The organism is Streptomyces yangpuensis (assembly GCF_001005295.1).
Taxonomy (GTDB): Bacteria; Actinomycetota; Actinomycetes; order Streptomycetales; family Streptomycetaceae; genus Streptomyces; species Streptomyces yangpuensis.
Genome location: NZ_LBMK01000004.1, coordinates 373,419 through 431,089 on the forward strand (window position 1 = coordinate 373,419; position 57,671 = coordinate 431,089).

The 57,671-nt window shown below is 72.4% G+C and carries 47 protein-coding genes and 1 tRNA gene (1 of these 48 only partly in view); 33 read left to right on the plus strand and 15 right to left on the minus strand.

Going from position 1 to position 57,671, the window contains the following annotated elements; all coding sequences use genetic code 11:
- Positions 1–646: 646 nt before the first annotated feature.
- The 5 genes from AAT21_RS23155 to AAT21_RS23170 all read right to left on the minus strand — a co-directional run bounded on the left by AAT21_RS23155 (position 647) and on the right by AAT21_RS23170 (position 5,902).
- Positions 647–1,204 (minus strand): carboxymuconolactone decarboxylase family protein, encoded by a 558-nt coding sequence (locus AAT21_RS23155; protein WP_046778852.1) that lies wholly within the window; start codon positions 1,202–1,204, stop codon positions 647–649.
- A 119-nt stretch (positions 1,205–1,323) separates the two neighbouring features.
- Positions 1,324–2,157, minus strand: coding sequence for an S-methyl-5'-thioadenosine phosphorylase (locus AAT21_RS23160; protein ID WP_046778853.1), 834 nt, complete (start codon positions 2,155–2,157; stop codon positions 1,324–1,326).
- Between the two features lie 75 nt (positions 2,158–2,232).
- A complete protein-coding gene (locus AAT21_RS36045) occupies positions 2,233–2,550 on the minus strand; it encodes an FmdB family zinc ribbon protein (protein ID WP_079025900.1) in 318 nt (105 codons plus the stop codon).
- Positions 2,551–2,617: 67 nt separating this feature from the next.
- Positions 2,618–4,006 carry an MFS transporter gene (locus tag AAT21_RS23165; RefSeq protein WP_046778854.1) on the minus strand — a complete coding sequence of 463 codons (1,389 nt, stop codon included), beginning with the start codon at positions 4,004–4,006 and terminating at the stop codon, positions 2,618–2,620.
- A gap of 369 nt (positions 4,007–4,375) precedes the next feature.
- Positions 4,376–5,902, minus strand: a complete 1,527-nt coding sequence (locus AAT21_RS23170; RefSeq protein ID WP_235439186.1) for a potassium/proton antiporter — start codon at positions 5,900–5,902, stop codon at positions 4,376–4,378.
- A gap of 286 nt (positions 5,903–6,188) precedes the next feature.
- Here AAT21_RS23170 and AAT21_RS23175 point away from each other — a divergent pair, with 286 nt between their 5' ends.
- On the plus strand, positions 6,189–9,053 hold the full coding sequence (locus tag AAT21_RS23175) for a penicillin acylase family protein (RefSeq protein WP_046778856.1): 2,865 nt from the start codon (positions 6,189–6,191) through the stop codon (positions 9,051–9,053).
- Here the strand turns inward: AAT21_RS23175 and AAT21_RS23180 are convergent.
- The gene (locus AAT21_RS23180) at positions 9,048–9,662 is read right to left on the minus strand and encodes a 5-formyltetrahydrofolate cyclo-ligase (RefSeq protein WP_046778857.1); all 615 of its coding nucleotides are present in this window, start codon (positions 9,660–9,662) and stop codon (positions 9,048–9,050) included. The genes AAT21_RS23175 and AAT21_RS23180 overlap by 6 nt on opposite strands.
- Positions 9,663–9,753: 91 nt before the next feature.
- On the opposite strand from AAT21_RS23180, the gene galU reads away from it, so the two are divergent.
- From galU to AAT21_RS34665, 8 genes are all read left to right on the plus strand, one after another.
- Positions 9,754–10,656 (plus strand): UTP--glucose-1-phosphate uridylyltransferase GalU, encoded by a 903-nt coding sequence (gene galU, locus AAT21_RS23185; protein WP_046778858.1) that lies wholly within the window; start codon positions 9,754–9,756, stop codon positions 10,654–10,656.
- Positions 10,657–10,660: 4 nt separating this feature from the next.
- Positions 10,661–12,037, plus strand: a complete 1,377-nt coding sequence (glp, locus tag AAT21_RS23190) for a molybdotransferase-like divisome protein Glp (RefSeq protein ID WP_046778859.1) — start codon at positions 10,661–10,663, stop codon at positions 12,035–12,037.
- A 123-nt stretch (positions 12,038–12,160) separates the two neighbouring features.
- Positions 12,161–12,640: a cyclic pyranopterin monophosphate synthase MoaC gene (moaC, locus tag AAT21_RS23195; RefSeq protein ID WP_030662516.1), complete on the plus strand. Its 480-nt coding sequence runs from the start codon at positions 12,161–12,163 to the stop codon at positions 12,638–12,640.
- A 98-nt stretch (positions 12,641–12,738) separates the two neighbouring features.
- Positions 12,739–13,260 carry a MogA/MoaB family molybdenum cofactor biosynthesis protein gene (locus AAT21_RS23200; RefSeq protein ID WP_046779038.1) on the plus strand — a complete coding sequence of 174 codons (522 nt, stop codon included), beginning with the start codon at positions 12,739–12,741 and terminating at the stop codon, positions 13,258–13,260.
- Positions 13,261–13,277: 17 nt separating this feature from the next.
- Positions 13,278–13,886, plus strand: coding sequence for a GNAT family N-acetyltransferase (locus AAT21_RS23205; RefSeq protein ID WP_046778860.1), 609 nt, complete (start codon positions 13,278–13,280; stop codon positions 13,884–13,886).
- A 155-nt stretch (positions 13,887–14,041) separates the two neighbouring features.
- Positions 14,042–15,076, plus strand: coding sequence for a divisome protein SepX/GlpR (gene sepX / locus AAT21_RS23210; protein ID WP_046778861.1), 1,035 nt, complete (start codon positions 14,042–14,044; stop codon positions 15,074–15,076).
- Between the two features lie 78 nt (positions 15,077–15,154).
- Positions 15,155–15,228: transfer RNA gene (locus tag AAT21_RS23215), tRNA-Ala, on the plus strand.
- A 344-nt stretch (positions 15,229–15,572) separates the two neighbouring features.
- The gene (locus tag AAT21_RS34665) at positions 15,573–18,890 is read left to right on the plus strand and encodes a hypothetical protein (RefSeq protein ID WP_052757952.1); all 3,318 of its coding nucleotides are present in this window, start codon (positions 15,573–15,575) and stop codon (positions 18,888–18,890) included.
- A 129-nt stretch (positions 18,891–19,019) separates the two neighbouring features.
- On the opposite strand, the gene AAT21_RS23225 is transcribed toward AAT21_RS34665, so the two are convergent.
- A complete protein-coding gene (locus tag AAT21_RS23225; protein WP_046778862.1) occupies positions 19,020–19,532 on the minus strand; it encodes a GNAT family N-acetyltransferase in 513 nt (170 codons plus the stop codon).
- 38 nt (positions 19,533–19,570) lie between these two features.
- Between AAT21_RS23225 and AAT21_RS23230 the strand changes: the two genes are divergently transcribed.
- Positions 19,571–20,374 (plus strand): exodeoxyribonuclease III, encoded by an 804-nt coding sequence (locus AAT21_RS23230; RefSeq protein WP_046778863.1) that lies wholly within the window; start codon positions 19,571–19,573, stop codon positions 20,372–20,374.
- Here AAT21_RS23230 and AAT21_RS23235 read toward each other — a convergent pair.
- Positions 20,356–21,045 carry a MerR family transcriptional regulator gene (locus AAT21_RS23235; protein ID WP_046778864.1) on the minus strand — a complete coding sequence of 230 codons (690 nt, stop codon included), beginning with the start codon at positions 21,043–21,045 and terminating at the stop codon, positions 20,356–20,358. The two genes, AAT21_RS23230 and AAT21_RS23235, sit on opposite strands and share 19 nt — an antisense overlap.
- A gap of 180 nt (positions 21,046–21,225) precedes the next feature.
- Here AAT21_RS23235 and AAT21_RS23240 point away from each other — a divergent pair, with 180 nt between their 5' ends.
- Genes AAT21_RS23240 through AAT21_RS23250 form a run of 3 tightly spaced genes read left to right on the plus strand, consistent with a single transcriptional unit; the run spans position 21,226 to position 24,664 of the window.
- Positions 21,226–22,851 (plus strand): flavin-containing monooxygenase, encoded by a 1,626-nt coding sequence (locus tag AAT21_RS23240; protein ID WP_079025919.1) that lies wholly within the window; start codon positions 21,226–21,228, stop codon positions 22,849–22,851.
- Entirely contained in the window at positions 22,848–23,783 is a 936-nt protein-coding gene (locus AAT21_RS23245) for an alpha/beta fold hydrolase (RefSeq protein WP_046778865.1), read from the plus strand. Before AAT21_RS23240 ends, AAT21_RS23245 begins: the two co-directional genes overlap by 4 nt.
- On the plus strand, positions 23,780–24,664 hold the full coding sequence (locus tag AAT21_RS23250) for an SDR family oxidoreductase (protein WP_046778866.1): 885 nt from the start codon (positions 23,780–23,782) through the stop codon (positions 24,662–24,664). The genes AAT21_RS23245 and AAT21_RS23250 overlap by 4 nt, the downstream gene beginning before the upstream one ends.
- Positions 24,665–24,761: 97 nt before the next feature.
- On the opposite strand, the gene AAT21_RS23255 is transcribed toward AAT21_RS23250, so the two are convergent.
- Entirely contained in the window at positions 24,762–28,031 is a 3,270-nt protein-coding gene (locus tag AAT21_RS23255) for a S41 family peptidase (protein ID WP_046778867.1), read from the minus strand.
- A gap of 151 nt (positions 28,032–28,182) precedes the next feature.
- Between AAT21_RS23255 and AAT21_RS23260 the strand changes: the two genes are divergently transcribed.
- Together AAT21_RS23260 and AAT21_RS23265 are read left to right on the plus strand one after the other, a co-directional pair.
- A complete protein-coding gene (locus AAT21_RS23260) occupies positions 28,183–28,773 on the plus strand; it encodes a TetR/AcrR family transcriptional regulator (protein WP_030027812.1) in 591 nt (196 codons plus the stop codon).
- A gap of 127 nt (positions 28,774–28,900) precedes the next feature.
- Positions 28,901–31,102: an MMPL family transporter gene (locus AAT21_RS23265; protein WP_046778868.1), complete on the plus strand. Its 2,202-nt coding sequence runs from the start codon at positions 28,901–28,903 to the stop codon at positions 31,100–31,102.
- Between the two features lie 127 nt (positions 31,103–31,229).
- Here the strand turns inward: AAT21_RS23265 and AAT21_RS23270 are convergent, their stop codons facing one another.
- Entirely contained in the window at positions 31,230–31,625 is a 396-nt protein-coding gene (locus AAT21_RS23270) for an SsgA family sporulation/cell division regulator (RefSeq protein WP_046778869.1), read from the minus strand.
- A 168-nt stretch (positions 31,626–31,793) separates the two neighbouring features.
- Here AAT21_RS23270 and AAT21_RS23275 point away from each other — a divergent pair, with 168 nt between their 5' ends.
- Genes AAT21_RS23275 through AAT21_RS23290 form a run of 4 tightly spaced genes read left to right on the plus strand, consistent with a single transcriptional unit; the run spans position 31,794 to position 35,574 of the window.
- On the plus strand, positions 31,794–32,858 hold the full coding sequence (locus AAT21_RS23275) for an energy-coupling factor ABC transporter permease (RefSeq protein WP_046778870.1): 1,065 nt from the start codon (positions 31,794–31,796) through the stop codon (positions 32,856–32,858).
- Between the two features lies 1 nt (position 32,859).
- Positions 32,860–33,621: a cobalt ECF transporter T component CbiQ gene (gene cbiQ / locus AAT21_RS23280; protein ID WP_046778871.1), complete on the plus strand. Its 762-nt coding sequence runs from the start codon at positions 32,860–32,862 to the stop codon at positions 33,619–33,621.
- A complete protein-coding gene (locus AAT21_RS23285; RefSeq protein ID WP_046778872.1) occupies positions 33,609–34,382 on the plus strand; it encodes an energy-coupling factor ABC transporter ATP-binding protein in 774 nt (257 codons plus the stop codon). The genes cbiQ and AAT21_RS23285 overlap by 13 nt, the downstream gene beginning before the upstream one ends.
- Positions 34,383–34,410: 28 nt before the next feature.
- Positions 34,411–35,574, plus strand: a complete 1,164-nt coding sequence (locus tag AAT21_RS23290) for a serine hydrolase domain-containing protein (RefSeq protein WP_046778873.1) — start codon at positions 34,411–34,413, stop codon at positions 35,572–35,574.
- Between the two features lie 118 nt (positions 35,575–35,692).
- Here AAT21_RS23290 and AAT21_RS23295 read toward each other — a convergent pair whose 3' ends face one another.
- The 4 genes from AAT21_RS23295 to AAT21_RS23310 form a co-directional block, all read right to left on the minus strand.
- A complete protein-coding gene (locus AAT21_RS23295) occupies positions 35,693–37,327 on the minus strand; it encodes a penicillin-binding transpeptidase domain-containing protein (protein ID WP_107081363.1) in 1,635 nt (544 codons plus the stop codon).
- 662 nt (positions 37,328–37,989) lie between these two features.
- Positions 37,990–38,421, minus strand: coding sequence for an ester cyclase (locus AAT21_RS34670; RefSeq protein ID WP_052757953.1), 432 nt, complete (start codon positions 38,419–38,421; stop codon positions 37,990–37,992).
- Between the two features lie 132 nt (positions 38,422–38,553).
- Entirely contained in the window at positions 38,554–40,086 is a 1,533-nt protein-coding gene (locus tag AAT21_RS23305; protein ID WP_199838236.1) for an MFS transporter, read from the minus strand.
- A gap of 238 nt (positions 40,087–40,324) precedes the next feature.
- Positions 40,325–41,080, minus strand: a complete 756-nt coding sequence (locus AAT21_RS23310) for a 2OG-Fe dioxygenase family protein (RefSeq protein WP_046778874.1) — start codon at positions 41,078–41,080, stop codon at positions 40,325–40,327.
- A 221-nt stretch (positions 41,081–41,301) separates the two neighbouring features.
- Here AAT21_RS23310 and AAT21_RS23315 point away from each other — a divergent pair, with 221 nt between their 5' ends.
- Positions 41,302–41,844: a GNAT family N-acetyltransferase gene (locus AAT21_RS23315; RefSeq protein ID WP_046778875.1), complete on the plus strand. Its 543-nt coding sequence runs from the start codon at positions 41,302–41,304 to the stop codon at positions 41,842–41,844.
- Between the two features lie 179 nt (positions 41,845–42,023).
- On the plus strand, positions 42,024–42,287 hold the full coding sequence (locus AAT21_RS23320; protein WP_046778876.1) for a hypothetical protein: 264 nt from the start codon (positions 42,024–42,026) through the stop codon (positions 42,285–42,287).
- Positions 42,288–42,441: 154 nt separating this feature from the next.
- Here the strand turns inward: AAT21_RS23320 and AAT21_RS23325 are convergent, their stop codons facing one another.
- Positions 42,442–44,211, minus strand: a complete 1,770-nt coding sequence (locus AAT21_RS23325) for a dolichyl-phosphate-mannose--protein mannosyltransferase (RefSeq protein ID WP_079025904.1) — start codon at positions 44,209–44,211, stop codon at positions 42,442–42,444.
- Between the two features lie 78 nt (positions 44,212–44,289).
- Here AAT21_RS23325 and rsmI point away from each other — a divergent pair, with 78 nt between their 5' ends.
- The 12 genes from rsmI to AAT21_RS23385 form a co-directional block, all read left to right on the plus strand.
- Positions 44,290–45,186, plus strand: a complete 897-nt coding sequence (rsmI, locus tag AAT21_RS23330) for a 16S rRNA (cytidine(1402)-2'-O)-methyltransferase (RefSeq protein WP_046778877.1) — start codon at positions 44,290–44,292, stop codon at positions 45,184–45,186.
- 160 nt (positions 45,187–45,346) lie between these two features.
- On the plus strand, positions 45,347–45,841 hold the full coding sequence (locus AAT21_RS23335) for a hypothetical protein (protein WP_046778878.1): 495 nt from the start codon (positions 45,347–45,349) through the stop codon (positions 45,839–45,841).
- A gap of 9 nt (positions 45,842–45,850) precedes the next feature.
- Positions 45,851–46,732, plus strand: coding sequence for a TatD family hydrolase (locus AAT21_RS23340; protein WP_046778879.1), 882 nt, complete (start codon positions 45,851–45,853; stop codon positions 46,730–46,732).
- Positions 46,733–46,848: 116 nt separating this feature from the next.
- Positions 46,849–48,399, plus strand: coding sequence for a ubiquitin-like domain-containing protein (locus tag AAT21_RS23345; RefSeq protein ID WP_327152757.1), 1,551 nt, complete (start codon positions 46,849–46,851; stop codon positions 48,397–48,399).
- A gap of 75 nt (positions 48,400–48,474) precedes the next feature.
- A complete protein-coding gene (gene rsmA, locus AAT21_RS23350; RefSeq protein ID WP_046778880.1) occupies positions 48,475–49,386 on the plus strand; it encodes a 16S rRNA (adenine(1518)-N(6)/adenine(1519)-N(6))-dimethyltransferase RsmA in 912 nt (303 codons plus the stop codon).
- Positions 49,383–50,318, plus strand: coding sequence for a 4-(cytidine 5'-diphospho)-2-C-methyl-D-erythritol kinase (locus tag AAT21_RS23355; protein WP_046778881.1), 936 nt, complete (start codon positions 49,383–49,385; stop codon positions 50,316–50,318). Before rsmA ends, AAT21_RS23355 begins: the two co-directional genes overlap by 4 nt.
- Positions 50,319–50,388: 70 nt before the next feature.
- Complete coding sequence (locus AAT21_RS23360) at positions 50,389–50,739, plus strand: hypothetical protein (protein WP_046778882.1); 351 nt, start codon at positions 50,389–50,391, stop codon at positions 50,737–50,739.
- A gap of 68 nt (positions 50,740–50,807) precedes the next feature.
- Entirely contained in the window at positions 50,808–50,999 is a 192-nt protein-coding gene (locus tag AAT21_RS23365) for a hypothetical protein (protein ID WP_235439121.1), read from the plus strand.
- Positions 51,000–51,069: 70 nt separating this feature from the next.
- Complete coding sequence (locus tag AAT21_RS23370; protein WP_046778884.1) at positions 51,070–52,401, plus strand: acyltransferase family protein; 1,332 nt, start codon at positions 51,070–51,072, stop codon at positions 52,399–52,401.
- Positions 52,402–52,429: 28 nt separating this feature from the next.
- Positions 52,430–54,229: an ABC-F family ATP-binding cassette domain-containing protein gene (locus tag AAT21_RS23375; protein WP_046778885.1), complete on the plus strand. Its 1,800-nt coding sequence runs from the start codon at positions 52,430–52,432 to the stop codon at positions 54,227–54,229.
- A 152-nt stretch (positions 54,230–54,381) separates the two neighbouring features.
- On the plus strand, positions 54,382–56,028 hold the full coding sequence (locus AAT21_RS23380; RefSeq protein ID WP_046778886.1) for an outer membrane protein assembly factor BamB family protein: 1,647 nt from the start codon (positions 54,382–54,384) through the stop codon (positions 56,026–56,028).
- 55 nt (positions 56,029–56,083) lie between these two features.
- Positions 56,084–57,671: the 5' portion of an outer membrane protein assembly factor BamB family protein gene (locus AAT21_RS23385; protein ID WP_046778887.1), read on the plus strand. The gene runs 143 nt beyond the window's last position; only the first 1,588 of its 1,731 coding nucleotides appear in the window; it begins with the start codon at positions 56,084–56,086; the stop codon falls past the right edge of the window.

Here is a 57,671-nt window from a genome sequence, read left to right on the forward strand (position 1 = left end):
GCCCGCCGCCTGCGCCGCACGGCCCGGCGCAGCCGTCCCGGCCCCCGCCCCACACGAAGCGGCGGGAACGACGGGACGGGCCGCGACGGGGGACACGTGGACGACGCCGCACACACGGGAAGCGCCCGGGCGGGCAGCCCCGCCGCCGCGCCGGAGGCCGAGGGCACCGAGGACACCGAGGACGCCGGAGACGCCGGAGAGGCCGAGAAGACCGGCGAAGAGGACCAGGAAGGGGACGAGGACGGGGACGAAGAGGCCGCAGAAGTCCGGGACATGACGAGCACCACCAAACGGAGTGAGTTCCTGCGCCCGGACCCACCGCCCGGACACACCCCACGATCCGGCCTCCCGCCGAATCCCGCTCACGCCTGTGGACAGTCCCCAGCCTGTGGAAAACCCCGTCACCCGCCGGAGTGAGGCCCCCTCGCTCCGGGCGCCTTCCCGGCGGCCTCCCGAGCGGCCGCCCGGACCTGCAGCAGCGCCGCCACCGGGTCGGCCGCCCGCGCGACCGACCTGCCCACCACCACGTGCGAGGCCCCGGCCGCGAAGGCTCCGGACACGGTGTCGGAGACGGCGGAAGCGCAAGAGCGGGCGGAGCCGGGGGAGTCGGGGGAGTCGGTGTTCCCCCCGCCATTGTCGGTCGGCGTCACCGCCTCGCCGGTACCGTGCAGGACTCCGAGAAGCCCTGGCTGGTCAGGCCGAAGGCGCTGTTGACGCGCGAGCGCCAGTTCTCCAGCGCCACCACCGCCGTGAGTTCGACGAACGCCGCCTCACCGAGCCGTGCGATCAGCGCCGCGGCCAGTTCGTCCGTGACCGCCGGCTCGGTCTCGGTCATGGCCTCGGCGTACTCCATGACCAGCAGTTCCGGCTCGGTGAACACCTCGCGCGCCTCCCGCCACCGGGGCAGCCGCTCGATCTTCTCCGCCGCCATGCCCTTCTCGTGGCCCTCCCAGTAGCCGAAGTCCATGCACCACGAGCAGTTGATGCGGGCCGCCGCCGCCATCACCGCGAGGTGCTTCAGACCGGCGTCCAGCGCGTTCCACTTCGCCGCCCGGCGTTCCAGGTGGACGTACGTGGAGAGCACGCGCGCGTTGTGCCCGTAGGCCTGGCCGGGGTCGAGCACCTTGCCGTAGGTGCGGCGCGAGTACCAGGCGCCGATGCGTGTCAGCAGGGTGCGGGGCGGGGTGAGCGAGATACGGGCCATGGCTGCCATCTCCCGGAGCGGTCTGTCCTGTCTGTCCTGTCCCGACTGGGCCTTCACCGAGGAAGACAGGACAGCCGCCCCGGATGTGACAGCGGGAGAGCAGCAGCGGCAGGAAAGGGCTACGGAAGCTCGATGCCCAGGTCCCAGCCGTCGTGCGCGTGGGTGCAGAGGCAGTCGCGGGAGTCCGTCGCCGGCAGGCCCGCCACCGCGTCGAAGAGCACCGTGCGCAGACGGCCGACGTTCTCGCCGAACACCTTCAGGACCTCGGTGTGGGAGACGCCATCACCGGTCTCGGCGCCCGCGTCCAGGTCCGTGACCAGCGCCATCGAGGTGTAGCAGAGCCCCAGCTCACGGGCGAGGATCGCCTCCGGGTGCCCCGTCATGCCGATCACGGACCAGCCCGCCGACGCGTACCAGCGGGACTCGGCGCGCGTCGAGAAGCGCGGCCCTTCGATGACGACCATGGTGCCGCTGTCGACCGGCTCCCAGTCCTGGCCGCGCGCCGCCGCCACCGCCACGGACCGGCCCACCGGGCAGTACGGGTCGGCGAAGGTGGTGTGCACGACGTTCGGAACGCTTCCGTCCGGCAGGGCGACCCCGTCGAAGAAGGTCTGTGCGCGGCTCTGCGTACGGTCGACCAGCTGGTCGGGGACGAGCAGCGTGCCCGGTCCGAACTCGGGCCGCAGGCCGCCGACCGCGCACGGGCCGAGCACCTGGCGGACGCCGACCGAGCGCAGGGCCCAGAGGTTCGCCCGGTAGTTGATCCTGTGCGGCGGGACCGTGTGGCTGCGCCCGTGCCGCGGCAGGAAGGCCACCGAGCGGCCGGCGAGCTCGCCGATGTACAGGGAGTCGCTGGGGGGCCCGTACGGGGTCTCCACCTGGATCTCGGAGACGTCCTCCAGGAAGGAGTAGAAGCCCGAGCCGCCGATGACACCGATCTCTGCGTTCACCATGTCACTCACCCTAACCGGGCATGCCTGAGGCCCCGCTGCCCGGTCGGGGGCGTGCGGGGCCTCGGGAAGGAGCTGTCAGGCGGCCGACGTGGAGCTGCTGCTCGTGCTCGACGACGTCGAGGAGGACGAAGCGGCGGGAGCGGCGGCGGCGGTGCTCGTCGTCGAGGACGACGAGCTCGACGCGGGCTTCGAGGCAGGGGTGCTGCTCGACGACGCGCCGCGGCTGTCGTTCCGGTAGAAGCCGGAGCCCTTGAAGACGATGCCGACCGCGGAGAACACCTTCTTCAGGCGTCCGTCGCAGCTCGGGCACACGGTCAGTGCCTCATCCGTGAACTTCTGCACGGCCTCAAGGCCCTCACCGCACTCGGTGCACTGGTACTGGTAGGTCGGCACGAATTTCCTCCTGGCACTCTGACTCAATGAGTGCTAACGACGCTCCATGGTGACGTATTCCGGCGGATCAGTCCACCGTCACCGGCACGCGGTGACCCATCCCACGCTCGTTCACCCGGTCCCGGGGGGCCGCCGCGGCCTCGTTGCCGGGCGCGGCCGCCGCGGACGCGGGGGCGGAAACGGGCGCGGGCGCGGCGGCGGACACGGATGCGTTCACGATCCGGCTCGGGGTCTTCTGGGCCTTCGGGGCCAGCTTCGCGCGCAGCGCCAGCAGGACGGCCAGCGCCAGCGCGGTGGCCGCCATCGGCACCAGGAAGCCGTACGCCGACCCGTGCGCGTCGGTCAGGCGGCCGGCCAGGATGACCGCGACGGCCTGGCCGAAGGCGATGGAGCCGGTCAGCCAGGTGAAGGCCTCGGTCCGGGCGTTCGCCGGGACCAGCTGCTCGACCATGGTGTAGCCGGTGATCAGGGCCGGGGCGATGAACAGGCCGACGACCAGGCCGAGCGCGCCCAGCAGGATCACCGAGTTCGCGGCCCACAGGACGGACGCGGCGGCGGTGAGGCCGACGTACCCCAGGATCAGCCGGCGGCGCGGGCCGATCTTCCACGCGACGGCGCCCATGGCGATGCCCGCGATCATGTTGCCGGCCGCGAAGACGCCGTAGAGCAGGCCGTTGGCGCCGGGGTTGCCGATCTCGGCGGAGAAGGCGGCGAGCGAGACCTGCATGCCGCCGAAGACGGCGCCGATCCCGAGGAAGGCGAGGACCAGGACCTGCAGGCCCGGGTGGGACAGTGCGAAGGAGCGGCTCTCGCCGGTGGCCGACGGGGCGTGCGTCCTGGGCTGGGAGGCGCGGCGGGCCGCGAAGAGCAGGCCGCCGAGGAGCGTCAGCGTGGCCTCGGTGACCAGGCCGGCCGCCGGGTGGACGCCGGTGCACAGCGCGGTCGCCAGGACCGGTCCGACGACGAAGGTGAACTCGTCGGTGACGGACTCGAAGGCGGCGGCCGTGGGCAGCAGCGGGGAGCCCTCCAGCCGGGCGGCCCAGCGCGCCCGGACCATGGGCCCGACCTGCGGCACCGAGGCGCCGGTCGGGATGGCGGCCAGCGCCAGGAACCAGACGTTCGCGTCGGCCAGCGCGAGGGCGGCGAGGCCGCTGACGGCGGCGGCGTGCGCGAGGACCACGGGCACGAGCACGGCGCTCTGGCCGAAGCGGTCGGTGAAGATGCCCATCAGCGGGGCGGAGAGGGCCATCGAGATGCCGGTGACGGCGGCGACGATGCCGGCGCTGCCGTAGGAGCCGGTGGTGTGCTGGACCAGCAGCAGGATGCTGATGGTCAGCATCCCGAAGGGGAGTCGCGCTGCGAAGCCGGGGAGTACGAAGCCGAGGGCGCCGGGTGTGCGCAGGAGCTGTCCGTAGCCGGGGCGGGCGGAGTTGTCGGTCGTGACCGCGGATGTCACGGCCTTGCCTTTCCGCTGCCTGGTAGAGCGTCCCCGTCTGCGGACGGAGCCTTGCTTTGTGAGCGGCCGCACCCGTACGTGTTGGGAGCCCCGAGAGCTGTCCTCTTGCGCAGAACCGAGTGATACCTGGGCGCCCACTGCGGGAGGGTGCCACGGCCGCTTTGCGGTCGCGCCAGCTCTGCGTCAGGCAGAGTTGGTTCGATCTGTTGTGCCTTCATCGTACAGGGGAAGCCGATATCACGCCCTGTGATTGCGCCGACAACCCGTCTCTTCGCCTGCGATTAACGGGATCTTCGCGCCCGAAGAGCCACATATATCCGGATAAGAACGGCCAGACCTCACCGAAACCTGCCTAATTAGAGCGCCGCTCTAATGGGTGCCGGATCCGTTTCCGGTCCCCAGCCAGCCCGCCAGCTTGCCGCCCCGAGCCACCGCCCGCAGCCGCGCCTCCGCCGCGTCCCGCACCGGGTCCGTGGCCACCACCAGCAGCTCGTCCCCGCGCCGCAGCACGGTCGACGGCGCCGGTACGAAGCTCTTCGCGTCCCGGACGACCAGCGTGACCGAGGCCCCCGGCGGCAGGCGCAGCTCGCTCACCTCGACGCCGTGCATCCGCGAGGCGGGCGGGATGGCGAAGGACAAGAGGTGCCCGCGCAGCTTCTCCAGCGGCGCCGACTCGATGCCGAGGTCGGAGGCGGTCTCCATGCCCCGCCCGAGGTCCAGCTTGCGTGCGAGCCACGGCAGGGTCGGCCCCTGCACCAGGGTGTAGACGACGACCAGCACGAAGACGATGTTGAAGACGCGGTCGCTGCCCTCGATCCCGGACACCATGGGGATGGTCGCCAGGATGATGGGCACGGCTCCGCGCAGGCCCGCCCACGACATCAGGACCTGCTCCTGCCACGGGAGCCGGAAGGGCAGCAGGCTGACGAAGACCTCCAGGGGCCGCGCCACCGTCGTCAGCACCAGCCCGATGACGACCGCGGGCCAGAAGTCGTGGACCAGCTCGTGCGGGGTGACCAGCAGGCCCAGCAGCACGAACATGCCGATCTGGGCGATCCAGCCGAGCCCGTCGGCGAAGCCGCGGGTGGCCGGCCAGTGCGGGAGCTTGGCATTGCCCAGGATCATCGCCGCCAGGTACACCGCGAGGAAGCCCGAGCCGTGTGCCATCGCGCCGGCCGCGTACGCCACGATGGCGATGGCCATCACGGCGATCGGGTAGAGGCCGGAGGCGGGCAGCGCCACGTGCCGCAGGCCGAAGGCGCCGAGGAAGCCCACCGTCAGGCCGATCGCGGCGCCGATCGCGAGCTCCAGGGCGATCTTGCCGAGCAGGAGGTACCAGTCGTCCACCGGGCCGACCGTGGAGAAGGCCACCACCAGGATCACGACGGGCGCGTCGTTGAAGCCGGACTCGGCCTCCAGGACGCCCGTGATCCGGGAGGGCAGCGGGACCTTGCGCAGCACGGAGAAGACGGCCGCCGCGTCGGTCGAGGAGACGACCGCGCCGATCAGCAGCGCCTGGCGCCATTCGAGTCCGACGAGATAGTGCGCCCCCGCCGCCGTCACGCCCACACTGATCGCCACACCCACCAGGGAGAGCATGATCGCGGCCGGCAGGGCCGGCTTGATCTCTTTCCACTTGGTGCCCAGACCACCCTCGGCGAGGATCACGACGAGGGCGGCGTAGCCGATGACCTGGGTCAGCTCGGCGTTGTCGAAAACGACGTTCCCGATGCCGTCCTGGCCTATGGCGACGCCTATGCCGAGGTAGATGAGCAGACTGGGCAGTCCGCTGCGCGACGAGACCCGCACCGCGGCCACGGCGACGAGCAGTACGAGCGAGCAGACCAGCAGCAGCTCGTTGAGCGTGTGGACAGTCAGCGGGCGGCCCTCCTCGATGCGCCCGGCGGATCGGTCCGCCCGGCGACAGGTTCGGCAAGTAGTTCGTTACCTTACCTAATCTTTGACGCGCCCTTTACGCGATAACCACATTGTGAAACGACTGTTCCCCCCTGTCCTCGGGACCGCGGGAACCACCGGAGATCCATTTCAGGCCCCCTGCAGGGCCACCGCGGGATACAGCCCCTCCACACGGCCTCCACCCCTGGCGGATCAGTGGAGTCGGTCCTGCGCCTATGGTTGCTCCCAGCACTCCCAGGACCACCCTGCCCCTCTAAGGACAGCGATGCCCGCCAACGAAACCGCTCCTCCCGCCAAGAAGAAGGGACGACGCGCCCGTCTGATCGTGCTCGTACTGGTCCTGGGACTCGTCGCGGGCCTCGGCTACGGGGCGTACTGGAGCGTGGACGGCGTGCGCGCCTCCTTCCCCCAGACGACCGGCTCCCTCGACGTGCCCGGCCTGAAGGGGACGGTCGAGGTCAAGCGCGACGCCAACGGCATTCCCCAGCTCTACGCGGACAACGACGACGACCTCTTCCGCGCCCAGGGCTTCGTGCACGCGCAGGACCGCTTCTGGGAGATGGACGTACGCCGCCACATGACCTCGGGGCGGCTCTCGGAGATGTTCGGGGCCGGCCAGGTCGAGACCGACGCCTTCCTGCGCACGCTGGGCTGGCGCCAGGTCGCGCAGGAGGAGTACGACACCAGGCTCTCCGCCGAGACCAAGAAGAATCTGCAGGCCTACGCCGACGGGGTCAACGCGTACCTGAAGGGGAAGTCCGGCAAGGACCTCTCCGTCGAGCACGCCGCCCTCAAGATCAGCGGCAGCTACGCCCCCGAGCAGTGGTCGCCGGTGGACTCCGTGGCCTGGCTCAAGGCGATGGCCTGGGACCTGCGCGGCAACATGCAGGACGAGATCGACCGCGCGCTGATGTCGAGCAAGCTCTCGCAGGCGCAGATCGCCGACCTCTACCCGCCCTACCCCTTCGACCGGAACAAGCCGGTCGTCGAGGGCGGCAAGGTCGACGGCGGCAAGTACACCCCCCAGGGCCAGACCGGGAACACCGGCTCGGCGTCGGGCAGCGGCTCCGGCTCCGCCGGCGGAGCCGGAGCCGTCGCCAGCCAGGCCTCCACCGCCCCGGGCGCCGGTGGCGCCACCGGCCTCGCCGGCAACGCCACCGCCCAGGGCGCGACCGTGGGCCTGCGGACGCAGCTGAGCGCCCTCGCCGACACCCTGGAGAAGGTCCCGGCCATCCTCGGCCCCAACGGCAGCGGCATCGGCTCGAACTCCTGGGTCATCTCCGGCAAGTACACGACGACCGGCAAGCCGCTCCTCGCCAACGACCCGCACCTGTCGCCGCAACTTCCCTCGGTCTGGTACCAGATGGGCCTGCACTGCCGCGCCGTCTCGGCCCAGTGCAAGTACGACGTGGCCGGCTTCACCTTCTCCGGCATGCCCGGCGTGGTCATCGGCCACAACGCCGACATCGCCTGGGGCATGACCAACCTCGGTGCCGACGTCACCGACCTCTACCTGGAGCAGATCAAGCCCGAGGGCTACGTCTACGACAACCGGGTGCTCCCCTTCACCATGCGCGAAGAGGTCATCAAGGTCGCGGGCGGCGCCAGCAAGAAGATCACGGTCCGCACCACCAACAACGGCCCGCTCGTCTCCGACCGCAGCACGGAGCTCGGCACCGTCGGCACCCGCGCCCCCGTCGACAGCTCCGCCCCGGACCGCGGCGACGGCTACGCCATCGCCCTGCGCTGGACGGCGCTGGACCCGGGCAAGAGCATGGACGCGGTCTTCAAGCTCAACCAGGCCAAGACCTTCGACGACTTCCGCAAGGCGGCCGCCGACTTCGAGGTGCCCTCGCAGAACCTGATCTACGCCGACAGCAAGGGCGCCAACGGCAACATCGGCTACCAGACCCCGGGCCGCATCCCGGTCCGCGGCCAGGGCGACGGCCGGATGCCCGCCCCGGGCTGGGACTCCAAGTACGCCTGGAAGGGCGGCCGCGACAGCGCCGCCGGCTACATCCCGCAGAACGAGCTGCCCTGGGACCAGAACCCCTCGCGCGGCTACATCGTCACCGCCAACCAGGCCGTCGCCGAGGGCGGGACCGGCGCGGGCAAGTACCCGCACCTGCTGACCACCGACTGGGGCTACGGCGCCCGCAGCCAGCGGATCAACGACCTCATCGAGGCGAAGATCAAGGACGGCGGCAAGATCTCGACCGACGACATGCGCGCCATGCAGATGGACAACAGCAGCGAGATCGCCGCGCTGCTGACCCCGATGCTGTCGAAGATCCAGATCTCGGACCCGGGCGTGCGCGCCGCGCAGAAGCTGCTCGACGGCTGGAACTACACCCAGGAGTCCGACTCCGCGGCCGCGGCCTACTTCAACGCGGTCTGGCGCAACATCCTCAAGCTGTCCTTCGGCGACAAGATGCCCAAGGAGCTGCGGATCGAGGGCAGCTGCATGAACGTCCTCGGCAACGGCACCGGCCCCGCCGACGACCTGTCCAAGACCGTCCGCGAATGCGGCACCCGCGACGCGGACTCCGCGCAGCCCGACGGCGGCGACCGCTGGTTCGAGGTGGTCCGCCGCCTGGTCAAGGACGAGAAGTCGCCGTGGTGGAGCGCGCCCGCCAAGGGTCTGAACAAGCCGGCCACCACCACCCGTGACGAGCTGTTCGCCCGGGCCATGGCGGACGCCCGCTGGGAGCTGACCGCCAAGCTCGGCAAGGACCAGTCCACCTGGAGCTGGGGCCGCCTGCACCAGCTGAACCTGAAGAACCAGACGATCGGCACCGAGGGCCCCGGCTTCATGCAGTGGCTCCTCAACCGCGGCCCGTGGAACGTGGGCGGCGGCGAGGCGACCGTCAACGCCACCGGCTGGAACGCCTCTAGCGGCTACGGGGTCACCTGGGTGCCGTCCATGCGGATGGTCGTCAACCTCAACGACCTCGACAAGTCCCGCTGGATCAACCTGACGGGCGCCTCGGGCCACGCGTACAACGCCCACTACACGGACCAGACGCAGATGTGGGCCAAGGGCGAGCTGCTGGAGTGGCCCTTCGGCAAGGACGCCGTCGAGAAGGCCACGGTCGACACCCTGACCCTCAAGCCGGCCGGCGGCTCATGAGCTGAAGCGGCGCACCCCTGACGGGGTGGCCACCGCCTGAACGGGGTGGTCGTGCGGTTCCTCCGGGACCCGCGCGACCACCTCTTCGTCGTAGAGGAGCACGACCAGCGCCGGATGCGCCCCGGCCCGCTCCAGCCGCTGCAGCACCCGGTCGTAACTGCCCCCGCCGCGGCCGAGCCGCATACCGCGCCCGTCCACCGCGAGCCCGGGCAGCAGCACCGCGTCGGCCTCCGTCACCGCCTCCGGTCCGAGCGCCGGGCCGGACGGCTCCAGCAGCCGCATCTTCCCCGGGTGGGCGGCCTCGGCGAGGCTGCCGGGCCCCTCGTACGCCGCCCAGTCGAGGTCGTTGTCCGGCAGCAGGAGCGGGAGCAGCACCCGCTTGCCGGCCGCGCGCAGGGCGTCGAGGAGTGCGCGGGTACCCGGCTCGCCGCCGACCGAGACGTACGCCGCCACCGTGCGCGCACCGGCCAGTTCGGGAAGGTCGAGGGCGGTCACGGCGAGCGCCGCGGCCGCCGCGGCGCGGGCGTCGGGGGACAGGGCGCGACGGGCCGCGAGGAGTTCCCGGCGCAGCTCGGACTTGGCGGACGCGGTCGGCGGGTTCTCTGCCACGAGAATCAAATTTCCTTCGAATCAGGGCATATATGGACCTACCAACCGCGATCTCGTCGGGTGATCGGCAGGACCCACTATCGTTCTGGCCATGACTATGTTGCACCCCGTGATCAAGAAGGCCGTCATTCCGGCCGCTGGCCTCGGCACCCGCTTCCTTCCGGCGACCAAGGCGACCCCGAAGGAAATGCTCCCGGTTGTGGACAAGCCGGCCATCCAGTACGTGGTAGAGGAGGCCGTCGCGGCCGGACTCGACGACGTCCTCATGATCACTGGGCGTAACAAGCGTGCCCTGGAAGACCACTTCGACCGCAACTACGAGCTGGAGTCCGCTCTCATCGCCAAGGGCGACGACGACCGGCTGAAGAAGGTCCAGGAGTCCAGCGACCTCGCGACCATGCACTACGTCCGCCAGGGCGACCCGCGGGGCCTGGGCCACGCCGTGCTGTGCGCCGAGCCGCACGTCGGCCGCGAGCCCTTCGCGGTGCTCCTCGGCGACGACCTCATCGACCCGCGCGACCCGCTGCTGCGTCAGATGGCCGATATCCACGCCCGTACCGGCGGCACCGTCATCGCCCTCATGGAGGTCGACCCGGCCAGCGTCCACCTCTACGGCTGCGCCGCCGTGGAGGCCACCGACGAGCCGGACGTCGTCCGCATCACCGGCCTCGTCGAGAAGCCGGAGCCCCAGGACGCCCCCAGCAACTACGCGGTCATCGGACGCTACGTCCTCAACCCCGCGATCTTCGACATACTGCGGGAGACCGAGCCGGGCCGCGGTGGGGAGATCCAGCTCACCGACGCCCTGCAGAAGCTGGCCGCCGACGAGACCGTGGGCGGTCCGGTGCACGGCGTGGTCTTCCGGGGCCGTCGTTACGACACCGGGGACCGCGGCGACTACCTGCGGGCCATCGTCCGCCTCGCGTGTGAGCGCGAGGACCTGGGCCCCGAGTTCCGCACCTGGCTTCACCGTTACGTCACGGAGGAGATGTAGGACCTTGAGCAGTTCCGCACCGCAGCATCCACGACCGGCGGGCGGCCACCGTCTGTGGTCCGTGGACGAGCACCTCGCGGACGTCCTCGGTGCCGTCCGGCCGCTGGAGCCGATCGAGCTCCAGCTGCTGGACGCCCAGGGCTGTGTCCTCGTCGAGGACGTCACCGTGCCCGTCGCCCTCCCGCCCTTCGACAACAGCTCCATGGACGGCTACGCCGTCCGCACGGCCGACGTCCAGGGTGCGAGCGAGGAGTTCCCCGCGGTGCTGACGGTCGTCGGGGACGTCGCGGCGGGCAGCGGTGAGCTGCCCACGGTGGGCCCGGGCGAGGCCGCCCGGATCATGACCGGGGCCCCGCTGCCGCCCGGTGCGGAAGCCGTCGTACCGGTGGAGTGGACCGACGGCGGAACCGGGGGCGGCGCCGCCGCCGGGATGACCCCGGCCAGCGCCGCCCCGGAGCAGTCGGGCGGCGAGGTACGGGTGCACCGCGCGGCCGAGGCGCGGGCGCACGTCCGCGCCCGCGGCAGCGACGTCCAGGCGGGCGACCTCGCCCTCGCGGCCGGCACGGTCCTCGGACCGCCGCAGATCGCCCTGCTGGCCGCCATCGGGCGCGGCACCGTCCGGGTGCGCCCGCGCCCGCGCGTGGTGGTCCTGTCCACCGGCAGCGAGCTGGTCCAGCCGGGCGAGCCGCTCACCGCCGGCACGATCTACGACTCCAACAGCTTCGCGCTGGCCGCGGCCGCCCGGGACGCCGGCGCCATCGCCTACCGGGTCGGGGCCGTCGCGGACGACGCCGACACGCTGCGCTCCACCATCGAGGACCAGCTGATCCGGGCCGACCTGCTGGTGACCACGGGCGGAGTCAGCGTCGGCGCCTACGACGTGGTCAAGGAGGCGCTCTCCTCGATCGGATCGGCCGGCCCGGGCGATGGCGACGGCGACGCGGACGTGGAGGTGGACGCGACCCGGATCGACTTCCGCAAGCTCGCCATGCAGCCCGGCAAGCCGCAGGGCTTCGGCACCATCGGCCCCGACCACACCCCGCTGCTGGCGCTGCCCGGCAACCCGGTCTCCTCGTACGTCTCCTTCGAGCTGTTCGTGCGCCCCGCGATCCGCGCCCTCATGGGGCTGCCGGAGTCCGAGGTCCGGCGGCCGAGCGTGCGGGCCGTGCTGAAGGCCGACAAGGCCCTCGGCTCCCCGGCCGGCCGCCGTCAGTTCCTGCGCGGCGCCTACGACGCCGAGAGCGGCACGGTCAGTCCGGTCGGCGGATCGGGCTCCCACCTGATCGCCGCACTGGCGCACGCCGACTCGCTGATGGTCGTCCCCGAGGACGTCACCTCGGTGGAGCCCGGCACCGAGCTGGAAGTGGTCCTGCTCGGCTGAGCCGCGCCGTCCGTTTCCGCGCGCCGGGGCCCGTTCCCCCGGCGCGCCCCTCCGGCGGCCTGTGCGGGTAGCGTGTGTCGCACCACACAGGCCCCCGGGGGCCCAGAGCGGAGCGGCACAGCAATGAGTACCGAGAGCAGGCTCACCCACATCGACGAGGCCGGTGCGGCCCGGATGGTCGACGTCTCCGCGAAGGACGTCACCACCCGGACGGCGCGCGCCAGTGGACGTGTACTCGTCTCCCCCCGGGTGATCGAGCTGCTGCGCGGCGAGGGAGTGCCCAAGGGCGACGCCCTCGCCACCGCGCGCATCGCCGGGATCATGGGGGCGAAGAAGACCCCCGACCTGATCCCGCTGTGCCACCCGCTGGCCGTCTCGGGCGTGAAGGTCGACCTGTCGGTCGCCGACGACGCCGTGGAGATCCTCGCCACCGTGAAGACGACCGACCGCACGGGCGTCGAGATGGAGGCGCTGACGGCCGTCGCGGTCGCCGGCCTCACCGTGATCGACATGGTGAAGGCGGTCGACAAGGGCGCCGTCATCACCGACGTCCGGGTGGAGGAGAAGACCGGCGGCAAGTCCGGCGACTGGGCGCGCTCGTGAACGCCCCGCGCGGCGGGGAGGTGCACAGCCACCACGCGGCGGCGGTGACCCCGGCGCCGGAGGTCGGCGCGGCCCCGGCGCCCGGCGCGGCCCCCGGTGTGGCCCCGGCCGGATCCCTCGGCAGGGCGCTCGTCGTCACGGCCTCCAACCGGGCCTCGCAGGGCGTGTACGCGGACAAGGGCGGCCCGCTGCTGGCCGAGGCGCTGGAGAAGCTCGGCTTCACGGTGGACGGCCCCCGGGTCGTCCCGGACGGCGACCCCGTCGAGCAGGCGCTGCGCGAGGGAGTGGCCGCCGCCTACGACGTCATCCTGACCACCGGCGGTACGGGCATCTCGCCGACCGACCGCACTCCGGACGCCACCGCGCGGGTGCTGGACTACGAGATCCCGGGCATCCCGCAGGCCATCCGCGCCGAGGGCCTGGCCAAGGTGCCGACCGCGGCCCTGTCCCGGGGCCTGGCGGGTGTCGCCGGGCGCACACTGATCGTCAACCTGCCCGGTTCCACGGGAGGGGTGCGCGACGGCCTCGCGGTCCTCTCCCGCGTCCTGCCGCACGCGGTGGACCAGATCCGGGGCGGCGACCATCCCAGACCGGCGGGACCCTCCGGGAGCGCGAGCTGAACGGCCCCACCTGGCCGGTGGTCCTGACCGACGGCGATGTCACGCTCCGGCCGATAAAACTGCGCGACCAGAAGGACTGGCGCGAGGTCAACCGGCGCAACCGCGACTGGCTGCGGCCGTGGGAGGCCACCATCCCGCCGCCCTCGCCGTGGGGGCCGGTGATCCAGCGCCCCACGTACCGCCAGATGGTCCGTCACCTGCGGGCGGAGGCGAATGCGGGCCGGATGCTGCCCTTCGTCATCGAGTACCAGGGCCGGCTGGTGGGCCAGCTGACGGTCGCTGGCATCACCTGGGGCTCGATGTGCGCGGGGCACGTCGGCTACTGGGTGGACCGCGACGTGGCCGGCCGCGGCGTCATGCCGACGGCCGTCGCGATGGCGGTGGACCACTGCTTCCGGAAGGTCGGGCTGCACCGGATCGAGGTGTGCATCCGGCCCGAGAACGGGCCGAGCCGGCGGGTCGTGGAGAAGCTCGGCCTGCGCGAGGAGGGACTGCGTCCGCGCTACCTCCACATCGACGGCGCATGGCGCGACCACCTCGTCTACGCGATCACGGCGGAGGAGGTGCCGGAGGGGCTGCTGCGCCGCTGGCACCGCTCGCGGCACTCGCCGTCCCCGCCGAAATAGACGAATATCTGTTCGAATTAATGGCCCGGGGTAACCGATTCGCCCATAACCTGATCCGAAGAATCACAAAAAAAGTCCGTGATATCAGCGAGATCGCGCGACACACCGGCCCAATTGGCCGATCCCCTCGCCCGCGCCCCTCTACGGTGTGAGGTGTGAGCAGCAGCGGCCTCATCTACGCAGTCATTGTCGGGGCCTGGGCCGCCTACTTGGTGCCCATGTGGCTCCGGAGGCAGGACGAGCTGAACGAAGCCCGTCCGACGGAACGCTTCTCCACCGCCATTCGGCTGCTTTCCGGCCGGGCGGGAATGGAGCGCCGTTACGCCAAAGGGCTGCGTGAGCGCGGTGACGAGGAGGCGGAGCCCCAGCCCCACGCGGACCCGGACGCCGCGACGGAGACGGTCAATTCCGTCGACGCCGACGCCCGGGCCCTCGGCGTGTCCCCGACCAGGGCGGAGCCGCGTGCCGCGGCCGCCGAGCGGGAGCAGCGCGCGGAGCGGGCCCGGCGCGAACAACGCCTCCAGGTCCTCGCGCGCCGCCGGCGCACCACCGCACTCCTCTTCCTGGTCTTCACCGCCGGCGCCGTCGTCGCGGCCGTGGGCGGTCTGCACTACCTGTGGGCTCCCGCCGTCCCCGCCGTCCTGCTGAGTACGTACATCGCCCACCTGCGGGTCCAGGAGCGGCGGCGCTACGAGTTCACGATGGACCGGCGGCGGGCCGAGGCGGCCGCGCGCCGGCTGCGCGAGGACCGCCCGCAGCGCCGCCACCCCGAAGAGGGCGCGCCGGCGGCCGGCGAACCGGACCCTGCTCCACCGGTCTCCCCGCAGGAGGCCGGACGGCGCGCGCTGGTCGAGCAGACCGACCACGCCGAATGGGTGGACCAGCAGCGCGAACGCGAACGCGGCCCCGCCCGCGGGGACAGCTGGGAGCCGGTCCCGGTCCCGCTGCCGACGTACGTGACGGCCCCGGTCGCCCCCCGTGCCACGGGCCCCGTGACCCCGGACGCCTGGAGCGCGACCCGCTCCAGCACGGCCGAGCCGACGGAACCCCGCCTGCGCGCCCAGCCCGCGGTCCCCGCCCCGGCCCCGGCCCCGGAGGAGGACCCCCGCCCCCGCGCCCAGGGCCGCGGCCGCACCCCGCTGTTCGACCAGTACGAGAACGAGGACCGCCCCCGCGCCGCGAACGAGTGATCGGTGACCTGCGCAGACCGTCGCGGATACGCGTTTTGGAGCACCGGCGCAGGGGTGCTAATGTTTCACACGTCGCAAGGGCCTGTGGCGCAGTCTGGTAGCGCACCTCGTTCGCATCGAGGGGGTCTGGGGTTCAAATCCCCACAGGTCCACAGACGACAGTTCGCGAGTAGCTCTCGTGAACGTCACGAGATCCCGTCCGGTCGCAAGACCGGGCGGGATCTCGGCGTTTCCGGGGGTGTTCGGGATGTCGTCCCACATGTGAATCCCTCGAGGGGCTCGGGCTCCGGGAGTTCAGCACTTTCCCGCCCGCCGAGCACGGGCCGTCAGCCGCCCGGTGAACTCGTGTGCGAACGATTGGCCGGCGTTGTTATGCTCCGACGCGATCGGAGGGGGAACGGCTCGAAGAGCCAGGTCGACCGGCCCGCGAGAGCGGACGCGCGGGGCCGGCAGCCGGCATTCCCTTCCTCCCGCGTTCGCCCAGGAGAGAGTGTCAGTGGACCCGACCGTAAGACGAACGTCGCGACTTCGCCGGGGGCTGGGGGCCGCAACGGTCGCACTGGCCACGGGCGCCGCACTGCTGGCCCCGGCCCTGCCCGAGGCGGTCGCGGCACCCGCCCCCGGCGCGCCCACCGAGCTCGTGCTGCCCCCGGCTCCCCGGGGTCTCCCGGCCCGGGACCAGCTGTTCGTGGCCGGCGACACCGGCCTCCTGCACGCCCGCGAGGGCGGCGACCAGCTGCTGTGGACCCGGTACGACACCGGTGCCACCAGCGACACCGGGCTGCGACTGCCCGCCCCGGTCGACGGGGGCGTCTTCGAAGGCCTCCCCCCGGGCGGCTACCTGGGAGCCCCCGACCACCGCTACGGAACCTCCTCCGACACCGTCGCCGTCCCCACGGCGGCCACGGCGCAGGCACCCGCCGAGGTCGACCTGTTCGACCTGGCCACCGGGAAGCCGGTCGCGCTGGGGGCCGTCACGATCCCCGCCGGACAGAGCTACTCCGGGACCTACGGGCGCACCGTGCTGACGTACGCGGGCACCGCCTCGGCCGTGACCGGCTGGTTCCTGAACCGGCTGGACGGCTCCTCCACGGTCCGTACCAAGGTGGCGCTGCCGGCAGGTGCTTCCCTCGTGCCCGCGGTGCACGACGGCGACCAGAGCGCGCTGATCCTCCGTCATCGTTCGGGCGGCCTCACTCACTCCACCCTGGTGGACGTGGTGACGGGGCAGACCACCGCGCTTCCGGACGAGGGCGCCTACGACCACGTGAACACGTTCCGGCTGGCCAAGGGCAAGGTGCTCCGCATCTCCCAGGACGGTCCGGAGGACGTGCTGGACCGGGCGCAGCCGCAGACCGTGCTGAGTTCGGGTTCGGCCCACTTTGACCAGGAGAAGGGCGAGCTGAGGCTGCTGGGCGACTGGGCGATCGGCACCCAGTCGGTTGCAGGAAGCAGCGGCGACAACCGGGGCCGTCCGCTGAGCTTCACCGGCATCGGCCCGAACGACGGGACCTTCGCATACCTGCTGGAGCTCGCCGACACCCAGCTGCTGCCCGCACCGGACGGCTCGCTCATCGCGGTCGGCAGCGCCAAGGCTCCCGAGTACGGCACCCAGCCGCAGACCGCCGTCCACCGGATCACCGCGGACGGCGGCGCCACACCGCAGGCCCGTAAGCTGGTTGACGTCCCTCCTGCGCCCGCGACCGTCTTCGGCCTGTCGATCGGCGGCGGCGTGCTCACCACCGCCACGGACACCGTGCACTTCCAGCCGGCAGAAACCACCGGTTCGTTCCGCAGCTACCGGATCTCGAACGACGCGACCCCGGTCAAGACCGCGGAATACCTCGACGGAACGCACTCGATCAGCAATTGCTACAGCCACGGCCGCGCCTGCGCCGGCCTCCGGTCCACCGGGGACGGCCGCTACCTGGAGCACGAGCCGGTGGCGAGGAACCGGTTCGTCGTCTTCCGTGAGGCGGGGAACCGCGAGTGGGCGGGCACCATCCCCATGAACGGCGAGGGCGGCATGCAGACCGCGGACGCCGCGGGACGCTACATGGTGCTCGCGCAGACCGCGTACGGCAACTCGACGTCCGACCACCAGGTCATCGTCAGCGATCTCGACACCCGAACCCATGTGCTCCGGACAGAGGCGACCGCCGTCGCCGTACAGGGCGACACGCTCTGGACCGCCAAGAACGGCAGCAACACCGTCCGCGCCACGGACATCCGGGGCGAGACGGAGCGGGGCACCTTCACCACGCCCTGCCTTTCCACGCTGCTGGAGGCCGTCGGCCGTTACGTCTCCTGGGCCTGCCAGGACAGCTGGGGCACGGTGCGCACCAGTGGCGTGTACGACACGGTGACGCGCCACACCCTTTCGGTGCCGGTGCTGAGCACCAACTGGACCAACAGCTTCTGGGGGCGGGAGTCGCTGCTCGGTGACGGTTACCTGGTGCGTCAGGACCTGGCCACCGGCCGGCTGCTGCTGCTCGACTTCCACGAGGGCATCAAGACGTCGGGTAACGAAAGCACCGTGCGGGTCCGCACCCTGGCCCAGGGCCAGGAGTGGAAGGGCCAGCGCCAAGCGAACCGGTCCTGGGCGGTGGACCGTACCGGCTCGAACATCGTGTGGACCGACGCCGCCGGGCAGCGCATCCACGTCGCCGGCAACGGCATCGCGGCCGCGCAGGCCGGTGACCGCTTCACCACGCTGTCCCCGGCGCGGCTCCTCGACACCCGGGCCGGACTCGGCCGAGCCGGGACGGCCCCGGTGGGGGCGGGCGGCGAGGTGTCGTTGCAGGTGGCAGGCCGGGCCGGGGTGCCGCAGTCGGGTGTCAAGGCGGTCGTGCTGAACGTGACCGTCACCGACCCGAAGTCCGACGGGCACCTGACCGTCTGGCCCTCCGGCACCACCCGCCCCGACGCCTCCAACCTCAACTGGACGTTCGGGCGGACCGTGCCGAACCAGGTTGTGGTCCCGGTCGGCGAGGACGGCAAGGTCAACCTGCGCAACGCCGGCTGGGGCACGACGCACCTCATCGCCGACGTCTTCGGCTACTACTCCGCCGACCCTTCGGGCAGCGCCTTCACCGTGGCGGGCCCGGCCCGTCTGCTGGACTCCCGCGCGGGTATCGGCCGCCCGGGCACCACCCCGGTGCCTGCCCGCGGCGAGGTGACACTGCAGGTCGCGGGTCGCGGCGGGATTCCGCAGTCCGGCGTCAGGGCCGTCGTGCTCAACATCACGGTGACGGACCCGAAGGAGGCCGGGCACCTGACGGTGTGGCCGTCGGGCACCACCCGCCCCGACTCCTCCAGTCTCAACTGGACGGCCGGACAGACCGTGCCCAACCACGTGGTGGTCCCGGTCGGCGCCGACGGCACGGTGAAGCTGTTCAACGCCGGCTGGGGCACGGCGCATCTGATCGCCGACGTCTTCGGCTACTACTCCGACGACCAGGCCGGCGCCACCTACCGCACAGCCGGCATCCAGCGCCTGCTCGACACCCGGACCACCACCGCCGTGCCCGCCCGCGGCAGCACCGTCCTCGACCTCTCCGGAACCGGCGAAGCCGGCCGGGCCAAGGCCGTCGTGCTGAACGTGACCGTCACCGAGCCCAAGTCCGACGGCCACCTCACCGTCTGGCCCGCCGGCACCACCCGCCCCGACTCCTCCAACCTCAACTGGACGACCGGACAGACCGTGGCCAACCTGGTCACGGTACCCGTGGGAGCCGACGGCAAGGTCGAGATCGCCAACCTCGGCTGGGCTTCCACCCACGTTGTCGTCGACCTCTTCGGCCACCTCGGCTAGCTGTCGGCAGACGTCACGAGATCCCGCCCGGTCGAAGGACCGGGCGGGATCTCGGCGTTTCCGGGGGCGCCGCCCCCGGACTCCCGCGCCTCGAACGCCGGCGGGGCTGAAGGATCGGGGCCCCGCGTGTCAGGCGTCGGCGGGGCTGGTGGGGTGGAGGGGTTTGGACATGCAGCGGCTGGAGTCGTAGAAGCGGTAGAAGCCGAACTTCGGGGACGGGGTGTAGCCCTCGGAGAGGTAGAGGGCGATCGCCTCCGGCTGCCGGTCGCCCGTTTCGAGGACCATCCGCAGGCGGCCGGCCGCGCGGGCGTCCGTCTCCAGCGTGGCCAGGATGCGGCGGGCCAGGCCCAGGCCGCGGGCCTCCGGGACGACGTACATCCGCTTGAGCTCGGCGTCGCCGTCGCAGTAGCCCTCGTCGTTCTGCTCCTGGCTGCGCCAGCCGCCCGTCGCCACCGGGGCGCCGGAGGTGTCGTACGCCACTATGTACAGCCCCTGCGGCGGAGCGAACATCGCGGGGTCCAGGAAGGTCGCGTCGCCCTCGCCCTGGTACCGCTCCTGGTATTCGAGCTGGACCTGGTCGTTGAGTTTCACCGCGTCCGGGTGGTCGTACGGCACGGTGCGGAGCTCGATCCCATGAGACATCCGGACATCGTACGGAACCCTCCCGCTATGGTGCTGGGATGCTCACTGTGACCTCCGTGAATGTGAATGGGATCCGGGCCGCCGCCAAGAAGGGCTTCGGGCCGTGGCTCGCAGGATCCGACGCCGACGTGGTGTGCCTGCAGGAGGTACGGGCCGAGGAGGGGCAGATCCCGGAGGAGGTGCGCTCTCCCGAGGGCTGGCACACCGTCTTCGCGCCGGCCGCCGTGAAGGGCCGGGCCGGGGTCGCGCTGTACACGCGGCGCGCGCCCGAGCGGGTGCAGGTCGGCTTCGGCAGTGAGGAATTCGACACCGCCGGGCGGTACCTGGAGATCGACCTGCCCGGTGTGACCGTGGCCAGCCTCTACCTGCCCTCCGGTGAGGCGGGCACGGAGAAGCAGGACGAGAAGTACCGGTTCATGCGGGAGTTCCTGGCCTACCTGACCGGGCTCAAGGAGAGGGCCGCCGCCGACGGGCGCGAGGTCGTGGTCTGCGGTGACTGGAACATCTGTCACCAGGAGGCCGACCTCAAGAACTGGAAGACCAACCGCAAGAGCGCCGGTTTCCTCCCCGAGGAGCGGGAGTGGCTGGGGAAGGTCTACGCCGAGGCCGGCTACGTCGACGTGGTGCGCGAGCTGCACCCCGACACGGAGGGGCCGTACTCCTGGTGGTCCTACCGCGGCCGCGCCTTCGACAACGACGCCGGCTGGCGCATCGACCTGCAGGTGGTGACCCCGGGGCTGGCCGCGAAGGCGGTGAAGGCCTTCGTCGAGCGGGCCGAGACGCATCCCGAGCGCTGGTCCGACCACGCGCCCGTGACCGTCGTCTACGAGCTCGGCGTCTGACCTTTCGCCGACGCCAGCAGGCGGTCCATCGCCATCGTCAGCTCGGCCTCGACCACGCTCTTGGCGAGCGGGCGCAGCCGGGTGAGCGCGTCCGGGGAGATGTGCTCAGAGATCAGCTCGGTGAACAGCAGCGCCATCGCGTCCGCGTGCTCGCGGACACGGCGGCCCGTCTCCAGGACGTCGGCGAGCGGTACCCCCTCGCGGACCAGCGCCGAGGAGACGTCCAGCAGCCGGCGGCTGACGTGCACGATCGCGTCGCCGTCGACGGCGAGGTAGCCCAGGTCGAGGGAGGCCGCCAGGTTCTCGGGGGTGACCTCGCCCTCGAAGTAGTCGGCCAGTTCCTCCGGGGTGAGCCGGACGGGGGTCTCCTCCGACCAGCCGATGCCGAGCAGCTCACCCAGCTGGCCGACGTCGCGGCCCTTCTCGAAGGCGGCGGTCAGCTCGGCGATGCCGCCGAGGGTGTGGCCCCGTTCGAGCAGTCCGGCAATGGTGCGCAGGCGGGCCAGGTGGTGGTCGTCGTACCAGGCGATGCGGCCCTCGCGGCGGGGCGGCGGGAGCAGTTTGCGCTCCCGGTAGAAGCGCAGGGTGCGCACGGGTATGCCGGCCGCCTCGGCCAGCTCCTCGGTGCGGTACTCGCGCACCGGCTTCGCTTGCGTCTCTTCCTTCGCCACAGACGCAGCCTATGGCGTACTGGCGGTAACTTTCCGGGTCCGCCCCCTACCCATGAGTACGGGGCTGCTCTACCCTCCCGATTGTGCCAGTGATTGCTGGCAGTGTTTCGATGGTGTGGTGCGTTGCGGCGTTGCGTGGCTGGAACTGCGGATGAGCGGAAGGCGGCGGGCATGGGCGGCATGGGCGGGCGCGAGGGGCGCGAGCACGTACGGGTGGCGGTGATCGGGTCCGGATTCGGCGGGCTCGGGGCCGCCGTGCGGCTGCGGCGCGAGGGGATCACGGACTTCGTCGTCCTGGAACGGGCCGACTCCGTCGGCGGGACCTGGCGGGACAACAGCTACCCCGGATGCGCGTGCGACGTCCCGTCGCACCTGTACTCCTTCTCCTTCGCGCCGAATCCGGACTGGCCCCGGACCTTCTCCGGGCAGCCCGCCATCCGGGAGTACCTGGAGCACGTCGCGGACACCTTCGGGCTGCGCCGGCACATCCGGCTCGACTGCGAGGTCCTGATGATGCGCTGGGACGCCGACGAACTGCGCTGGGAGATCGAGACCTCCCGCGGCGAGCTGACCGCCGACGTCGTGGTCTCCGCGACCGGGCCGCTGTCCGAGCCGAAGCTGCCGGAGGTGCCGGGGCTGGCCGGGTTCCCCGGCAAGGTCTTCCACTCCGCGCGCTGGGACCACGACTACGACCTCGCCGGCAAGCGCGTCGCCATGATCGGTACGGGGGCCTCGGCGATCCAGATCGTGCCGGCCATCGCCCCCGACGTGGAGCGTCTGACGCTCTTCCAGCGGACCCCGCCGTGGGTGATGCCGCGCACCGACCGGGCGATCTCGGCGGTGGAGCGCTGGCTGCACCGGCAGCTGCCCTTCACCCGCGCCGCGCGCCGCGGCCTGCTGTGGGGCATCCGGGAACTCCAGGTCAGCGCCTTCACCAAGCGGCCCAGCCAGCTCGGACTCGTCGAGGCGCTCGCCAGGGCCAACATGGCCCGGTCGATCAAGGACCCGGAGCTGCGTGCCAAGCTGACCCCCTCCTACCGGATCGGCTGCAAGCGGATCCTGCTCTCCAGCGAGTACTACCCGGCGCTGGCGCGGCCGAATGTGGACCTCGTCGCCTCGGGGCTGAAGGAGATCCGGGGCTCGGTCCTCGTCGCGGCCGACGGGACCGAGACCGAGGTCGACGCGATCGTCTTCGGTACGGGCTTCCACGTCACGGACCTGCCGATCGCCGACCGGGTGGTGGGCGCGGAGGGCCGGACCCTCGCCGACCAGTGGAAGGACGGGATGCAGTCGCTGCGCGGGGCGACCGCGGCCGGCTTCCCCAACTGGATGACGATCATCGGCCCGAACACCGGTCTCGGGAACAGCTCGATGATCCTCATGATCGAGTCGCAGCTGAACTACATGGCCGACTACCTGCGGCAGCTGGGCATGCTGGGCGGGAAGGCCGCGCTCGCCGCGCGCCCCTCCGCCGTCAACCAGTGGAACCGGCAGGTGCAGGCCCGGATGGAGCGGACCGTCTGGAACACGGGCGGCTGCACCAGCTGGTACCTGGACGCCAACGGCCGCAACACGACGGTCTGGCCGGGCACGACCGGTGAGTTCCGCCGCGAGACGCGCAGCGTCGACCTGGGGGAGTACGAGGTCGTGCGGGTGAGGGAGCGGGTGCCGATGGCCGTCGCGGCCGCCCCTGCCCCTGCCGCGGCGCCGTTGCCGGTGGCGCCGCCCCCGCAGGCCCGTACCGCGGACGCCGGCGGGGCCGGCCTCGAAGCCGCCGGGGCCGACGCCGCCGAGGGCGTCGCGTGAGCCGCCCGGCGCACGTCACCTCCGGTCCCTACACCCCACCCGCCCCGCGGCGCGAACTTGTCGCCGTCTCCGCCGACGGGTCCCGCCTGCACGTCGAGGTGCACGGTGAGGAGGGGGCGCCGCCCGTGGTGCTGGCCCACGGCTGGACCTGCTCCACCGCGTTCTGGGCCGCGCAGATACGGGCCCTGGCCGCCACCCACCGGGTCGTCGCCTACGACCAGCGCGGACACGGGCGCAGCCCCGCCGCCCGGGAGCACAGCACCACCGCACTCGCCGACGACCTCGTGGCGGTGCTCGGCGCCACCCTCGCCCCGGGGGAGCGCGCGGTCGTCGCCGGGCACTCCATGGGCGGCATGACGATCATGGCGGCCGCGGCCCGGCCGGAGTTCACCGAGCACGCCGCCGCCGCGCTGCTGTGCAGCACCGGCAGCTCCGCCCTGGTCGAGCGGGCCACCGTGCTGCCGGTGCGCGCCGGGCGCGCCCGGACCCGGGTCACCGGCGCCGTACTCGGATCGCGCGCCCCGCTGGGGCCGGTCACGCCCGTCGCCCGGAAGATCCTCAAGTACGCCACCATGGGCCCCGGTTCGGCGCCCGACCGGGTCGAGGCGTGCGCCCGTATCGTGCACGCCTGCCCCACCGGGGTGCGCCGCGCCTGGTCCCGGGTGCTGGCCGGGCTGGACCTGGACGCCGACGTGGCCCGGCTGACCGTCCCCACCGCCGTGCTCGGCGGCACCGCCGACCGGCTCACCCCGCTCGTCCACGCCCGCGGGCTCGCCGCGGCGCTGCCGAACTGCGTGGGCCTCACCGAGCTCACCGGCGTGGGGCACATGACCCCGGTCGAGGCTCCCGAAGCCGTCACCCGTGCCGTGCGCGAGCTGTCCGCGCGCTTCATCGACGATCTCGACACCACCGAGAAGGAGAAGACACCGTGAGCGCTCGCAGGAGTCCGGAAGGCCGGGTCGCCGTCGTCACCGGGGCCGCCCGCGGGGTCGGCGAGCTGCTCGCCCGCAAGCTGTCGGCCCGCGGCGCGCGGATCGCCCTCGTCGGCCTGGAGCCGGAAGCCCTCAAGGAGGTCTCCGAGCGCCTGCACACCGACAGCGAGCACTGGTACGCCGACGTCACCGACCACGAGGCGATGGCACGCGTCGCCCAGGAGGTGAAGGAGCGCTTCGGGAAGGTCGACATCGTCGTCGCCAACGCGGGGGTCGCCGCGGGCGGGCCGTTCGCCCACTCCGACCCCGACGCCTGGCGCCGGGTGATCGAGGTCAACCTGATCGGCGGGGCCGTCACCGCCCGGGCCTTCCTGCCCGTACTGACGGAGAGCCGCGGCTACTTCCTCCAGATCGCCTCGCTCGCCGCCATCACCCCGGCGCCGATGATGACCGCCTACTGCGCCTCCAAGTCCGGCGTCGAGGCCTTCGCCCACTGCCTGCGCGCCGAGGTCGCCCACAAGGGCGTGGGCGTCGGGGTCGGCTACCTCTCGTGGACCGACACCGACATGGTGCGCGGCGCCGACCAGGACGCCGTCATGCGGGAGCTGCGACAGCGGCTGCCGTGGCCGGCGAACCGCACCTACCCGCTGGGGCCCGCCGTCGACCGGATCGTCGCGGGCATCGAGCGGCGCTCGCCGCACGTGTACGCGCAGTGGTGGCTGCGCGGGATGCAGGGGGTGCGCGGCTACCTGCCCGGGATCATCGCGACGGTCGGGCAGCGCGACGTGAAGCGCTTCGAGCCCCGGCTGGCCGGTGTCTCCCGGGGCCTGGTCGGGGCGGGCGGCGCCGCGGACGAGCAGGAACGCACCCGCAGCCACTGACCGGGACAGCGGCACGGAGCGCTGGCTCCGTCCGTCACCCATGAGGCCCGGCAGGGGCACGGCCGTCACCCGCGGCCGCGCCCCTGCCGGTATCCGCTCACTGCCTGGGCGGCAGCTTCGGACGGCGCCGGTCGGGTACGTCCGTGTAGCCGGGCGGCATCGCGGCCGGGTCCTGTTCGAGCAGCTCCAGCGCCAGGTGCACGGCGTCGTCCATCTGGGCGTGCCGGCCCTCCGCCCAGTCGAGCGGGGTGCGCAGGATCTCGAAGTCCGGTTCCACGCCGTGGTTCTCCACCGACCAGCCGTACTCCGGGAACCAGGCGGCGTTCATCGGCACCGTGATCACCGTGCCGTCGCCGAGGGTGTGCCGGCCGGTCATCCCGACCACCCCGCCCCAGGTGCGCTGGCCCACCACCGGCCCCAGTCCCAGCAGTTTGAAGGCCGCCGTGATCATGTCGCCGTCCGAGGAGGTCGCCTCGTCGGCCAGCGCCACGATCGGGCCGCGGGGCGCGTTGGAGGCGTAGCTGACGGGCTGGGCGTCGCGCGTCAGGTCCCAGCCGAGGATGGAACGGGTGAGCTTCTCCACCACCAGCTCGCTGATGTGGCCGCCCGCGTTGCCGCGCACGTCCACGATCAGCGCGGGCCGGGACATCTCCATGCGCAGGTCGCGGTTGAACTGCGCCCAGCCCGAGCCGCCCATGTCGGGGATGTGGAGGTAGCCGCACCGGCCGCCGCTGAGCTCGCGGACCACCTGGCGCCGCTTGGACACCCAGTCCTGGTAGCGCAGCGGCCGTTCGTCGATCAGCGGGACGACGGCGACCCGGCGGGAGCGGGCCGAGCCCTCCTCCGGCCGGAAGGTCAGCTCGACCGTGGTGCCGCCCGCTCCCGCCAGCAGCGGGTAGGGGCCGGCGACCGGGTCCACGGGCCGGCCGTCCACGTGGGTGAGCACCGCACCCTCCCTGATGCCGGTTCCGGCCAGCGGGGAGCGGGCCTTGGAGTCGGAGGACTCGCCGGGCAGGATCTTGGCCACCACCCATGTCCCGTCCCGGGGGACCAGGTTGGCGCCGAGCAGGCCGATGGCCCGCTGGTAGTGCGGGGGGCCCTCGTTGCGGCGGGCGGGGGAGACGTAGGCGTGCGAGGTGCCGAGCTCGCCGAGGACCTCGCGCAGCAGGTCGGCGAACTCGTCGGGGGAGGCGACCCGTTCGACCAGCGGGCGGTACTGGCGCAGTACGCCGTCCCAGTCGATGCCGCACATGTTCGGCTCCCAGAAATACGCGCGGATGATCCGCCCGGCCTCCTCGAAGGCCTGGCGCCACTCGGCTGCCGGGTCCACCTCGTGCAGGATGCGTCGCAGGTCCAGGTAGACCGTCGAGTCGCCGTCGCCCGACTCGGTGGCGGGGACCGCGCGCAGGTCCCCGTCGTCGTTGACGACGAGGCGGGTGCCGTCGCCGCTGACCGCGAACCAGTCCAGCCCCGAGGCCAGTTCGCTCTTGCGGGCCTTGGTCAGGTCGAAGTACTCCAGCGTGGGCTTGCCGCTGATGTCGTTGGGGTTGGCGAAGGTCTCGCCGAGCGCGCCCGAGATCGGCCAGCGCAGCCAGACCAGCCCGCCGCCGTGCACCGGGTACAGGGCCGAGTACTTGGAGGCGCTCACCGGGAACGGGGTGACGCGGCTCTCCAGCCCCTCCACCTCCACGGTCACGGCGCCGCCCTCGCCCGAGTTCTCCGATTCGCCCTCGCCCGGGTCCAGTCCGCCCGCCGCGGGCCTGCCCTCGGCCGACAGCGCGAAGGGGGAGGGGGTCGCGGAGGACAGCGGCACCAGGTACGGGCGGCAGCCGAGCGGGAAGGACAGGTCGCCGGTGTGCACGTCGTAGACCGGGTCGAAACCGCGCCAGGACAGGAAGGCCAGGTAGCGCCCGTCCCGGGTGAAGACCGGATTCTCGTCGGCGAAGCGGCCGTTGGTGACGTCGACGACGGTGCGCGCGCCGGGGCCGGAGATGCGGGCCATCTTGATCTGCCGCAGCGAGCGCCCGATGCCCGGATGCGACCAGGTCAGCCAGTCCCCGTCGGGGGAGAAGGCCAGGTCGGTGACGGGGCCGTTGATGGACCGGATCAGCTCGGTGACCTCGCCGTCGGACTCCTCCGCCGCGTCGACGAGCAGCAGCCGGCCGTCGTTCGAGGCGACGGCGAGGCGCTCCCCGTCGGGGTCGGCGAGCAGTTCGGTCACGCGTCCCAGTGCGCCCGAGGCCAGCCGGCGCGGCTCCCGGTCCCCCGAGGCCCGGGGCAGGTAGGCGATCTCGATCGCGTCCTCGCCCTCGGCGTCGGTGACGTAGGCGACCTGTCCGCCGCTGCCGAGCATCTCCGGCAGCCGTACCCGTACGCCCGGGGTGTCGGCGATGGTCCGGGCCGGTCCGTCGCGGTGGGTCAGCCAGTACAGGCTGCCGCGGACCACGACCGCGCTGGCCCGCCCGGTGGCGTCCACCGAGAGGGAGTCGACGTGGCTGGCGGCCGGTACCTGGTAGGTGCGCCGGCCCGCGCGCGGGCCGCCGAGGCGGACCTGGAGCTTGCGCGGGGAGGCGTCGGGGGCCAGGGAGTCGACGAGCCAGAGGTCCCCGGCGCACTGGTAGACGACCCGGGAGCCGTCGCTGGAGGCGTGCCGGGCGTAGAACTCGTCGTGGTCGGTGTGGCGGCGCAGGCCGGTGCCGTCGGGCAGGCAGGAGTAGAGGTTGCCGATGCCCTCGTGGTCGGACAGGAAGGCGATCCGGCCGCCCACGAACATCGCCGCGTCCAGGTGCCCTTCGAGGCCTTCCAGGAGCTGGCGCCCGTGCAGCCAGAGCCGGCCCATGGCGCCGCCCCGGTAGCGCTTCCAGGCGGCGGGCTCGTGCGGCGGTTTGCCGGTGAGGAGCAGGCTGCGGTGTTCGCCGTCGATGTCGGCGACCTGGATGTCGGACACGGGGCCCCAGGGCAGGCGCCCGCCGGGGCTGCCGTCGGTGGGCAGTTTGTAGGCCCAGGAGAAGTAGGAGAACGGCTGTTCGTGTGAGGAGACGGCGAGGACGTTGCCGTCGGGGTCCCAGCCGCAGACGCGGGTGTCGGTGGCACCCCAGTGCGTCAGCTGCCGGGCGGGCCCGCCGTCGACGGGCGCCAGGTGGATCTCGGGGTCGAGGCTGCGCCAGGTGGTGAAGGCGATGTGCCGGCCGTCGGGGGAGAAACGGGGGTGGCCGACCCGGGTCCGGTCGACGGTGACCCGCCAGGCGCGTCCGGGGGTGTGGCCGTCGGGGACCAGCGGGGCGACCCAGAGGTCGTCCTCGGTGGCGAAGCACAGGAGGTCGTCGTGCAGGTGCGGGAACCGGAGGTACGCGACGTCGTGACTCACCCCCCAATGCTTTCCGCGCGGAGGGGGTGCGGCAACTCGTACTGGTGATCCACGCCACCCCATCGAACGAAACGGAACGGTTTCGTTTCGCTCGGGGGAGGGGTATCGTCTTGAGCGTACGGAGCAGTTCCGTTCGGATGGAGGCACGGAGATGACCGAGGCGATGGCGGCCCGGCGCAGCCGGATCACCCCCGAACGGCAGGCCGAACTGCACGAGGCGGTCCTCGACCTCCTGCGTGACGTCGGCTACGAGGCGCTGACCATGGACGCGGTCGCCGCCCGTACGAAGTCCAGCAAGGCCACCCTCTACCGCCAGTGGGGGAGCAAGCCGGAGCTGGTCGCCAAGGCCCTGCGGTGCACGCAGCCCGTCTCGCTGCGCGAGATCGACACGGGCAGCCTGCGCGGGGACTTCGCGCTCATGGTGGAGCACTCGGACGACGCGCAGATGGCCAAGGACACCGCGCTGATGCGGGGTCTGGCCCATGCCGTCCACGAGAGCCCGGAGCTCCACAAGGCGCTGCGGGACCTGTTGGTCGACCCGGAGATCACCGGGCTGCAGGTGATGCTGCAGCGCGCGGTGGACCGGGGCGAGATCGCCCCGGGGTGCCCGGCCCTGGGCTTCGTACCGCACATGCTCATCGGGGCGTTCATCGCGCTCCCGCTGATCGAGGACCGGCCGGTGGACCGGGCGTTCCTCGGTGACTTCATCGACGCCGTGGTCTTCCCCGCCCTCGGCGTCTGAACCTCCCCGTCCCCGGCACCCTGTGCCGCCCTGCTGCTCCTGACACGCCGCTCTCGTCGTCGGGCCGGCTCCCCACGCCCTGATCCCTGCGGATCCATCCCACGACCTGAACGGGAGAACCACCGACGTGGCCACCTTCCTCTACCGACTCGGCCGGGGCGCCTTCAGGCGCCGCGGGCTCGTCACCCTCCTCTGGGTGGCGCTGCTGTTCGCCGCCGGTTTCGGCGCCGCCTCCGCGGCCGCCCCGACCTCCGGATCGTTCTCGATACCCGGTACGGAGGCCCAGCGGGCCTTCGACCTGCTGGACAAGAAGTTCCCGGGCATGGCCGCCGACGGCGCCACCGCGCGCATCGTCGTCAAGGCCCCCGAGGGTGCGAAGGTCACCGACCCCGGCCCCAAGGCCGAGGTCGAGAAGATCGTGAACGGCCTGAAGACCGGTCCGGGCGCGGAGCAGATCGCCTCCGTGGTCAACCCGTACGAGGTGCAGGCGGTCAGCCAGGACGGCTCCACCACCTACATCAGCGCCAAGTACACCGTCAGCGGCATGGAGCTGAAGGACGCCACCCGTGACGCGCTGAAGGAGTCCGGCGACGGCGCCAAGGCGGCGGGCCTGAACGTCCAGATCGGCGGTGACGCGCTGATGGTGGCCCCCGAGACCGGCTCCGGCGAGATCATCGGCATCCTCGTCGCCGCGATCGTCCTCGTGATCACCTTCGGCTCGCTGATCGCGGCCGGTCTGCCGCTGCTGACGGCGCTCATCGGCGTCGGCATCGGCGTCTCCTCCATCACCGCGCTCGCCAACGTGCTGGACCTCGGCAACACCACCGCCACCCTCGCCACGATGATCGGCCTCGCGGTCGGCATCGACTACGCCCTCTTCATCGTCTCCCGCTACCGCGCGGAGCTCGCCGAGGGCCGCGACCGCGACGAGGCCGCCGGCCGGGCCACCGGAACCGCCGGCTCCGCCGTCGTCTTCGCCGGTCTGACCGTCGTCATCGCCCTCGTGGGCCTGGCCGTCGTCAACATCCCGATGCTGACCAAGATGGGCGTCGCGGCCGCGGGCACCGTGGTCATCGCCGTGCTCGTCGCACTGACCCTGGTCCCGGCCATCCTCGGCTTCGCGGGCAAGAAGGTCCTGCCCGCGGGCGAGAAGAGCAGGCTGTTCGGCAAGGGCAGGCCGGCCGGCGCCGAGAAGAAGGTCAACGGCGGCACCCGCTGGGCCCGCTTCGTCCTGCGCCGCCCCGTCATGGTGCTGCTGGCCGGTGTGATCGGCCTCGGCGTCATCGCCGTCCCGGCGAGCAAGCTGGAGATGGGCCTGCCGGACGACGGCGCCCAGCCGGTCTCCACCACCCAGCGCCAGGCGTACGACCTGCTGTCCGAGGGCTTCGGCCCGGGCTTCAACGGCCCGCTGATGGTGGTCGTCGACGGGGACAAGGCCCTCGCGGACTCCACCGTCGACCGGATCAAGGGCCTGGAGGGCGTGGCCGCGGTCATGCCGCCGTCCCCCAACGAGGCGGGCGACGCCTCGGTGATCACCGTCATCCCGAAGGACCGTCCGTCCTCCACGCACACCGAGGAACTGGTCCACGAGATCCGCGACGGCAGCGGCGACGACGTCCTCGTCACCGGCGCCACCGCGATGAACATCGACTTCTCGCAGAAGATGAACGACGCGCTGCTGCCCTACCTGGCCCTCGTCGTCGGCCTCGCCTTCCTGCTGCTGATGCTGGTCTTCCGCTCGATCCTGGTCCCGCTCAAGGCGGCCCTCGGCTTCCTGCTCTCGGTCGTCGCGGCTCTCGGCGCGGTCGTCGCGGTCTTCCAGTGGGGCTGGCTCGGCTCGGTCTTCGGAGTGGAGCAGACCGGTCCGATCATGTCGATGATGCCGATCTTCATGGTCGGTGTGGTCTTCGGCCTGGCCATGGACTACGAGGTCTTCCTCGTCACCCGCATGCGGGAGGCGTACGTCCACGGCGAGCGCCCGGGCCAGGCGGTCGTGACCGGCTTCCAGTACAGCGCCCGGGTCGTCGTGGCCGCCGCCGTCATCATGATCGCCGTCTTCGCCGGCTTCCTGGGAGCCAGTGACCAGATGGTCAAGATGATCGGCTTCGGTCTGGCCGTCGCGGTCTTCTTCGACGCCTTCGTGGTCCGCATGGCCATCGTCCCGGCGGTGCTCGCCCTGCTCGGCCACAAGGCCTGGTGGCTGCCCGAGTGGCTGGACCGGATGCTGCCGAACGTGGACGTGGAGGGCGAGAGCCTGCGCAAGCACCTCGCCACCGAGTCCGCGGAGGGCGAGGGTCCGGACAAGGACCGCGAGCTGGTCAACGCCTGACCGGCACGTACTGCACACGGCCCGGCCCCGTACCCCCCGTCACCCGGGGGTACGGGGCCGGGCCCGTTGTGTCCGGCCTTCTGCGCCGAACGGGTGGCGCCTGTCGGGGGCGCCTGTCGCGTGGCGCCTATCGGGCGGGGGCGGAGGCGGCGTAGGTGCGCCGGAGGAAACGGCGCAGCGCGGCGATGTCGAACTGGACCACCGCGACGCCCTCGGGGGAGTGGAACTCGACGACCGCCTGGACGCGGCCACAGGGCCAGACGCGTACGTCCCCGGTCCCCGTCGGCGCCTGGAGGCCGGCCTCCAGCAGCGCCCGGGGGAAGACCCACTCGTTGTCGGTGCCCTCGGGGGACAGGTCGGCGGGGAAGACGATCCGCACGGCCAGCGGCTCGGCCGGGGTGAAGCGCAAGGCAACGGGGATCGCCCGGTAGAGGGGGTCGTCCGTGATCACACGGGCGCGGACCCGCTCTTCGACGGGGGCCGCGGTCGCGGTCGCTGGGAGATTCTCGGCGGTGGCTGACATCGACCAGACTCCTCGAATCGGAACATATCCGTCCGTTTGTCCTCCAGCCTCGCACATTCCGACGAAAGTGCGCGCGGCTTTTTGTGACGTGCTCGCTCTTGCCAACGGTTTGCAACTGGGCACTATTCTTGAACGGTTAAAGACCGTATAAGAAGCGGAGCCCACTCCATGCATGTGCCCGACGGATTCATCAACGCACCCGTCTCGGTGGCCGCCGGAGTGGCGGCTGCCGCGGCGGTGGCCGTCAGCCTCCGCGGCGCCCGCCGCGAGCTCGACGAGCGGACCGCGCCGCTCGCCGGACTCGTCGCCGCCTTCATCTTCGCCGTCCAGATGCTGAACTTCCCCGTGGCCGCCGGCACCAGCGGCCACCTCATGGGCGGCGCGCTCGCCGCGATACTCGTCGGCCCCTACACCGGCGTGCTCTGCGTGTCCGTCGTCCTGCTCATGCAGGGCATCCTCTTCGCCGACGGCGGCCTCACCGCCCTCGGCGTGAACATCACCGTCATGGGCGTCGTCACCGTCGTCACCGCACACCTGCTCTTCCGCGGGCTCCTCCGCATCCTGCCGTCCACCCGCCGCTCCGTGACCGTGGCCGGCTTCGTGGCCGCCCTGGTCTCGGTGCCCGCCGCGGCCGCCGCCTTCACCGCCGTCTACGCCGTCGGCGGCACCACCGACGTGCCCCTCGGCAAGGTCCTGACCGCCATGGTCGGCGTACACGTCCTCATCGGCATCGGCGAGGCCCTCATCACCACCGCGACCGTGGGGGCCGTGATCGCCGTACGGCCCGACCTGGTGCACGGGGCCCGCGCACTGGCCACCCCGCTGAAGCTGCGCGTCGACGGTGCGCTCGTCGACGCGCCCGCCGCGGCCCCGGCCCAGGCGCCCGCCGCCGGCCGCTCCACGAAGAAGGTGTGGGCGACCGGCCTGGTCACCGCGCTCGTCCTGGCCGGGTTCGTCTCCTTCTACGCCTCTGCCAACCCCGACGGCCTGGAGAAGGTCGCCGCCGACAAGGGCATCGACCAGAACGTCGAGGAGCACGCCGCCGCCGGCTCGCCGCTCGCCGACTACGGCGTCAAGGACGTCGAGGACGCCCGCCTCTCCGGCGGTCTCGCCGGGATCATCGGCGTCGGTGTCACCGTCGTCGCCGGCACCGGGATCTTCTGGGCCGTGCGCCGCCGCACGTCCGACGAGCCGACCGCCACCGTCACCTCCACCGCCACCCCGGTCGCCTGACATGGGTGCCGGCCACGCCCACAGGCTCTACCGCCCGGGCACCTCGCCGGTCCACGCCCTCCCACCGCACTGCAAGCTCGCCGCGACCTTCGGCTTCGTCCTGGTCGTCGTGTCCACACCGCGGGAGGCGGTGTGGGCCTTCGGCCTGTACGCACTGCTCCTCGCCGCAGTCGCGGCCGTGGCCCGGATCCCGGCGGGCCTGGTGCTGCGCAGGCTGCTGATCGAGGTCCCGTTCGTCGCCTTCGCCGTACTCATGCCCTTCGTGGCCCAGGGCGAGCGCGTCGAGGTCCTCGGCATGTCGCTCAGCGTCTCCGGCCTCTGGGGCGCCTGGAACGTCCTCGCCAAGGGCACCCTCGGCGTGGCCGCGTCCGTCCTGCTCGCCGCGACGACCGAGCTGCGGGCCCTGCTGCTGGGGCTGCAGCGGCTCAGGCTGCCGCCCCTGCTCGTCCAGATCGCCTCCTTCATGATCCGCTACGGCGACGTGATCGGCGACGAGCTGCGCCGGATGTCCGTCGCCCGCCGCTCACGCGGCTTCGAGGCGAGCGGAATCCGGCACTGGGGCGTGCTGGCGAAAACGGCCGGCGCGCTGTTCATCCGCTCCTACGAACGCGGCGAGCGGGTCTACCTGGCGATGGTCAGCCGCGGCTACACCGGCTCCATGCCGGTCATCGACGAGGCCGTGGCCACCCGCGGCCAGTGGGCGTACGCGGCCGTGCTCCCGGTGACGGCCCTCGCCGTCTGTCTGATGGGATGGACCCTGTGACCAGTACCCCCGCGCCCGCCCCCTCGCTCGAAGTCGCCGGCCTCGCCTACGCCTACCCGGACGGCCACCAGGCCCTGTACGGCGTCGACCTCACCGTCGGGCGCGGCGAGCGTGTCGCCCTCCTCGGCCCCAACGGCGCCGGCAAGACCACCCTCGTGCTGCACCTCAACGGGATCCTCACCGGCGGGGTCGGCACGGTGGCCGTGGCCGGCCTTCCGGTGGAGAAGCGGAACCTGGCCGAGATCCGGCGCCGGGTCGGGATCGTCTTCCAGGACCCCGACGACCAGCTGTTCATGCCGACCGTGCGGGAGGACGTCGCCTTCGGACCGGCGGCGGCCGGCCTGCGGGGCGCCGAGCTGGAGGAGCGGGTCGCGGCGGCCCTGGACCGGGTCGGCATGGCCGGCTTCGCCGACCGGCCGCCGCACCACCTCTCCTTCGGGCAGCGCCGCCGGGTGGCCGTGGCGACCGTCCTGGCCATGCGGCCGGAGATCCTGGTCCTGGACGAACCCTCCTCCAACCTGGACCCGGCCTCGCGCCGCGAGCTCGCCGACATCCTGCGCTCGCTCGACGTCACCGTGCTGATGGTGACGCACGACCTGCCCTACGCCCTGGAGCTGTGCCCGCGCTCGGTGATCCTCAGCGAGGGCGTCATCGCGGCGGACGGCCGCACGCAGGAACTGCTGTGCGACGAGAAACTGATGCGGGCCCACCGGCTGGAGCTCCCCTTCGGCTTCGACCCGCGTTCGGTATCGGTGGCATAAGCACCTGTCCCCGTTTGTTGCACCGCACGTGGACATCCAGGGTGTGGTGACGGCGGGCTTCGAGCCCGTCAGGGACGCGTTCGTACGCAACTTCGAGGTGCTCGGGGACCGGGGCGCGGCCGTCGCCGTCTACCGGGACGGCCGCAAGGTCGTCGACCTGTGGGGCGGCACGAAGGACGCCGATGGCGCCGCACCGTGGACCGAGGACACCGCACAGGTCGTCCGATCCGCCACCAAGGGCGTGGCCGCCGCCGTCCCGCTGCTCCTGCACCAGCGCGGTCTGCTCGACCTGGACGCGCCGGTCGGCGCGTACTGGCCGGAGTTCAAGGCGGGCGGCAAGGAGAAGATCCTCGTACGGGACCTGCTCGCGCACCGCGCGGGCATCCCGGCCCTGGACCGGGGACTGACTGCCGCCGAGGCAGCGGACGGGGTGTCCGGGCCCCGCGCGGTCGCCGCACAGCGCCCCTTCTGGGAGCCGGGGACCGGGCACGGCTACCACGCCCAGACCTACAGCTGGCTGCTGTCCGAGCTGGTGCTCCGGGTGACCGGACGCACGCTGGGCTGCGTCCTGGCGGAGGAGATCGCCGAGCCGCTCGGCGTGGACTTCTGGATCGGCCTGCCGGACGCCGAGGCCGAGGCCGGCCGGGTGGGCCGGGTGGCCCCGGTCGAGCCGCCGGAGAGCGCCGGGGTGCTGAGGACCAGGCCGCGCAGGAACGTTTCCGAGGCCTACGCCGACCCCGCCTCCCTGACCCGCCGCGCCTTCGCCGCCATCGACCCGCTGCCCGACGAGAACGCCCCCGCGTACCGGGCCGCCGAGCTCCCCGCCTCGAACGGCATCGGCACGGCCCGAGCCCTGGCCCGCTTCTACGCGGCCACGATCGGTGTGGTCGAGGACGGTGCGCGGATCTTCACCCCGGCCACCGCCGCGCTGGCCGCCCGGGAGCACTCCGCGGGCCCGGACCGGGTCCTGGTCGTCAACACCCGCTTCGGCGCCGGCTACATGCTGCACGGTCCGGCCTCGCCGCTGCTCTCGCCCGCCTCCTTCGGCCACCCCGGCCGCGGCGGCTCCCTGGCCTTCGCGGACCCGGAGGCCGGCATCGGCTTCGGCTACGTCACCAACGCCCTGGCCAAGTCGGTCACCGCCGACCCCCGCGCCCAGGCCCTGGTGCGGGCCCTGAAGTCGGTCCTCTGAGGGCCGGGCCGACCGCCGCGGCGGCTCCGGCCGCTCCGGCTGCTCGCGTACGTCGGCCAGGGCGGTCCCGGCGGCCGTCGGCCGGGCGGGTCGGCTCGCGGGAGCGTGCGTGCGGGGGTCAGCCCGCGTTCAGCACCTCGGCGACGATCGGGCCGGCCGCTTCGCCGCCGTGGCCGCCGCCCTCGACCATCGCGGCCGCGGCGATGTCGCCGCTGAAGCCGGTGAACCAGCTGTCCGGGCTGTCCGCGGCACCGCCGACCTCCGCCGAGCCGGTCTTGGCGCCCTTGTCCGAGCCGCGCACCGGGGCCATGGCCTCGCGTGCGGTGCCGTTGGTCGCCGTCAGCTTCATCATGGAGACGAGCTGCTGCTGCACGGCGGGCTTCATCCGGCGCTGGGCCGTGGCGATCGTCCGGCCGTCCAGCTCGGCCGAGACCAGCAGCGGCTGGCGGAACACGCCGGTCCGGGCGGTCGCGGTGATGGACGCGACGTTCAGCGGGTTCATGGTGATCTGACCCTGCCCGATGTACGCGGCGGCCGCGGACGCGCCCGTCGCCGGCGGGACCTTGCCGTCGGTGGACCTGACGCCCGTCTTCCAGTCCAGGCCGATGCCGAAGACCTCCATGGCCTCCTCCGGCAGGGCGGAGTCGTCGTCGACCGGCTTGATCTGCTTGATGAAGGCGGTGTTGCAGGACTGGGCGAAGGAGGTGGAGAAGTTCGTGCCGGCCGGCAGGTCGAAGTTCTTCAGGTTGTGGAAGGCGCGGCCGCCCCAGGACACCTCCTTCGGGCACTCCGCCGGCTTGCCGGCCGCCACCAGGCCGCGGTCCAGCAGCATCGCGCCCGTCACGATCTTCATCGTGGAGCCGGGCGCCCGGTTGCCCTGCATGGCCGCGTTGAAGCCGTCCTTGCGGTGGTTCGCGACGGCCAGGATGTGCCCGTTGCTCGGCTTGACGGCGACCACCGACGCCTCGGGGAACTTGACGACCGCCTGCTCGGCCGCCGCCTGCACCTTCGCGTCCAGGTAGGTCTTCAGGGTGTTCGGCTCGCCCTCGACGAGCGTCAGCAGGGTCCGCCTGGGCGCCTCCTTCACGGCCGGCTCGATCCACACCTCGGCGCCGGCCTTTCCGCCCGCCTTGCTGCCGTAGTTCTGGCGCAGCTCGTCGAGGATCTGCCGCAGCGAGGGGTACTTCTCCGCCGTCAGCTCCTCGCCGTTGCGGTCCACGGCCTTCACCGGCGGGTTCGCGGGGGCGCCCGCGCGCAGCTTCTCGTCCTTCTGCAGCTGCGGGTGGATCACCGAGGGCTGCCAGTCGACGAGGGGCTTGCCGCTGGTCAGGCCGCGCACCACCGTGAGCTGGGAGTCGTAGACCAGGGGCTTGGTCGTGCCCTCGTAGGTGATCTCCGCCTCGACCTTGAAGGGAACGGTGGTGCCGTTCGCCTCGCCGGGGGTGATCACGGCCTTGGACACGTGCGCCCTGGTCCTGAACTCCCCGACCGCGGTCTGCGCGGCCGCGGCGTTGTTGGTCAGGTCGGCCGCCCCCCGCTCGTCCCCGGACGCCCAGGCCGCCAGGAACGCCTTGGCGGCCTGGGCCGCCTCCTTCTCGGAGACCGGCCCGCTGCCCTTGGCGGACTGGACGGAGGTGTCCGATTCCGATCCGTTGCCGCTGTCGCCGACCAGGGCGTACACCCCGTACCCGGTCCCGCCGACCATCGCCAGGAACACCCCGCCGACGATGGCGCCCTTAGCTGCTCCGTTCACTTTTCGTCCTCCCCCGCGACCCCGGCTCCTGAACGCGTTCAAGAGCCCTTGGCTTCGACCTTACTCTGCGGAGTCGACCGGTGTGCAGCGGTTACCGGACGAAAATCCGCAGGACCGCGCCCCGCTCCGGGGTCCTGATGCTGCAACGGTGTTCGTCGTGACGGTCGGGCAGTTTCGGGTGGGATGCCCCGCACGACGGTCAGGCAGGCGTGTCCGCCATCCTCCGGGTCAGCGCAACGGCGGACGAGCTGTTCGGCCGGGGCGAACGCGACGGGTTCAGGGGTCCGGTCACACGCGCGGTTGCTACGGGCAGGCCGGACATCGCCTCCCATGTGAAGATCATTTTGCGGTCGTCGTGTTGAGGGGCTTCGCGGCCGGGGTGGGGTTCGGGGCGGCCACCTCGCTCATGAACGCACTTTCGTCGCCGTACGTGGCACTCGGAGTCCCCCTCGTGGGCACCGTCTGGGCCGGTGCCGCGAAGGTCCTCAGCCATCGCGTCGATGCCGACCGGGGCGACGGTGCGCGGAACGAAACGGAAGCCACCGTGGTCGCACAGCGGATCCGGCTGTCGCGATCGCGACGCCGGACGGCGGCGGGCGACGCAGGACGACGGCGGGGGCCCCTCACGGTGGCCGCTGCCGCTGGTGCGGCGGCGCCTCCGCTCAGCCCTGCAGCTGCTCGGTCAGGCCCAGCTGGCTCATGATGGCGCCGGTGTCCATGTAGACGCGGCCTTCCTGGATCTTGCCGTCCTTGACCTCGTAGATGTCACACGCGTGGACCGTGACGCGACGCCCCGTGGCGGGCACGGTGCCCGCATGCAGGACCAGGTCCCCGGTCTGGGTCCCGCTGCCCGTGTACTCGACGACCACTCTGTCCCCCTGGGACGTGAGGTGGTCGAGGGTGAACGTGCCGTCGGGCACCGCCTCGAACATGGCCTTCGCGAGCTGGGCGAAGCCGTCCGGACCCTGCAGTTTCCTTCCGCTGCCCTCCTCGATGAGGGTGCAGTCCGGAGCGACGGATCCGGCGATGGAGTCGTAGTCACGGTCGTTCCATGCCTGGAAGAGATCGCGGACGAAAGTCTCGTTGTCAGCCATGGGAACCTCCGCTCGGGAGCGTGCCTTCCCTTCCATGCTGGCCCTCCGCCTTCGGCCGTGCGACCCCGAACTTCTGCGCGCCGGTGTCTGCGGCCGGGCGTCCCCCCGGCGTCCCGGTGCTCCGGACGGCTTCTACGGTGTGGTCCGGGCCCGGCGCGGAATGATCAGGTAAGCCGCCCCGGCCAGGACGAGTGGCAGGAGGCTCACGATCAGCATGGTGAGCCTCAGGCCGTTGGTGAAGTCCAGGTCGAGGGCCAGTCCGGACTGCCTGAGCAGGTTGGGGTCGTAGCCGGCGGAGCCGGGACTGCGCGCCATCGCGCTTCGTGTCGCGTCCACGGCCTGCTCGGCCTCGGTCGCCGACAGCCCACGCTCGGCGGCATCGTTGAGCCACTGCTGCTGGAAGAAGAGGTTGAAAAGCAGGAGGAAGACGGCGGGGCCGAGCGCGTAGCCGCTCATTCCGAACGCCGGCTGGACGGAGGCCGTGGCGCCGGACCTACCGGGCGGGGCGTGGGAGAGGATGGTCTCGGCCACCGCGGCGGAAGTCACCAGCGATCCGAGGTTGGTGAGCCAGGTGGCCAGTACGAGGATCCACAGTGGCATCGTGGGCGCGGCCGTGGCTGCCAGCAGCAGCCCGCCCGCGACCAGCGCCAGCAGGCCGGTGATGAGGACGGGCTTGGGACTGTACTTCCCGATCAGGCGGCCGGCGAGGATGACGGCGCCCGCGATCGCCAGTGTGCCGGGCAGATACAGCAGGCCGATCGTGCTCTGGGGCAGCGCCATGACCACACTGCCGAACTGCCCGAGGGCGAAACTGAACCCCGCGATGACGAAGTTCAGCGTCAGGCTGGCCAGCGCAGCCACCGTGAACGGGCCGCTGCGGAAGAGCGACAGTTCCAGGACCGGTTCCGGTGTCCGGCGCTCATGGAGCACGAACAGCACTCCGGCGACGGCACTGACCGCCAGCGGCAGCCATGCCTGGACCTGGGAGATCCCGTTCTGCGCCTCGGCGATGCCGTGCACGAGCATCAGCAGGGTGAGGCCCACCAGGCTGACGCCGATCTTGTCGACCCGGGAGCGCTCCTGGACGGGGGGCTCGGTGACGAACCGGGCGGTCAGCCCGAGCGCGATCAGCGAGAGCAGCGGAGCGAGCAGGAACAGCCACCGCCAGCCGATGGCGTCCACCACCCAGCCCCCGGCCGCGGGGGTCACCCCGCACAGCACCATCTCGATGGCCATGAAGATGCCGATGGCCGCCGGCCGCCTCTCCGCCGGTACCGACACTTTGAGCAGGGCCATCGACACACCCAGAACCGCGGCCAGTGCCAGGCCGTCCAGGAGGCGCATCACCAGCAGGAACACATAGCCGGGGGAGAGCGCTGACAGCAGATTGACGACGATGTCGCTGACCAGCCCGAGCATCAGCATCTTCCTGAGCCCGATGGCGTCCCCGAGACTGCCCACGGCGAGTACGGCGGCGGCCATGACCAGCGTGGCCGCGCCGCCCAGGAGTCCGACGACGTCGGGCGGCACCTGGAGCGCCCGGCTGATCTGCGGCATGTTCAGGCTGAGGACCAGCGGGTCCACGGCCGGGATCGTGAAGGCCAGGGCGAGTCCCGAGATGATCGGGAGCATCGCGATGGTGGAACGCGGGTTCGCAGTCGCCACAGCAATGCCTCCCGTATGCCGGCAAGTGCCGCCGCTCGATGGCCGACCGTAACCCGGCCATCGCTTCCGTCCCTCTGCCTCCCCCGCCGACGCACGCGGCTCGACACCTGTTCGGACCACTCGGATCCCCGGGACCGACCGGACCGGCGGCGCGCGGATGTCGAGCTCGGCTGACGCCGGCGGCGACGGGCTTCGCACGAGGGCCCACGCGGACGTCTCCACCGCGCGGACGGGCCGGTCAGCCGGGGATGAGGGTCGTCACCAGGACGTCGCGGTGTGCCGGGTGCGCGGCATCGACCGGCCGGATGGGCGACACATCGTGCAGGGTGCCGCCGTCGTCGGAGACCAGCAGGCTCGCCGGTTCGCGCAGCGTGACCGACAGGATCTCGCCGCCCTCGGGCGTGTAGACGGTGCTTTCGCCCCCGGTGGCGTTGTCACGACCGATGAACAGCGAGGACACCAGGCTGACGCCGTCCCGGTGCCTGCCCTCCGGTGACGGCTCCCCTCCCCCCTCCGCCGTGGCGATCACCCGGAAGGGATGCACCTTGACGCTCCACCACTCGGCGACGTCCAGTACGCCCGCCACCCGGCCCAGCAGGCCGATGACCCGGCGCAGCACCGGATCGGCCACGAAGTCGTCGGTGAGTGGATCGAAATGGCGGTCCACCGACTCGTAGAGCGGATTGGTGTTGCCCGGCTGGACGAACTCGGTGTGGGGCAGCAGCCGCAGCTCCCCGGTCACGGGCGAGAGCGAGAAGTGCCCGTAGCGCCGGAGCCTGTGGGTGCCGCGCCGGGCCGCGTACGCGTCCACCGTCAGATCCTGCCAGTGGGCCGCGAAATGTGCCCAGGACGATGCGTCCGCACCCAGGCAGGCCAGCACGTCGGCCGGAGGCATGAGGTACGCACCGGTACCGGTCAGTGCGGCGCGGGCCGCCTCCTCCGCAGCGACGGCCTTCTCGTCCGCCGGACGGAGGAATCCGGGGTCGGTGTTCACGGTCTGCCACCGCCCTTTCTCTGGTGAGGCGGGATGCGGGGTTCAGGACATCATCGGTCGGGCCCGCACCCCGCGCACCTCCGCACGGCAGGCGGTGCGGACGGCACGCTCGGAGGCGGGCCCGGGCTGGTGGCTGCGGGCGGGAGGACCTGCGGCGGTCACCGACGGTTCGTACTCGCGACCGTCACGACCCAACACTGTTGCAGTACTAAGGTGCGCCCGTGGAGCTCACCTACCGGCGGTTCGACCCCTCGGAGGCCGACGCCCTGGTCGCCTTCCTCACAGCGGACACCTGGCCGTTCCACGGCGCGGCCGTGGTCGACGCCGCACAGGCCCGGCGCTGGGTGGCGGACGGCCGCTTCGACGGCGACGACACCAGGACGTTCTGGATCACCCACGGCGGCGACGCCCTCGGGCTCATCCGCCTCATGGACCTCGGCGACGGCACGCCCGTCTTCGACCTGCGCCTTCGCACCCGCTACCGGGGCCGCGGCATCGGCGGCCACGCCCTGGCCTGGCTGACGGCGTACCTGTTCGCCGAGTTCCCGGGGATCCGGCGCATCGAGGGCACCACGCGCCGGGACAACACGGCGATGCGCCGCACCTTCCGGCGGTGCGGCTACGTCAAGGAGGCCCACCACCGGGACGGATGGCCCGCCGCCGACGGCGGCGCCGTCCATGACGCCGTCGGCTACGCGATCCTGCGACGGGACTGGCTCACCGGCACGACCACGCCCCCTGCCTGGGACGACGAGCCCGCCTGAGCGGCCCGGGCGGCCGACGTGCAGCCGCCGGGGCCGTGTTCTAGCGTCGGAAGGGCGAGGGCGACCGATGCGTCGAGCCGGTCGCCCGCCCCGGAGTCCCCGCTCCGCGCCGCCGCCCCCGCCCGTGGTCCGGCGCATCCGCGGATCGCGTGACCGACCGAGAGAGCAGGTGCATCCGCATGCGTCCGTCGGCTCGTATCCCCAGCATCCTCGCAGGCCTGGCCCTCGCCGCCGGCGGCGCCGTCGTCGCCGCCCCGTCCGCCCAGGCGGACGCGAAGGCCTGCGAGCAGTACGTCGCCCAGCACGCCCCGAAGGCCACGGACGGCGCCGCGGAGGCGTGCTACGAGGGCCAGATCGGCAACCAGACCAGCTGCGTCTCCAGCCTCGTCGCGGTCGGCGCGAGCAAGGACGCGGCGAACTCGGCCTGCGAAGCCTCCCGCTGACCCCGCACCCGGAACGCACCAGGGCCCCGGCACCACCCTCCGGCGCCGGGGCCGTCTGTGGGCCGTCGAGGGGTGGCCCAGGACGGCCGGCGACCACCAGCAGCAACCACGACGGGCCCGGCACCATCCGGTGCCGGGCCCGTCGTCTGCGCTGCTAGACCCAGGTGTCCAGCCACATGCGGCCGCGCCAGGAGTCCATGGGGAGGGTCTGGCCCGTGTAGATCGGCCAGAAGTAGATGAAGTTCCACACGATCAGCAGGACCAGCACGCCCGCGCCGATCGCGCCCAGGGCGCGGCGGCGTTCCGTCGAGCCCGCGGGCCCCAGCAGGGCGCCGATCATCATCGCCACCGCCAGGCACAGGTACGGGACGAAGACCACCGCGTAGAAGTAGAAGATCGTCCGCTCCTGGTAGTTGAACCAGGGCAGCAGACCCGCGCCCAGCGCGCACGCGATCGCGCCCGCCCGCCAGTCACGGCGGAAGAACCACCGCCACAGCACGTACAGCAGAGCGAAGCAGCCCGCCCACCACAGCAACGGCGTCCCCAGCGCCAGGACCTCGCGGGCGCACTTGCCGGCCGCCGTCGCCGGGCAGCCGTCGGTGCCCGGCTCGGGGGACTCGTAGAAGTACGAGACGGGCCGGCCCAGCACCAGCCAGCTCCACGGGTTGGACTCGTAGGTGTGCCCCGAGGTCAGGCCGACGTGGAAGCTGTAGACCTCGGTCTCGTAGTGCCACAGGCTGCGCACCCATTCCGGCAGGAACGACAGCGAGCTGTCCCGGTCGTGCTTGGCGGCCCAGTCGCGCAGGTAGCCGCCCTTGCCGTTGTCCGGGCTGAAGATCCACCCCGACCAGGAGGCCACGTACGTCACGACCGCCACTGGCACCGTGGAGACGAAGGCGGGCAGCGCGTCACGGCGCAGCATCGCCGCGTACGGGGTGCCCGCGCCGGCGGTGCGCCGGGCGGCGGCGTCCCACAGCACGGTGAGGATGCCGAAGAAGGCCAGGATCACGAAGCCGTTCCACTTCGTGCCGGCCGCCAGACCCAGGCACACACCGGCCAGGATCCGGTACGGGCGCCAGCCGAGCCGCAGCGTCTCCGCGATCTTCGCGTCGGGGCGGGTCCGGCCCTCCTCGTCCACCGGCAGCGCGTCCGCGAGCCGGGCCCTGGCCCGGTCCCGGTCGATGAGCAGCGCCCCGAACGCGGCGAGCACGAAGAACATCAGCACCAGGTCGAGCAGGGCCGTGCGGCTCATCACCAGATGCAGGCCGTCCACCGCGAGCAGCGCGCCCGCCAGGCAGCCCAGGAACGTCGAGCGGAAGAGACGCCGCCCGATCCGGCACAGCATCAGCACCGACAGGGTGCCGAGCACGGCGGTCATGAACCGCCAGCCGAAGGGGGTGAGGCCGAACATCCACTCGCCGAGCCCGATCACCCACTTGCCGACCGGCGGGTGCACCACATAGCCCGGGTCCACCGGCAGGGCGACCCCGTCCGGGTTGGCGAGGATCGACTTGTCGATGTCCTTGGGCCAGTTCGCCTCGTAGCCCTGCTTGATCGTGGCCCAGGCGTCCTTGGCGTAGTACGTCTCGTCGAATATCACCGCCTTGGGGCTGCCCAGGTGCACGAACCGCAGCACGCCCGCGACCAGCGCCACCAGCAGCGGCCCGAGCCACGACACGATGCGCTGCCAGGTCCCCCACACCTGCGGTGGCAGCCCGAAGGTCATCCACAGCTGCCGGGACGGCTTCGTGTACGGGGGCACCAGGCGGGTGCGGACGTCCACGCGGGGCGACGCGCCGGCGGCCGGCGCGTAGCCGAAGCCGCGCAGGCGGCGCAGCCAGGTGGTCGGCTCTTCTTCGCCGCCCGCAGCCTCGGAGGGCAGGGCCCCCGCGGGGCTGGGCGGCGGCGTCGCGGTACTGGTCACCGGCACATCGTAGGGAAGAGATCTGTGTGCGCCCCAGTGGCGTGGGGTGACGAGCCGCGGGACTGAGAGGATGGGCGGGTGACAACTGACCAGCCCCGCGGTACCGAGCCCACCTCCTCGGCAGGCGTCCTCGTCCTTGCCGGCACCCCCATCGGCGACCTCGCCGACGCCCCGCCGCGACTGGCGGCGGAACTGGAGCGGGCCGACGTCGTCGCCGCCGAGGACACCCGGCGGCTGCGCAGGCTGACCCAGGGGCTCGGCGTGCACACCACCGGGCGCGTCCTGTCGTACTTCGAGGGCAACGAGTCGGCCCGCACCCCGGAACTGGTCGAGGCCCTGGCCGGCGGGGCGCGCGTGCTGCTCGTGACCGACGCGGGCATGCCGTCGGTCTCCGACCCCGGCTACCGGCTGGTCGCCGCCGCCGTGGAGAAGGACATCAAGGTCACGGCGGTCCCCGGGCCGTCCGCCGTGCTCACCGCGCTCGCGCTGTCCGGGCTGCCCGTGGACCGGTTCTGCTTCGAGGGCTTCCTGCCGCGCAAGGCCGGCGAGCGCCTCGGCCGGCTCCGCGAGGTCGAGGGCGAGCGCCGCACGCTCGTCTACTTCGAGGCCCCGCACCGGCTGGACGACACCCTGGCCGCGATGGCCGAGGTCTTCGGCGCCGAGCGGCGGGCCGCGGTCTGCCGCGAGCTCACGAAGACCTACGAGGAGGTCAAGCGCGGCGGGCTCGGCGAACTCGCCGCCTGGGCCGCGGAGGGCGTGCGCGGGGAGATCACCATCGTGGTGGAGGGCGCCCCGGCGGCCGGCCCCGGCGACGTGGACGACGAGGAACTCGTGCGCCGGGTCCGGGTGCGCGAGGAAGCGGGGGAGCGCCGCAAGGAGGCCATCGCGGCGGTCGCGGCCGAGGCCGGTGTACCCAAGCGCGACGTCTTCGACGCCGTCGTGGCGGCAAAGAATGCGGCAGGAAAGGCGCCATGACCCGGTAAAGAGCTAACCTGAAAGGCAAAGCTCAGACCGTGCGCCGGGCGCTTTGGGCATGACTCGCCCAAAGGTCGTCCAACACTGGACAGGACCTGATGCGCTCCCGCCCGAAGAGGCGTCCACTGGCCATGGCACCAGTGGAACAAGAGGAGCTGGCATGAGTGAGATCGCAGACACCCCGGTACCGGTCCAGCCCGCGGCCCCCGCACGTTTCTCCAGCCCCGACGTGCAGACCGTGCAGGAGGCGTACTCCTTCGCGTGCATGCGCTGCGGGTACGGCTGGGAGCAGGGCTACCGGATCGAGCACCACGTCGACGGCCGGGGCGAGCCGTTCATCATGTACACGGTCGACGGCGAACGGGTGCCCTCCCCGCTGTCCAACCCGACCTGCCTGAACTGCGGCGGGCACGTCGTGCGGATCATGCGGGCCGGCCAGGTCTCCTCGGTCCTCGGGATGATCGACCACCTCTACCACCACCGCATCGCCCCCGGGATCGCCGGACCGGTGCCGGCCGGCGCGAACGTCCCGGGCACCCCGAAACCCCGCAGGGCCGCCGAAGTCCACGACGGCCCCGGACCCGTCGCCATCAGCGAGGCCGAGAAGCGCGGGGGCCCGCTCTCCCGGCTGATGGGGTTCTTCCGCCGGTCATAAGATCGGCCCATGAGCCCTTCCTCCGCCTCCAAGGACGCACCGCCGCCGCTGCCCGAACCCCTCCGGGTGGCGGTGGCGGACTCGCACACCCACCTGGACATGCAGTCGGGCACCGTCGAGGAGGGCCTCGCCAAGGCCGCCTCGGTCGGCGTGACCACCGTCGTCCAGGTCGGCTGCGACGTGAAGGGCTCCCGGTGGGCCGCAGAGACCGCGGCCCGGCACGACAACGTCCACGCGGCCGTCGCCCTGCACCCCAACGAAGCCCCGCGCATCGTCCTCGGGGACCCGGACGGATGGTCCCGCCAGGGCGCCCGGCCCGGCGGCGGTGACGCCGCCCTCGACGAGGCCCTCGCGGAGATCGAGGCGCTCGCCGCCCTCGGCCACGTCAAGGCGGTCGGCGAGACCGGCCTGGACTACTTCCGCACCGGCCCGGAGGGCATGGCCGCGCAGGAGCGGTCCTTCCGCGCCCACATCGAGATCGCCAAGCGGCAGGGCAAGGCCCTCGTCATCCACGACCGCGACGCCCACGCCGACGTGCTGCGTGTACTGCGCGAGGAGGGCGCCCCCGAGCGGACCGTCTTCCACTGCTACTCCGGGGACGCCGACATGGCCCGCGAGTGCGCCGCCGCCGGCTACTACATGTCCTTCGCCGGCACCGTCACCTTCAAGAACGCCGCGCCGCTGCGCGAGGCGCTGGCCGTGGCCCCGCTGGAACTGGTCCTCGTGGAGACCGACGCGCCCTACCTGACCCCCGCCCCGTACCGCGGACGGCCCAACGCGCCGTACCTCATTCCGCTGACGGTCCGCGCGATGGCCGCGGTCCGCGGGATCGACGAGGACGCGATGGCCACCGCCCTGGCGGCCAACACCGCCCGCGCCTTCGACTACTGATCGCCCCCGCGCCGACGGCACACAGGGTAGTCGTACGACTTTGTTCCGTGACCGCTCCTCCGCTAGGGTGCCGTGCCCCAACCAGCGGGTGCCGGACCACCAGGGGAGCGAGCGTCGTGAGCGATACGCAGGGCAGCCACCGCCGGGGCGCTCCCGTCCCCGAGGCGTACGGGGGCGAACCCCCGGCCCGGCTCGCCGACACCGGGCCCTCGTCCTGGGACACCGAACCCGCCCTGGCCGTCCCCGTGCCCGGCCCGCGCGCCGAGGACCGGCGGGCCGGACGCCGTCGGCGCGCCGCGGACGCCGAGGGCCGGGACGGCGAACGGCCCGGCCCGGCCGCCGCCCCGGGTACGGGCCGCCGCCGTGCCCCCGCCCCGACCCCCACCCCCACCCTCGCCGACGCGGGCGTGCCCGCCCCGGGCCGCCGCGCCCGCGGCCGTACCGCCGTCGAGGAGCCCCCCGCCGGCACCGGCCGGCGCCGCGGCCCCGCCGAAGGGGCCGTCCCCGCGCCCGCCGGGGCGGGCCACGGCCGCCGCCGGGCCGCGGTGCCCGTGCTCATCGGCCCCGCGGTCCCCGCCGGGAACTGGCGGCGGATCGTGCCGCAGGCCCTGGTCGTGGCCTTCCTCGCCGGCGGCACGACCGCGTTCGTCGCCGCTGACAAATCGGTACGCCTCACCGTCGACGGAGTTCCCAGGGAACTGCACACCTTCGCCGGTGACGTCGAGGAACTCCTCGCCGCGGAAGGCCTCGACGTCGGCCCCCACGACCTCGTCGCCCCCGCCCCCGGCGAACCCCTCGACGACGGCGAGGAGATCGTCGTCCGCTACGGCCGCCCCCTGCGCCTGACCCTCGACGGACAGCAGCGCCAGGTGTGGACCACCGCCCGCACCGTCGACGGAGCCCTGCGCCAGTTCGGCATCCGCGCCGAGGGCGCCTACCTCTCCGCCCCGCGTACCGCCCCCGTACCGCGCGCCGGCCTGGCACTCAGCGTCCGTACCGAGCGCAGCGTCACCTTCATGGCCGACGGCCGCGAGCGCACCATCCGCACCAACGCCGCCACCGTCCAGGAGGCCCTCGACCAGGCGGGCATCACCCTCCACGGCCAGGACACCACCTCCGTGCCGCCCACCGACTTCCCGCGCGACGGGCAGACCGTCACCGTGCTCCGGATCACCGGCACCCGCGAGGTCCGCGAGGAGCGCATCCCCTTCGGGACCGAGAAGATCAGGGACGCCGAGCTGTTCGCCGGAATCGAGGTCGTCGAGCGCGCCGGCCGGCCCGGGGCGCGCAGGGTCACCTACAGCCTGCGCACCGTCAACGGGGTCCGGCAGAAGCCCCGCGCCATCGCCGACGAGGTGGTGCGCGAGCCCGTCACCCAGCTGGTCAGGGTCGGCACCAGGCCGCTGCCGAGCTCCGTCGCCGGCGCGGACGGCCTCAACTGGGCGGCCCTCGCCCAGTGCGAGTCCGGGGGCCGGCCCTCCGCCACCGACGCCTCGGGGACGTACGGCGGCCTGTACCAGTTCGACGTCCGCACCTGGCAGGGCCTCGGCGGGAGCGGCCGCCCCCAGGACGCCCCGGCCGCGGAACAGACGTACCGGGCGAAGAAGCTCTACGTGCAGCGGGGCGCGAGCCCGTGGCCCCACTGCGGCCGCAGGCTCACCTCGTAGGCCGCGGGCCCGCGTCCGGCGCCGGAGGTCCACGTCGTCGTCGGGACCGCTCCGCCGATCTGAGACGCTTTACCGGTGAGCACCGCAGAGCAGCAGCCCGATAACCCCGCGCCCAGCACCCCCGACGCCCTCCTCGGCCCCGCCGACGTCAGGGAGCTGGCCGCCGCCCTCGGCGTACGCCCGACGAAGCAGAAGGGGCAGAACTTCGTCATCGACGCCAACACGGTGCGCCGGATCGTGCGCACCGCTGAGGTCCGCCCGGACGACGTGGTCGTCGAGGTCGGCCCCGGCCTGGGCTCGCTGACGCTCGCGCTGCTGGAGGCCGCCGACCGGGTCGTCGCCGTCGAGATCGACGACATCCTGGCGGCCGCGCTGCCCGCCACCATCGAGGCCCGCATGCCCGCGAAGAAGGACCGCTTCGCGCTGGTCCACTCCGACGCGATGCTCGTGACCGAACTGCCCGGCCCGGCGCCGACGGCGCTCGTCGCGAACCTGCCGTACAACGTGGCCGTGCCCGTCCTGCTCACCATGCTCGACCGGTTCCCGAGCATCGAGCGGACCCTCGTCATGGTCCAGGCGGAGGTCGCCGACCGGCTGGCCGCCGAGCCCGGCAACAAGGTCTACGGGGTGCCCTCCGTCAAGGCCAACTGGTACGCGCACGTCAAGCGCGCCGGAGCCATCGGCCGCAAGGTCTTCTGGCCCGCGCCGAACGTCGACTCCGGTCTCGTCTCCCTGGTGCGGCGCACCGAGCCGATCCGGACCAGCGCCTCGAAGGAAGAGGTCTTCGCGGTCGTCGACGCGGCGTTCGCGCAGCGCCGCAAGACCCTGCGCGCCGCACTGGCCGGCTGGGCCGGCTCCGCGGCGGGCGCGGAGGCCGCGCTGGTCGCCGCGGGCGTCTCCCCGCAGGCCCGCGGGGAGTCCCTGACGGTGGAGGAGTTCGCCGCGATCGCCGAGCACAAGCCCGCCCCGGAGAGGCCCGCACTGTGACCACGCGCACGAACACGAGCACCGGCCCTCGGACGACACCCGTCACCGTACGGGTCCCCGCGAAGGTCAACGTCCAGCTGGCGGTCGGCGCGGCCCGGCCCGACGGCTTCCACGACCTCGCCAACGTCTTCCTCGCCGTCTCCCTCTTCGACGAGGTGACCGCGACCCCGGCCGACGCGCTGACGGTGACCTGCGAGGGCCCGGACGCCGGCAAGGTCCCGCTGGACCGCACCAACCTCGCGGCGCGCGCGGCCGAGATCCTCGCCGCCCGCAGCGGCCTCGACCCCCTGGTGCACCTGCACATCGCCAAGAACATCCCCGTCGCCGGCGGCATGGCGGGCGGCAGCGCCGACGGCGCGGCGGCCCTGCTGGCCTGCGACGCCCTGTGGGGCCTGAACACCCCGCGCGAGGAACTCCTCGGCATCTGCGCGGAGCTCGGCAGCGACGTCCCCTTCAGCCTGGTCGGCGGCGCCGCCCTCGGCACCGGCCGCGGCGAGGTCCTCACCCCGGTGCCCGCCGGTTCCTTCCATTGGGTGTTCGCGGTGGCCGACGGAGGCCTGTCCACCCCGGCCGTCTTCCGCGAGTTCGACCGCCTCACCGAGGGCACGCCGATCCCGGAGCCCCAGGCCTCCCCGGCCCTCCTCGCGGCCCTCGCCTCCGGCGACCCGGACGCGCTGGCCGCCACCCTGGCCAACGACCTCCAGCCCGCGGCCCTCTCGCTGCGGCCGTCGCTGGCGGCCACGCTGGACGCCGGCCTCGGAGCCGGCGCCCTGGCCGCCCTGGTCTCCGGCTCGGGCCCGACGACGGCCTTCCTGGTCGCCGACGAGGAGGCCGCCGCCAAGACCGCCGCCGCCCTCGAAGCCTCCGGCACCTGCCGTGCCACCCGCATCGCCTCGTCCCCCGCCCCGGGAGCCACCCTCCTGCCGCACTGAAACCCCGCCGACCGCCCTTCCAGTGACTAGGCTCTGAGGCACTGACGAGAGTTGTCCAGGAGGCAGTCCGATGTCCGAGCCGATGGTGGCCGGAACGCCACTGATTCCGATGCCGGCGCTCACTCCCGCGGCGCTGCGCGTCGCGGTGGCGCAGATCGCTCGGGCCCACCTGCCCGCCTTCGTCGATCACCTGGACCGGGCGGCGGAGCAGAGCGCCCAGCAGAGCACCATCGCACCGCTGCGGGCGTTCCTGCAGTGGTGGGGGGAGTTCGTCGCCGTCCAGCGCCACCCCGCCCGCGCCGCGAGGCTGCGGGAGCTGGAAGCCGTGACGGCCCGGACGGAGGACCACGAGGCACTCGACGCGGCGGTGGCCGAGATCCGGGACATCCTCGACGCGGCACGCCGCGAGGCCGCGGCGTGAGCGACGCCTGATCGTGGCACTGCAACCCCGACGCCCAGCACGTCGTCGGTGACCTGCCCGGCGGTGTCGTGGCCGAGGTGGAACGGCTGGCGGAGCAGCCCGCCGTGCTCGGCCGGGACGCCTGCGAGGTGGGACGTGGGCCTGTGGAGGGCGGGGGCTTGCGCACGCTCGACATCTTCGGGGGGCGGGGCTTCCTGATGTTCCTCGCGCCGGAGCGGCTGAGGGAGATCTCGGTCGTCCGGGTGGTCTGGCTCGGCTGACACGTACTCAGGCCGGAGCTGAGTACCCGCGCCCTGTCGGGGGCCGCCCGGCGGGGGAGAGCGTGGGGGCATGACAGCCACCGCGCGCGCCATGGCCGCCGCCACACCCGCCGACCGCGACCGGTACGTCGACCTGCTGCGCGTCGCCTCGCTCGGCACGGTCGTCGCCGGGCACTGGCTGATGGCCGCGGTCAGCAGCGACGGCATAGGGAACCTGCTCGCCCTCGTGCCCGCACTCCAGGTGCTCACCTGGGCTCTCCAGATCATGCCCGTCTTCTTCTTCGTCGGCGGGTTCTCGCACGCCCTCTCCTACCGCTCCCTGGCCCGCCGCCACGACGGACCCGTCTACGCCGTCTTCCTGCGGGCCCGGCTGCGGCGGCTGCTGCGGCCCACCCTGGTGTTCGTGCTCGTGTGGGGCGCCGTCGCGCTCGGCGTGCAGCTCGCCGGAAGGGCCGACGGGGCGCTGACCGGCGCCGCGCTGCGGCTGGTCACCCAGCCGCTGTGGTTCATCGGGATCTACCTGGCCATGGTCGCCTTCACCCCGCCGCTGCTGAAGCTGCACGAGCGGTACGGATGGGCCGCCTTCGCCGCGCTGGCCGGCGCCGCCGCACTGGTCGACGTACTGCGCTTCGCGCTCGGCGTCCCCTACGTGGAGTTCCTCAACTTCGCCCTCGTCTGGCTCGCCGTCCACCAGCTCGGCTTCCTCCGCGCCGACGGGCGCATCCGCCGGCCCGCCGTCCTGGCCGCCGCCGGCCTCGCCGGGGCCGCGCTGCTGGTCGCCTGCGGCCCGTACCCGCTGTCCATGGTCGGGATGCCCGGCGAGAAGGTGTCCAACATGGCCCCGCCCACCCTCGCCCTGCTCTGCCACGGCCTGTGGCTCGTCGGCGCCGTGCAGCTCGCCGCCCGGCCCGCCGGGGCCTGGCTGCAGCGCCCCCGCGTGTGGCGTACGGTCGTCGCCGCCAACGGCGTCGCCATGACCGCCTTCCTCTGGCACCTCACCGCGATGCTCGCCGTGTACGGGGCCCAGCTCGCCCTCGGCATGGAGCTGCCGGCCCCCGCCACCGCCGCCTGGTGGGCGCAGGTCCCCGTACGGATCCTGGCCGCGGCGGTGCTGACCGGCCTGTTCGTCGTCCTGTTCCGCCGCTTCGAGGCCCCCGCGCCCGCCCGTCCGGCCGGGCCCCAGGGATCCGCCGCCGGCCCCGTCGCCGCCCTCGGGATCACCCTGTGCCTCCTCGGTGTCCTGGGGGTCTCCATGACCGGACTCGGAGGCCTGCTCGACGGCCACACCGCCACCCTGATCGCCTTCCCCGTCACCGCACCGGCGGCCATCGGCATGGCCGTGGCGGGCGCCTGGCTGGTGGAACGGTCCGCCCCGGTCCGGAGGGTTAGGCTGAGGGGCTGATCCACACCCTTTCCCTGGAGCGCGTCTGATGGCCGTCAATCTGGTCAATGTCGAGGCAGTCAGCAAGGTGTACGGCACACGTACCCTGCTGGACGGTATCTCCCTCGGCGTGTCCGAGGGAGACCGGATCGGCGTCGTCGGCCGCAACGGCGACGGCAAGACCACCCTCATCCGGATGCTCGCCAAGCTGGAGGAGCCCGACAGCGGCCGTGTCACCCAGTCCGGCGGCCTGCGCATGGGCGTCCTCACCCAGCACGACTCCCTCGACCCCGCCGCGACCATCCGCCACGAGATCATCGGCGACATGGCCGACCACGAGTGGGCCGGCAACGCCAAGATCCGCGACGTCCTCACCGGACTCTTCGGCGGCCTCGACCTGCCCGGCTTCAACCAGGGCCTCGACACCGTCATCGGACCGCTCTCCGGCGGCGAGCGCCGCCGCATCGCCCTCGCCAAGCTCCTCATCGCCGACCAGGACCTCCTGATCCTCGACGAGCCCACCAACCACCTCGACGTCGAGGGCATCTCCTGGCTGGCCGGCCACCTCCAGGTGCGCCGCTCCGCGCTCGTCTGCGTCACCCACGACCGCTGGTTCCTCGACCAGGTCTGCACCCGCATGTGGGACGTCCAGCGCGGCGAGGTCTTCGAGTACGAGGGCGGCTACAGCGACTACGTCTTCGCCCGCGCCGAACGCGAGCGGATCGCCGCCACCGAGGAGGCCAAGCGGCAGAACCTGATGCGCAAGGAGCTCGCCTGGCTGCGCCGCGGTGCCCCCGCCCGCACCTCCAAGCCCCGCTACCGCATCGAGGCCGCCAACGAGCTCATCGCCGACGTGCCGCCGCCGCGCGACAAGTCCGAGCTGATGCGCTTCGCCAACGCCCGCCTCGGCAAGACCGTCTTCGACCTCGAGGACGTCACCGTCCAGGCCGGCCCCAAGACCCTGCTCAAGCACCTCACCTGGCACCTCGGCCCCGGCGACCGCGTCGGCCTCGTCGGCGTCAACGGCGCCGGCAAGACCTCCCTGCTGCGCGCCCTCGCCGAGGCCGCCCGCACCCAGGGCGAGGCCCAGCCCGCCGCGGGCCAGGTCATCGTCGGCAAGACCGTCAAGCTGGCCTACCTCTCCCAGGAGGTCGGCGAACTCGACCCGTCCCTGCGGGTCCTGGAGGCGGTCCAGCGCGTCCGCGACCGCGTCGACCTCGGCAAGGGCCGCGAGATGACGGCGGGCCAGCTGTGCGAGCAGTTCGGCTTCACCAAGGAGAAGCAGTGGACGCCCGTCGGTGACCTCTCCGGCGGTGAGCGCCGCCGGCTGCAGATCCTGCGCCTGCTGATGGACGAGCCCAACGTCCTCTTCCTCGACGAGCCCACCAACGACCTCGACATCGAGACCCTGACCCAGCTGGAGGACCTCCTCGACGGCTGGCCCGGCTCGATGATCGTGATCTCCCACGACCGGTTCTTCATCGAGCGCACCACCGACACCGTCATGGCCCTGCTCGGCGACGCCAGCCTGCGGATGCTGCCGCGCGGCCTGGACGAGTACCTGGAGCGCCGCCAGAAGATGATCGAGGCGGCCGCCCCGGCGCCCGCGCCGGCCGCCGCCGCGAAGTCCACCTCCTCCGGGGACTCGCGCGCCGCGAAGAAGGAGCTCCAGAAGATCGAGCGGCAGCTCAACAAGCTCGCCGACCGCGAGGGGAACCTGCACGCCCAGATCGCCGAGCACTCCACCGACTACGACAAGGTGGCCAAGCTCGACGCGGAGCTCCGCGAACTTCTCGCCGACCGCGACGAATTGGAGATGCGCTGGCTGGAGCTGGCCGAGGAGGCCTAGATTCGGGGGTCCTCGGGGCCAACTGACCGGATAACGACGGCGTCACGGGCCGGTCCTCCCTTGGGAACAGGGGGCGGACCGGTCCTTTGTATGCACGGTGTCAGTGATAGAAAGGTCATTCTCCCCGACCCCCCGAAGCCGAAAGTGCGCTGATGACCGAGCCGCCCCAGCCGCCGAACCAGCCGCCGACTCCTTCCGGTTACGGACACCTGCCCGGCCCGCCGCAGCAGGGCTACGGATATCCGCAGCAGGGCGAGAACCCGTACGCGCAGCAGCCCGCGCACCCCGCACACCCCTCGCAGCCCGGCCACGTGCCGCAGCCGCCCACCGTCCCGGCGTACCCGGCCCACGGCCTGCAGTCGCCCCCGCCCCCGCCCGGTGCGCCCGGCATGCCGCCGAAGAAGAAGCTGCCCCTGATCGTCGCCGCCTCCGTGGCCGGCGTCCTCGTCCTCGGCGGCGTCGGCTACGCCGCCTTCGGCAGCGGCGGCAAGGACCCCGAGCAGCCCGTCGCCCAGGAGTCCGGCGACGCGAAGCCCGCCGCCTCCCCGTCCGTGGACATGGGCGACGGCAGCGGCCCCGGCGGCAACCAGCAGACCGACCTCAACGCCGGCCGCAAGCAGGGTGAGGACAAGGTCCTCTGGCTCAAGACCACCAAGATCGACGGCCCGGGCGCCGGCGTGGCCACCCATGGCCAGTGGGTCGTGGGCGACACCGTGGCCAAGACCGTCGGCAAGACGATCAAGGGCTATGCGACCGCCGACGGCAAGGAGAAGTGGACGATCACCTTCCCCGCGGATATCTGCGGCATGACCAAGCGGACCACCGACGACGGCAAGACCGTCGTCATGTACGCGGACGGCCCCTCGGCCACCGCCAACTGCAACCAGATCCGCATGGTCGACCTCAAGGCGGGCAAGGAGGGCTGGTCCAAGGAGGTGGCCAAGGAGAGCGCCTTCGACATGTTCCTCGACCCGAGCCTCGCCATGACCGGGGACACCGTCACCGTCAACCGCCTCACCCGCGCCACCGCCTTCAGGATCAGCACCGGTGAGAAGCTCTTCGGCAGCCCCGCCGAAGGCTGCGTACCCGGCGCCTACGCCGCCGGCAACGGCAAGATGATCGGCGTTGCCACCTGCAACGACGCCGACATGACCGTCGAGATCCAGGACGCCGACCCGGTCACCGGCAAGAAGACGTGGACCTACCGGCTCCCCAAGGGCTGGAAGGTCTCCCGCGTCTACGGCCTCGACCCCATCGTCCTCCACCTCACCAATGCCGCCACGAAGGAGAGCTCCATCGTGGTCCTCGGACCCGACGGCAAGCAGCGCACCACGCTCTCCGGCGAGGGCAAGTTCTCCACCGAGTGCAGCGTCAGCCACGACGACTCCCTGCAGGGCTGCGCCACCGCCGTCGTCGACGCCGGCACCCTCTACCTCCCCACCAAGGCCGGCATCGGCAAGGCCAACGAGGTCGTCGCCTTCGACCTGAACACCGGCAAGGCCAAATGGCGCGTCCCGGCGGGCGAGGGACGCACCCTGGAGCCGCTCAAGGCCGCGAACGGGCAACTGATCGCCTACCGCAAGGCCGAATCCCGCCAGGGCGGCGAGGTCGTCTCGATCCCCGCCGACGGCAGCACCCCCACCGCGCTCCTGCGCCACCCGTCGGGCCCCTCCGCACCGATCGAGAGCTCCTTCTACTCCCCGGACGTCGACTACGCCGACGGACGCTTCTTCATCTCCACGACCCGCCTGCTCGCCCAGGACAAGGACGAGAAGCTCCTGATGGTCTTCGGCAAGTGAACCCCCGTCCGGCACGCCGTCCGACGAGCCGTCCACCGAGAGGCAACAGCAACCGATGAGTACCCCGCCGCCCCCCAGCCAGCCGCCGTCCGGCGGCTTCGGAGCGCCGCAGGATCCCCCGCCGGGCGGGTTCGGAGCGCCCAAGCCGCCCGCAGGACCGCCCGCGGCGCCCGCCGGCCCGCCCGCCCCGCCCGCCGGCCCGCCCGCCGCCGCACAGCAGCAGCCGGCCGGGCAGCCCGCGTACGGCTACCCGCAGGCCGACCCCGGCTACGGATACCCGCAGCAGCCCGCCGCGCCCGCGCAGTACGGCGCACCCGTACCCCCCGCCCAGCCCCCGGCCGGCGGTGGCGGCGGGGACAAGCGCACCCAGCTGATGATCGTCGGCGCGGCCCTCCTGGCCATCGTCCTGATCGTCGGCGGCGGCCTCTGGTACGCCTCCGGCGACGGCGGCAAGGAGGACATCGCACAGAGCGACCCCAGCGCCTCCCCGGGCGGCGACAAGAACCAGGCCTTCGCGCCCGGCACCGAGAAGGTCCCCGGCAACCCCAAGTCGAAGATCCTCTACAACCAGCCCGCCCCGGCCGTCACCGACATCGTGTCCGTCAACGGCTCCTGGCTGACCGACAACACCTACGTCAAGTCCGACGTGTCGAAGGTCGTCGGCTACAACGTCGTCGACGGCGGCAAGAAGTGGGAGATCCCCCTCGCGGGCGAGATCTGCGGAGCCACCCCGCACGTCAGCGAGAAGAAGACGGCAATCCTCTTCAGGCCCGCCCAGCCCACCGCCGAGAACAAGTACCCGCCCTGCACCGAGGTCGGCGTCATCGACCTCGAAACCGGCAAGCTCGTCTGGTCCGGCAACATCAAGAGCGCTAACGGCGGCGACAAGCCCGTCCAGTTCTCCGAGGTCACCCTCAGCGGCAAGACCGTCGCCGCGGCCGGCGTCTCCGGCGGCGGCGCCGCCTGGAACCTCGCCGACGGCAAGAACCTGTGGCAGCCCAAGGTCGACGGCGAGAGCTGCCGCGACACCGGCTACGCGGGCGGCGAGGCCCTCGCCGCCATCCGCAAGTGCGGCCAGCACCCCAACTACACCCTGCACGCACAGCTCCTCGACCCGGCCACGGGCGCGCCCACCGGCTCCTACAAGCTCTCCCAGGGCATCGAGTACGCCCACATCGTCTCCACCAAGCCGTTCGTCGTCGCGGCCGACGTCGGCGACAACGCCAAGGGCGGCAAGGGCGTCAGTGACCTGTTCGTCGTCGACCCCAAGGGCGAGCTGAAGGCGCGCATCCCGCTCGCCGCCGGCTCCTTCGCCGCCAAGTGCGGCTCCACCGACGTCGAGAAGTGCTCCAACATGGTCGTCGGCAACGGCAAGATCTACGTGCCCTCCGCCGAGCACCAGGGCCAGTCGCCCACCGGCCGCACCAACGAACTGCTCTCCTTCGACCTGGAGACCGGCAAGCAGACCACCGACCGCGCCGACGCGGGCGAGCGGTACACCATGTACCCGCTGCGCATGGACGGGTCGAACATCATCGCCTACAAGGTCCCGCCCTACGACAAGGGCGGCCAGATCGTCAGCATCGACGGCAAGACGATGAAGGAGACCCTCCTCATGGAGAACCCTGCCGACAAGGACATCC

Excerpts from the sequence above, each read along its gene's own strand:
- AAT21_RS34670 (WP_052757953.1), bottom strand. The coding sequence starts at position 38,421 with ATGGCTGACAACGAGACTTTCGTCCGCGATCTCTTCCAGGCATGGAAC.
- AAT21_RS23340 (WP_046778879.1), top strand. The coding sequence starts at position 45,851 with ATGAGCCCTTCCTCCGCCTCCAAGGACGCACCGCCGCCGCTGCCCGAA.
- AAT21_RS23230 (WP_046778863.1), top strand. The coding sequence starts at position 19,571 with ATGCTCACTGTGACCTCCGTGAATGTGAATGGGATCCGGGCCGCCGCC.
- moaC (WP_030662516.1), top strand. The coding sequence starts at position 12,161 with ATGAGTACCGAGAGCAGGCTCACCCACATCGACGAGGCCGGTGCGGCC.
- AAT21_RS23335 (WP_046778878.1), top strand. The coding sequence starts at position 45,347 with ATGAGTGAGATCGCAGACACCCCGGTACCGGTCCAGCCCGCGGCCCCC.
- AAT21_RS23370 (WP_046778884.1), top strand. The coding sequence starts at position 51,070 with ATGACAGCCACCGCGCGCGCCATGGCCGCCGCCACACCCGCCGACCGC.
- AAT21_RS23260 (WP_030027812.1), top strand. The coding sequence starts at position 28,183 with ATGACCGAGGCGATGGCGGCCCGGCGCAGCCGGATCACCCCCGAACGG.
- AAT21_RS23380 (WP_046778886.1), top strand. The coding sequence starts at position 54,382 with ATGACCGAGCCGCCCCAGCCGCCGAACCAGCCGCCGACTCCTTCCGGT.
- AAT21_RS23375 (WP_046778885.1), top strand. The coding sequence starts at position 52,430 with ATGGCCGTCAATCTGGTCAATGTCGAGGCAGTCAGCAAGGTGTACGGC.
- galU (WP_046778858.1), top strand. The coding sequence starts at position 9,754 with ATGACTATGTTGCACCCCGTGATCAAGAAGGCCGTCATTCCGGCCGCT.
- AAT21_RS23160 (WP_046778853.1), bottom strand. The coding sequence starts at position 2,157 with ATGGTGAACGCAGAGATCGGTGTCATCGGCGGCTCGGGCTTCTACTCC.
- AAT21_RS23225 (WP_046778862.1), bottom strand. The coding sequence starts at position 19,532 with ATGTCTCATGGGATCGAGCTCCGCACCGTGCCGTACGACCACCCGGAC.
- AAT21_RS23270 (WP_046778869.1), bottom strand. The coding sequence starts at position 31,625 with ATGTCAGCCACCGCCGAGAATCTCCCAGCGACCGCGACCGCGGCCCCC.
- AAT21_RS23320 (WP_046778876.1), top strand. The coding sequence starts at position 42,024 with ATGCGTCCGTCGGCTCGTATCCCCAGCATCCTCGCAGGCCTGGCCCTC.
- AAT21_RS23155 (WP_046778852.1), bottom strand. The coding sequence starts at position 1,204 with ATGGCCCGTATCTCGCTCACCCCGCCCCGCACCCTGCTGACACGCATC.
- AAT21_RS23360 (WP_046778882.1), top strand. The coding sequence starts at position 50,389 with ATGTCCGAGCCGATGGTGGCCGGAACGCCACTGATTCCGATGCCGGCG.
- cbiQ (WP_046778871.1), top strand. The coding sequence starts at position 32,860 with ATGGGTGCCGGCCACGCCCACAGGCTCTACCGCCCGGGCACCTCGCCG.
- AAT21_RS23175 (WP_046778856.1), top strand. The coding sequence starts at position 6,189 with ATGCCCGCCAACGAAACCGCTCCTCCCGCCAAGAAGAAGGGACGACGC.
- AAT21_RS23285 (WP_046778872.1), top strand. The coding sequence starts at position 33,609 with ATGGACCCTGTGACCAGTACCCCCGCGCCCGCCCCCTCGCTCGAAGTC.
- AAT21_RS23240 (WP_079025919.1), top strand. The coding sequence starts at position 21,226 with ATGGGCGGGCGCGAGGGGCGCGAGCACGTACGGGTGGCGGTGATCGGG.
- AAT21_RS23275 (WP_046778870.1), top strand. The coding sequence starts at position 31,794 with ATGCATGTGCCCGACGGATTCATCAACGCACCCGTCTCGGTGGCCGCC.